The organism is Micromonospora sp. DT62 (assembly GCF_049847285.1).
GTDB lineage: Bacteria > Actinomycetota > Actinomycetes > Mycobacteriales > Micromonosporaceae > Micromonospora > Micromonospora reichwaldensis.
Genome location: NZ_JBNCOB010000001.1, coordinates 674,895 through 732,565, shown reverse-complemented (window position 1 = coordinate 732,565; position 57,671 = coordinate 674,895). Strand labels below are relative to the sequence as shown.

Here is a 57,671-nt window from a genome sequence, read left to right as displayed (position 1 = left end):
GGCACAGGAGGCGGCGGCCGGCGCCGAACCGACCCCCGATGCCCGGGAACGGCACGCCACGCTCAGCCAGGAGCTGACGGAGCACCAGTACCGCTACTACGTGCTGGACGCACCGACCATCCCCGACGCCGAGTTCGACCGGCAGCTGCGGGAGCTGGAGGCGCTGGAGGAGAAGTTCCCGGCGCTGCGCACCCCCGAGTCGCCGACGCAGCGGGTCGGCGGCACCTTCTCCACCGACTTCACCCCCGTCGCCCACGCCGAGCGGATGCTCTCACTCGACAACGCCTTCGCCGACGAGGAGCTGGCGGCCTGGGCCGAGCGGGTCGAGCGCGACGCGGGCGGGTCGGTGCCCTACCTGTGCGAGCTGAAGGTCGACGGGCTCGCCATCAACCTCACCTATGAGCGCGGGCGGCTGGTCCGGGCGGCGACCCGGGGCGACGGCCGCACCGGCGAGGACGTCACCGCCAACGTGCGCAGCATCCGCGACGTGCCGGGCCAACTCGCCACGTCGGCCGAGTTCGGCGACGTGCCCGAGTTCGTCGAGGTCCGGGGCGAGATCTACTTCCCGGTGGCGGCCTTCGCCGACCTCAACGCCGGGCTGGTCGAGCAGGGCAAGCCGCCGTTCGCCAACCCGCGCAACGCCGCCGCCGGCAGCCTGCGCCAGAAGGACCCGCGGGTCACCGCCTCCCGGCCGCTACGCCTGGTGGTGCACGGCATCGGCGCCCGCCGCGGCTTCCAGCCGGTCACGCAGTCCGAGTCCTACGCGGCGTTGCAGGCGTGGGGGCTGCCGACCAGTGACCGCTGGCGGGTGGTGCCCGACCTGGCCGGTGTCGCGGAATACATCGCCCACTACGCCGAGCACCGGCACGACGTCGAGCACGAGATCGACGGCGTGGTGGTCAAGGTCGACCCGGTCTCCATCCAGGGGCGGCTCGGCTCGACCAGCCGGGCGCCGCGCTGGGCGATCGCCTTCAAGTACCCGCCGGAGGAGGTGAACACGAAGCTGCTCGACATCGACGTCGAGGTCGGACGCACCGGCCGGGTCACGCCGCGCGCCGTCCTCCAACCGGTCAAGGTGGCCGGCTCCACCGTCGCCTACGCCACCCTGCACAACGCCCGGGAGGTCGAACGCAAGGGCGTCCTGATCGGCGACACCGTGGTGCTGCGCAAGGCCGGCGACGTCATCCCCGAGGTGCTCGGCCCGGTGGTCGACCTGCGTCCCGCCGACGCCCGGCCGTTCGTCATGCCCACCACCTGCCCGGCCTGCGGCACGCCGCTCGCCCCGGCGAAGGAAGCGGACGTCGACATCCGCTGCCCCAACTCGCGCACCTGCCCCGGTCAGCTGCGCGAGCGGGTCTACCACCTCGCCGGCCGCAAGGTGTTCGACATCGAGGCGCTCGGCCACAAGGGCGCGGCGGCGCTGCTCGACGCGGAGGTCATCACCGACGAGGGCGACCTGTTCTCGTTGGACGAGAAGCAGCTGTCCCGCTCGCCCTTCTTCGTCAACAAGGACGGCACGCTCGGCAGCAACGCCGTCAAGCTGCTGGACAACCTGGCCGTGGCCAGGGAACGCGACCTGTGGCGGGTGCTGGTGGGCCTGTCCATCCGGCACGTCGGCCCCACCGCCGCGCAGGCGCTCGCCCGGCACTTCCGCTCCATCGAGGCGATCGACCGGGCCGGTGAGGAGGAGCTCTCCTCGGTCGACGGCGTCGGGCCGACGATCGCGGCGAGCATCCGGGAGTGGTTCGCCGTCGACTGGCACCGCGAGGTGGTCCGTAAGTGGCGCGAGGCCGGCGTACGGATGGCGGAGGAGGCGGTCGACGAGGGGCCGCGTCCCCTGGAGGGGCTCACCGTCGTGGTGACCGGCACGCTGCCCGGGTTCAGCCGTGACCAGGCGTCCGAGGCGATCCAGAGCCGGGGCGGCAAGGTGAGCGGGTCCGTCTCCAAGAAGACGTCCTTCGTCGTGGTGGGCGAGAATCCCGGCTCGAAGGCCGACAAGGCGGCCAGCCTCAAGCTGCCGGTGCTGGACGAGGACGGCTTCCGGGTGCTGCTCGACGCCGGCCCGGAGGCCGCCCGCGAGGTCGCCCGCACCGAGGAGTGACGACCGGGCGGAAGCGGCCACCGACCCGGCCGGGGCAGGTCGAGATACCAACTTAATTACGACTACGACCGATTCGCGACTGTCGTGCCGGGCATTACGACACGGAGGGCGTTTCATTGGTGGCACGGCGTGCGACCGGTCACGCCCGTGGACCGAGCCCTCGGGAGGTGTGATGGAGTCCGCGGACTCGCGAAACTCCGTTCCTCCTGGCCGGGCACGCCCGTTCTTCGCCTTCGTCTGGTCGGTGGCCGCGCTGGCGGCGGTGCTCTGCGTACGCCCGCTGCTCGACCTCCCGGCCGAACTACCGCGACTGCCGGCGGCGTTCTGGGTGATGGCGGCCCTGGCCGTCGGCTGTGACGCGCGCCCGTTCGTCCCGCCCGGGCGCCGGCAGACCTCCGCGGTCTTCCCGTCCACCTGCTTCACGTTCGCCATCCTGCTCGGCTGGGGGTTCGGCCCGGCGGTCCTGGTGCAGGCGGTGGCCGTCGTCGTCTCCGGCTGGCGGATGGGCCACGCCCCGTGGCGGACCGCCTTCAACGCCGCCCAGTACGCGGCAGCCCTGGGCGCCGCGTACGCGGTCACCTGGCTGGGGCCCGGGAGCATCTTCGACGACGGCCGGCTGCGCGGCACGGACGTGTTGGCGGTGGGCGGCGCGACGGTGGCCTGGTTCGCCGTCAACTACGCGCTGGTCAGCGCGGCCGTCCGGCTGCGCTTCGGCGACCGGTGGTGGCCCAGCCTGCGGCAGGGGCTGGGCTTCGAGCTGCTCTCCACCGGCTCGTTGCTGCTGCTCGCTCCGGTGCTGGTCGCGGCGGCGCGGGCCAGCGCAGCGCTGATCCCGCTGGTGCTGGTGCCGCTGTTCGCCGTCTACCGGATGGCGCGGCTCAGCGTCGAGCAGCAGCAGCTCGCCTCCCTGGACCCGCTCACCGGCCTGCCCAACCGCAAGGCGTTGCTGGCCGAGGTCGGCGAGCAGGTGCACGTGCACTCCGAACGGGTGGCCCGCGGCGAGCCCGCCGCCCGGCTGGCCCTGCTCCTGATCGACCTCGACCGGTTCAAGAACGTCAACGACGCGCTCGGGCACGCGGTGGGGGACCGGCTGCTGGTCGAGGTGAGCGCGCGGCTGACCGACGTGGTCGGCGAGGGCATGGTCGCCCGGCTGGGCGGGGACGAGTTCGCCATCGTGATGACCGGCCTGGCCGACGTCGACGAGGCCCGGGAGCTCGCCGGCCGGGTGGTCCGGGCGCTGGCCGAGCCGGTGTCGCTGGACGGGTTGCCGCTCGACGTGGGCGGCTCGATCGGCATCGCGCTCTTCCCGGAGCACGGCGAGGACTTCGCGACCCTGATGCGCCACGCCGACGTGGCGATGTACGACGCCAAGCACCGCAACGACACCGTGGCGGTCTACGCGGCCGAGTCCGACCACAACTCCGCCGAGCGGCTCGGTCTGCTCGCGGACCTGCGCCGGGTGCTGGAGGCGGGCCGTCCCGCGGCCGCCCGGCCCGCCGGGGACGGTGCCGGCGCCCCGGACGACGGGGCGGTGGCCGTCCCGGCGGGACCGACGCCGGGCGGCCGGCTGCCGGGTGACGGGCGGGCCGGCGGCGCGCGGGGCGGGGACGGGGCCGAACTCCCGGCCGACGTCGCCGGCCTCACGTCCGGCTCCGGCCGTTGGTGGCTGCGCCGCCGCCGGCAGCGGCCCGGTCCGCCGCCCGGCGACGAGCTGATCAACCGGATCGTGACGGCCGCGGACCCGATCCGCCGACGGACGTTGGCGGCGGGGGAGACCGGCCCCGACCGGGGCGACGGTCCCGGCCGCCGCAACGGCGCCGGGCACCCCGGCGGGCAGGGCGGCGCGGTCGTACGCCGGCAGGGAGCGCCCGGCGACGACGGCGCGGGGGACCGCGGCGGCGACCGGGCCCCGACGGGCCGGCGCGGTGCCCGGCACGACGCGGCCGGCCGGCGCGACGCGGACACCGCTGCGGCCGCCGACGCGGGCGAGATCACCATGTACTACCAGCCGCAGGTCGCCATCGCGACCGGCGAGGTGGTCGGCGTGGAGGCGCTGCTGCGCTGGCGGCACCCCCGCCGGGGGATGGTGGACCCGGAGGAGCTGATCCGGGTCGCCGAGCAGAGCGCGGTGATGCGGCTGCTCACCCGCCGGGTGGTGGACGACGTGGTGGAACAGCTCGCCAAGTGGTCGGCCGCCGGGATGGGCCTGCCGGCGGCGCTCAACGTCAGCGTGCGGGACCTGCACACCGGGGAGATCGCCGATCAGATCGCCGACCGGCTCGCCCGGTACGGCGTGCCGCCGCAGCGGCTGCAACTGGAGATCACCGAGGGCGCCCTGATGGCCGACCCGCGTCGGGTGCTGGCCACCATCACCCGGCTGCACCGGATCGGCGTGGGCATCTCCCTGGACGACTTCGGCACCGGCTACTCCTCCCTCCAGCACCTGCGGCGGCTGCCACTGTCCGAGGTGAAGGTGGACCGCTCCTTCGTGCTGGGAATGGTCGAGGACGCCGACGACGCGGCGATCGTCAAGTCGACGATCGAGCTGGCGAAGGCGCTCGGGCTGCGAGTGGTCGCCGAGGGCGTCGAGGACGAGCGCACCTGGCGCATGCTGCACGCGGCGGGCTGCGACGCGGCACAGGGCTGGTTCTACGCCCGCCCGATGCCGGCCGAGGAGCTGGTCGGTTGGCTGGCCCGCTACCGGCCGGTCCGCCCGACGCCCAGCCCCGACGCGGAGATTCCCCGCCGGCACGCCCGCTGAATCGCCGGCCCGCGCGGCGCGGCCGTCGGCACACGACGCCCCGCCGCGTCGGTCGCGTCGTGTCCCCGGCCGGCGGTCCGGTGGCGTGGGCTCGGAGAGGAAGTTGGAGGCGCCCGCCGCGCCGGAGGGGGAGTCGGGGACGCGCCGCCGGGGCGGAACAATAGACTCGCTCCGGTCACCGCGCGTCACGCATCTCGGCCGCGCGGCCGACACCCGGTCCGACCCGCAGCACCGTCACGAAGGGGGCACCGATGGCCGCCATCTCCCGCGAGGAGGTCGCGCACCTGGCGCGACTGTCGCGGCTAGCCGTCACGGAGGAGGAGCTGGACACCTTCGCCGGCCAGCTCGACGTGATCCTCCAGGCGGTCGCGCAGGTCGGCGAGGTCACCGCGGCGGACATCCCGCCGACGTCGCACTCGGTGCCGCTGACCAACGTCCTGCGCGACGACGTCGTGGTGCCCGGGTTGACCCCGCAGGAGGCGCTGTCGGGTGCGCCCGACGCCGAGGAGCAGCGGTTCCGCGTACCGCGGATCCTGGACGAGGATGTGGCGTCATGAGCGATCTGATCAGACTGACCGCGACGGAGATCGCGGGGCTCGTCGCCTCCGGTGACGCCTCCGCCGTCGAGGTGACCCGGGCGCACCTGGACCGGATCGCCGCCGTCGACGACCGGGTGAACGCGTTCCTGCACGTCGACTCCGAGGGCGCGCTCGCCGCCGCCGCCGAGGTGGACGCCCGCCGCGCCGCCGGCGAGGAGCTGGGCCCGCTGGCCGGCGTGCCGGTCGCCGTCAAGGACGTGCTGACCACCAAGGGCGTGCCGACCACCGTCGGGTCGAAGATCCTGGAGGGCTGGCGCCCGCCGTACGACTCGACGATCGTGCAGCGGCTGCGCGCCGCCGGCACGGTGATGCTCGGCAAGACCAACATGGACGAGTTCGCGATGGGCTCCTCCACGGAATACTCGGCGTACGGGCCGACGCACAACCCGTGGGACCTGAGCCGCATCCCGGGCGGCTCGGGCGGCGGCAGCTCCGCGGCGCTGGCCGCGTACGAGGCGCCGCTGGCGATCGGCTCCGACACCGGCGGCTCGATCCGCCAGCCCGGCGCGGTCACCGGCACCGTCGGCGCGAAGCCCACCTACGGCGGCACCTCCCGCTACGGCCTGGTGGCGTTCTCGTCCTCCCTGGACACTCCCGGCCCCTGCGCCCGGAACGTGCTGGACGCGGCGCTGCTGCACGAGGTGATCGGCGGGCACGACCCGCGCGACTCCACCTCGATCCCGCAGCCCGTGCCGGACGTGGTGGCCGCCGCCAGGCTCGGCGCGACCGGCGACCTGACCGGCGTGAAGCTCGGCATCGTCAGCGAGTTCGTCGGCGAGGGCGCCGAGCCGGGCGTGATGGCGGCGTTCCGCGAGTCGGTCGACGCGCTGGCCAAGCTGGGCGCCGAGATCGTCGAGGTGTCCTGCCCCCACTTCCGCTACGCGCTGCCGGCGTACTACCTGATCGCCCCGAGTGAGGCCTCCTCCAACCTGGCCCGGTTCGACGGCGTCCGCTTCGGCCTGCGGGTCGGCGACGACGGCAACCGGTCGCTGGAGGAGGTCATGTCGCTGACCCGGGAGGCCGGCTTCGGCGCCGAGGTCAAGCGCCGCATCATGATCGGCACGTACGCGCTCTCGTCGGGCTACTACGACGCCTACTACGGGCAGGCGCAGAAGGTCCGTACCCTCATCACGCGGGACTTCACCGCGGCGTTCGAGCAGGTCGACGCGCTGATCTCGCCGACCACCCCGTTCGTGGCGTTCCCGCTCGGGGCGCGCACCGCCGACCCCTACCAGATGTACCTGGCCGACCTGTTCACCATCCCGACGAACCTGTACGGCGGGCCGGGCATCTCGGTGCCGTGCGGGCTCTCCGACGGGCTGCCGGTCGGCTTCCAGATCATGGCCCCGACGATGGCCGACGACCGGATGTACCGGGTCGCCGCCGCGCTGGAGAGCGCCGTCGGCACGTTCACCCCACCGGCACTGTGAGGCAGGAACTCAGATGACGACGACACTGCCCGCGTACGACGAGGTCGTCGCGCGCTACGAACCGGTGATCGGCCTGGAGACCCACGTCGAGCTGGGCACGAACACCAAGATGTTCTGCGGCTGCCCGACCGACTTCGGTGGCGAGCCGAACACCCGGGTCTGCCCGGTCTGCCTGGGCCTGCCCGGCTCCCTGCCGGTGGCGAACCGGGCGGCCATCGAGGCGACCATCCGGATCGGCCTGGCGCTGAACTGCTCGATCGCCGAGTGGTGCCGCTTCGCCCGGAAGAACTACTTCTACCCGGACATGCCGAAGGACTTCCAGATCAGCCAGTACGACGAGCCGCTGTGCTTCGAGGGCTACCTGGACGTCGAGGTGAACGGCGAGCTGGTGCGCATCGGCATCGAGCGGGTGCACCTGGAGGAGGACACCGGCAAGACGCTGCACGTCGGCGGCGCCACCGGTCGCATCCACGGCGCCACCGAGTCGCTGGTCGACTACAACCGGGCCGGCATCCCGCTGGTGGAGATCGTCACCAAGCCGGTCCCCGGCACCGGTGCGCTGGCCCCCGAGGTGGCCCGCGCGTACGTCACGGAGCTGCGCGACGTGCTCCGCTCGCTGGGCGTCTCCGACGTGCGGATGGAGGAGGGGTCGCTGCGCTGCGACGTGAACACCTCCCTCAACCTGCCCGGTGAGGAGTGGGGCACCCGGACGGAGACCAAGAACGTCAACTCGCTGCGGTCGGTCGAGCGGGCGGTCCGGTCGGAGATCATCCGGCAGGCGTCCGTCCTCGACGCGGGCGGCCGGATCACCCAGGAGACCCGGCACTTCCACGAGGACACCGGCGACACCACGCCGGGCCGGTCCAAGGAGACCGCGACCGACTACCGGTACTTCCCGGAGCCGGACCTGGTGCCGCTGGCGCCGGACACCGCCTGGGTCGCCGAGCTGAAGGCCGCCCTGCCCGAGCTGCCCCGGCTGCACCGCCGGCGGCTCCAGGAGCAGTGGGGTCTCTCCGACGCGGACATGCAGTCGGTGCTCAACGCCGGTGCCGTCGAGCTGATCGAGGCCACGGTCGCGGCCGGCGCCACCCCGGCCGCCGCCCGCAAGTGGTGGCTGGGCGAGCTGTCGCGGCGGGCCAACGAGACCGGCGTGGAGCTGGCCGACATCGGGGCCACCCCGGCGCAGGTCGCCGAGCTCCAGCGCCTGGTCGACGCCGGCAAGCTCAACGACAAGCTGGCCCGTACCGTCCTGGAGGGCGTGGTGGCCGGCGAGGGCTCGCCGACGCAGATCATGACCAACCGGGGCCTGGAGGTCGTCTCCGACACGGGCGCGCTCACCGCCGCCGTGGACGAGGCGATCGCCGCCAACCCCGACATCGCCGACAAGATCCGCAGTGGCAAGGTCGCCGCGGCGGGAGCCCTGGTCGGCGCGGTCATGAAGACCACCCGCGGCCAGGCCGACGCCAAGACCGTCCGTGAGCTGATCCTGGCGCGCCTCGGCGCCTGACCTGAAAGGAAGGGCACCTTCCTGACGTTTTCCGTACAGGTAAGGTGCCCTTCCTGACACCTGAGCCGCCGCGTGCGTCCGTCGTGCGCGGCGGCTGTGCACGTCGCGCCGCCCGCCCGCCCCCGACCGGCCGTCAACGGTGACTGCCGGACCCCTGGAGTCGACCGTGAACCGTACCGACCTCGACGTCCTCGACGAGATCCAGCAGCGGGTGCTCTGGCTCGCGACCCGGATCGTGGACGCGGCCAACCACGACCGGGACACCGGCGACGGGGTGAAGGTCGGCGGGCACCAGGCGTCCAGCGCCTCGCTGGTCACCGCCATGACGGCGCTGTGGTTCGCGCACCTGGACGCCGAGGACCGGGTGGCGGTCAAGCCGCACGCCTCGCCGGTCTTCCACGCCATCCAGTACCTGCTGGGCAACCTCGACCGCTCCTACCTGACGAGACTGCGCGCCCGGGGCGGGCTCCAGTCGTACCCGTCGCGGACCAAGGACCCGGACGAGGTCGACTTCTCCACCGGCTCCGTCGGGCTCGGCGCGGCGGCGCCGCTGTTCGCCGCCGCGACGCGTCGTTACGTCGACGCGCACTTTGGCGCCCGCCCGCACTCCCGGTTCGTCGCGCTGATCGGCGACGCCGAGCTGGACGAGGGCAACATCTGGGAGGCCGTCGCCGACCCGGCCACCACCGGGCTGGGCAACGTGACGTGGCTGGTCGACTTCAACCGGCAGTCGCTCGACCGGGTGGTGCCGGGGGTGCGGATCAACCAGTGGCGGGGCCAGTTCGAGGCCGCCGGCTGGCACGTGGTGGAGGTCAAGTACGGCCGCCGGCTCGCCGAGGCGTACGCCCGGCCGGGCGGCGAGGCGCTGCGCGACTGGATCGACGCGATGCCCAACGAGCAGTACCAGTCGCTGTTCGGGCTCACCGGCGCGGCGCTGCGCAAGCAGTTCCTCGACGGCGCGCCGGACGGCATCGAGGCGTTCATCGCCGACGTCGGCGACGACGAGTTGGGGCCGCTCGTCACCGACCTGGGCGGGCACGACATGGCGGCGATGCTCGACGCGTACGCCCAGTGCGACGCGGTCACCGACCGGCCCAGCGTGGTCTTCGCGTACACCGTGAAGGGGTGGGGTCTGCCGATCGCCGGCAATCCGCGCAACCACTCGGCGCTGCTCACCGCCGAGCAGGTCGACGCGCTGCGCGCCGCGCACGGGCTGACGCGCGAGACCGAATGGGACCGCCTGGACCCGGCGTCGGAGGCCGGCATCCGGGCCGGCGAGCGCCGGGAGGCGCTGTCCCGCGCGCCCCGCGAGCGGGCGCTGGGCGTCACCGTTCCGGACACGACGCGGGTACGCGCGAACAAGCCGATCTCGACGCAGGAGGTCTTCGGCCGGGTGCTGGTCGAGCTGGCCCGCAACCCGGAGGTGGGCCGCTACCTGGTGACCACCGCGCCGGACGTGGCGACCTCCACCAACCTGGCCGGGTTCATCAACAAGACCGGCGTCTTCGCCCCGACCGAGCAGCGCTCCTGGACCGAGGACCGGATGCTGCGCTGGACGGAGAGCCCCGCCGGGCAGCACATCGAGCTGGGCATCTCGGAGATGAACCTGTTCCTGTTGCTCGGGCAGCTCGGCCTCGCCTGGGACCTGTCGGCCCAGCCGCTGCTGCCGGTCGGCACGGTCTACGACCCGTTCGTGCTGCGTGGCCTGGACGCGTTCCTCTACGGCACCTACTCCGGCTCCCGGTTCGTGGTCGCCGGCACCCCGTCGGGCATCACGCTCGCCCCGGAGGGCGGCGCCCACCAGTCGACCATCACCGCCTCGGTGGGCCTGGAGCTGCCCGGGGTGACGTTCCTCGAACCCGCGTACGCGGCCACCCTGGACTGGCTGCTCTGCGACGCGCTGGGCCAGATCGCCGGCGGGGCCACCCCGTCGACGACCGCCGCTCCGGCCGAGGACGGGGCGTACTACTTCCGGCTCAGCACCCGCCCGATCGACCAGGCGCCCTTCGAGGCGGCGCGGGCCCGGCTCGGCGACGCGGTGCTGCGCCGGCAGGCGGTCGCCGGGGCGTACCGGCTGGTGGACGCCCACGAGGCGTATCCGCACCTGGCCGACGCCCCGGTGGTGCAGCTCGCCGCCTCCGGCGCGGTGCTGCCCGAGGTGCTCGCCGCGGCGGCGGAACTGGCCGAGGAGGGCATCGCCGCGCACGTCGTCGACGTCACCTCGCTGGACCGGCTCTACCGGGCCTGGCAGCGCACCCTGCGCCAGGGCGTACGCACGGCCACCGTGCCGAGCGTGCCGGGCGCGCTGCGTTCGGCGTTCGTCGACCGGGTGCCGGTGGTGACGGTGCACGACGCCGCCTCGCACGCCATGGCCTGGCTCGGCTCGGCGCTCGCCGCTCCGGCGGTGCCGCTGGGCGTGGACGAGTTCGGCCAGTCCGGCAGCGTCCACGAGCTGTACGACCTGCACGACCTGCTGCCTGGCAGCATCGTCAACGCCGCCCTCGCGGCCCTGTCCCTGCGCTGACCCGCGCTGACCCGCGCTGACCCGCGCTGACCCGCGCTGACCCGCGCTGACCGCAGGAGCCTGTCGTGGGCTGCGGCTGCGGGGGTCGGCGGCTGCGGGTGGACGGCGGCGGCTGGGCAGGCCTGCCGGCATGGGCGCAGAGCGCGGCCGGGACCCGGGACCTGGACCCAGGACCCGGACCCCAGCCCAATGGCTGCGGGACGCTCGTGCCATCGCCGAGCAGCGTCTTGGCCTCCTACGGTCATCCGGCGTAGGACCAGCCGGCGATCCGGGACCCAGTTACCGAGAGTGATTCGAGCGCTGCGTGACGGAGCGTGACGGTGGGCGAGAGGCGTGGCAGTGCCTGCCTGCGCCCTTTGCTCTGCAGCCATGGACGCACCAGGCCCCCTGACCAGCCAGGGCGTCCAGCGCGCCCCGGGGAAGCTGACAGCGGATCGTTACGGCAAGTTACTGGTGCATCCGTGGCTGCAGAGCAAAGCGTCCGAGGGCGTGGTCTGTCCCGAACGGGTGCCGCTTACTTAACGTGACGGCCGCAGGTGGCGGACGCAGCGTGGTGGCGGCCAGGACGACCGCTCGACACTCGGGGACCAAGGCCGGCACGATCAGGGGCAGGGCAGGGCAGGGCAGCCGGAGGCACGGGGGTCAGGCGGGGCGATCACACACGGCGTTCAGGGCGTGCCGGGTCGGCACGGCGGCGGTCAGCGGGTCGGGGTGGGGGTGACCGGGACGGGAGCACCGGCCTTCGGGTCCTCCACGACGTGCCGCTCCAGGTTCACCTGCGCCTGCCCCGTGCCGCCGACGGTGATGTCGTCGTACGCCTGGAGCAGCTTGTCCTTGTCGAAGTAGAGCACCGTCATCGACAGCGGGGTGGGCTTCTCGCCCTCCAGGCCGCGCAGGCCGGCACCGCCCGTGGACCCCTGCACCATCAGCTGGGTGGGTCCCTTCCCGGGCACCTCGGGCAGCTTCGAGACCTGCCGGGCGTGGGTGTGCCCGGCGAGCACCAGCGGGCACGCGCCCGACAGGGGACCGGCGGAGGCCGGGTCGTGCACCAGCGCGATGTTCACCGGGCGCGGCGAGCTGCGTACCGTGGCCGCGAGCTGGTCGCCGACGCCGATGAGCTGGTCCGCGGTCTGCTGGGTGAGTCCGCTGCCCGCCGGCGAGGTGTTCTTGTCGGGGGTGAAGCGCGGATCGCCGATCCCGGCGATGGTCAGCCCCGCAACCGTGGTGGTCGTGTTGCTCAGCACGATCGCGTTCGGCTGGCGGGCCACGGCCGCCGCGGTCCGCCCCGAGTCGTGGTTACCCCGGATGTAGACGTACGGCTTCCTGAGCAGGCCGATCGAGCCGACGTACGAGGCCTCCGGCTCGGAGCCCCAGTCGGTGATGTCCCCGGTGTCGATCACCACGTCGATGCCGAACTGCTCGACGACGGTGCGGATGAGCTGCCAGCCGGTCGGGTTGAGGTGCATGTCGGAGACGTGCAGTACGCGGGTCGTGCCGGGGGCGGGCTCGTAGACCGGCAGCGACGACACGGTGGTGTAGAGCTGGCTGACGTTGCCGACGATGCGCTGGAGCTGCTCGGCGTAGCGGGTGTAGTCGTTCGCGATCCGCCGGGCGTCACCGACGATCGCGGGGGCGTTGACCAGCAGCCCCTCGTAGCGTGGCTCCTCGATCGACTCCGGCCGGATCGTGGCCGCGGCGGTGCCGAGGCTGGCGGCGGTGATCACCAGCGCAAGCCCGCCCGCCCAGGCCGCCCGGCGGGTGTCGCGGAAGAGCAGCAGCGCCAACAGCAGGGTGACCAGCACCGTCGAGGCGAGCGTCCGCAGGCCGAGACGCAGCACGCCCTCGCGGACGTCGTCGACGGCCGACTGGCTGGCCCGGTTGATGCTCGCCGGATCGTCGAGCAGCGCCTCCGTGCGGCTCTGGTCCAGCGCGCCCAGTTCCACCGTCAGGTGGGTCGGCCCGTCGTGGCTGTCGAGCAGCAGCGCGCCCAGCGGCGGGATGTCGACGGTGGTGCCGCCGCCCCACGCCGGGGCGACCGAGAGGTCGGCCTGGAACGGGCCGATGTCGGTGCTGACCCGTCCGCCGGCGAGCACGCCGATCACCACGCCGACCAGGGCGACGACGAGGACCGCCAGGGTCCACCCGGTCGCGCGGAGGGCTCGCCGACCGGTCCGGTCGGCACCGCCCCGCCGGGGCGCCGGGCGCGGGGCAGGACCGGTCACCGGGACGTCCTCGTCCCGGTTCCCGTGCTGTTCGTTCTCCTGGCCGTCCATGGTGAGATTCTGACCTGCCCACTGAAGGATCTTGGAAAACCTCGACGAGCCGGTGCGTCAGCTCCGGCCGGCCCCGCCGCCCGCGAAGACCAGCCGCAGCAGCCGGTCGTCCTCGGGTTGTGGCTGGCCCCGCCCGTCGTGGTTCGAGGTGCTCACCCAGATCGAGCCGTCGGGAGCGGCGGCCACGGCACGCAGCCGCCCGAAGCGGTCGGTCAGCAGCTCGCGCGGCTGGCCGAGCACGGTGCCGGTGTCGGTCAGCTCGACCAGCCAGAGTCGCTTGCCGCGCAGGCACGCGGTGACGAGCAGCCGGTCCACGGCGGTGAGCCCGGAGCAGGACGCGTCCGACGTCGGCCACTGGGCGACGGGGTTGACGAAGCGCTTGTCGTCGCCGCGCCCCTCGACCGTGGGCCACCCGTAGTTGCGCCCCTTGGTGACCTGGTTGATCTCGTCCCAGGTGTTCTGGCCGAACTCCACGGCGTACATCCGCTTGCCGGCGTCCCAGGCGATGCCCTGGACGTTGCGGTGGCCCAGCGACCACACGGGGGAGTTCGGGAACGGGTTGCCGGGCGCCGGCTTGCCGTCCTTCGTGATCCGCAGGATCTTGCCGCCGAGGCGCTTGACGTCCTGCGCCTGCGGCCGGTCGCCGGCGTCGCCGGTGCTCGCGTAGAGCAGGCCGTCCGGGCCGAAGGCCAGGCCGCCACCGTTGTGGATGCCGGCCTTGGGGATGCCGGTGAGGATCGGGGCCGGCGTGCCGCCCAGCTCCAGCCGGGCGATCCGGTTGTCCCGCTCGGTCGTGTAGTAGACGAAGACCGACTTGTCGCGCTGGTAGTCGGGCGAGACGGCGATGCCCATCAGCCCGCCCTCGCCGGAGGCCGCCACGTCGGCGATGGTCTGCACCGGGGTGACCTTCAGCCCGTCCGGCCCGGACTCGGGGCCGACCCGCAGGATGCGGCCGTTGTCGCGCTCGGTGACCAGCGCGGTGCCGTCGGGCAGGAAGGCGATCGCCCACGGTACCCGCAGGCCCTTGGCCAGCACGGTGGTGACGACCTCCTGGCCGGCGCCGCCGGGGCTCGCCGTCGCCGACGGCGTCGGGAAGGTCGGCGGCTCACCGGCCGGATCGGGCTCCGGCTCGCCGAGGCTGCAACCGGCGGTCGCCAGCAGCAGCGCCGCGCACGAGGCCGCCAGGGCCGTCCGGAGACGGTGGGTGCGGGGGTACGGGGGACGGGCGCTCACCCGGCCCAGGGTAGCCCGCCGAAACGTCCCACCGGGGTCGACGGATCGGACCGACTTCGTGGGGCGGTTCAGATCGCCCGGACGGCCAGCAGCGCGACGTCGTCCTCCCGGTGGGGCGCGGCGGTCAACAGCAGGTCGCAGAACTCGCCCAGCGGCAGCCGGTCCGTCCCGCCCAGCCGGCCGATGAGCTCGGTCATCCCCTCGTCGATGGACCGGTCCCGCCGCTCGATGAGGCCGTCCGTGTAGAGCAGCAGGGTGTCACCGGTGGCCAGGTGGGCGTTCCGGCTGGTCCGCCGCACCGGACGGTTCAGCCCGAGCAGCGGTTCCGGCGTCCCGGCGAGCACCTCCACCGTGCCGCCGGCCCGGACCACGAGCGGCGCGGGGTGGCCGGCGTTGCACCAGGTGACCCGCTGGCCACCGGCGTCGTCGGCGTGCAGCCGCACCAGGGTCGCGGTGGCCGCGGCGGGGATGCGCAACCCGCGGATCGTCTCGTCCAGGCGGCTCATCAGCTCACCGACCGCGTCGGGCCGGCCGTACGCGTTGCCCCGGACGAGGTTGCGCAGCTGTCCCATGGTCGCGGCGGCCTCGATGTCGTGCCCGGCCACGTCGCCGATCGCCGCGATCAGCTCCCCGCCGGGCTGACGGAAGGCGTCGTACCAGTCGCCGCCGACCTCGACCCGGTCCGCCGCCGGCTGGTAGCGGGCGGCCAGTTCGAGGTCGTCGGTGACGGGCAGGTCCGGCAGCATGCTGTGTTGCAGCACGTGCGCCACGTGCCGCTGTTCGCCGTACATCCGGCTGTTGCCGATCGCCTGACCGGCCCGGCGGCCGATGTCCTTGGCGATGAGCAGGTCGCTGTCGTCGAAGTCGCGCCGCTGCGGGCCGTTGATCAGGGTGATGCAGCCCAGCACCCGCCCGGCGTCGGTGATCGGCACGCTGAGGTGCGAGGAGAAGCCGAGGCGGGCGGCGAGTTCCGGCATCTCCGGGCCGATCGCGCCCCGGCGCACGTCGTCGAGGGTCGCCGCGGGGGCCAGTACGGGCCGGCCGGTGCGCAGCACCGCCCGGGTGATCGAGTCGGGGCTCAACCCCGTGCGCATCAGCTCGGCGAAGCGGGCGACGTCCGGGGCGCGGGACGGGTCGCGGTGTGCGGCGGTCACGTCGCGTGGCGCCCCGTCGGGCCCGACCAGGGTCACCAGCAACCAGTCGGCCAGCAGCGGCACCATCGTGTCGCGCAGGTGGCGCAGCGCGGTGGCCACGTCGAGCGTCCCGGCCAGGGTCCCCGCCAGCCCGGCCAGCAGCTCCAGCCGCCCGTTGGCCTCCTCCGCGCGCCGCCGGGCCTGCTCGGCGCCCTCGAGCGCGATCCGCAGCCGCAGCTCCGAGGAGCAGGCGGCGGCCAGGTCGGCGAGCGTCCGCAGCTGCTCGGCGGTCCAGTCGCGCGGCTTGTCGTCGATCGCGCAGAGCGACCCGAGGACGTGCCCCTCCAGATCGGTCAGCGGCATCCCGGCGTACGCCACCACGCCCAACTCGGGCACGGCGAGGTTGTCGCGTAGGGCGGGATGGAGCCGGGCGTCCGGCAGCAGCATCGGGGTGCCGAGGTTGACGACGTGCTGGCAGAACGAGTGGCTCAGCGGGGTCTGCCGCCGGTCGGCCCACGGCCGGGCCAGTCCCACCTCGCCGGGGAAGAACTGGCGTTCGGCGTCGACCAGGGAGACCAGCGCGACCGGCACGTCGAGCAGGTCCCCGACCAGCCGGGCGAACCGGTCGAACGCCTCGTCGGGGGCGGCCGTCAGCCGGGTCTCGGCGAGGGAGCGCAGCCGATCGGGATCGCGGAGCGCCGGAATCGGATCGGCACGCTCCGAGGCGTCGTCGCGGGAGCCTTCGATCATCGACCACCTGTCCGTGCCGGTGGAGGCCGACCGGCACTCCGGTCCCCACTTATACCCCCTCCGGACCGGAATCGACGCGGTCGCCGGACCGTCGCCCTGGTCACCTCGGCCACGTCGGGCGGGGCCCGACCGGGTGCCGGGAGTCGTCCCTGCCCGCCGGGCACCGCCGCCGGGGGCTATCGTCGGCGGGCGTGAAGGTATGGATCCCGCACCAGGCCGGCCGGACGCTCCTCGGTGAACTGCCGCCGGAGGTCACGGTCGAGGTGGCCGAGGACGTCTCCCGGCTCCCCTCGGAGGCCGCCGGCGTCCGGTTCTGGGTGCCGCCCTTCCTGGCCGGCGGGGACGCCACCGCGCTGCTGGGCGAGCTGCCCGACCTGGCGGTGGTGCAGCTCCTCTCCGCCGGGGCGGACGCGTGGGCCGGCCGGGTCCCGCCCGGCGTGACGCTCTGCGACGCCAGGGGAGTGCACGACCCGTCGACCGCCGAGTGGGTGGTCGCGGCGATCCTGTCCCAGCTGCGCGCCTTCCCCGCCCTCGCCCGGGCGCAGGCCCGGCGCGACTGGGCGTACGACGAGGTGGCCCCCACCGACGAGCTGACCGGCAAGCGGGTGCTGATCGTCGGGGCGGGCTCGATCGGCACGGCGGTACGCGACCGGCTCGCGCCGTTCGAGGTGAGCTTCACGCTGGTGGCCCGGACCGCCCGCCCGGAGCAGGGCGTGCACGGCGTGGCGGAGCTGCCGGGGCTGCTCGCCGAGGCCGACGTGGTGGTGCTGCTGGTGCCGCTGACCGAGCAGACCCGGGGGCTGGTGGACGAGAAGTTCCTCGCCGCCATGCGGGACGGCGCGCTGCTGGTCAACGCCGCCCGTGGGCCGGTGGCCCGGACGGAGGCGCTGGTCGCCGAGCTGCGTACCGGCCGGATCTCGGCCGCGCTGGACGTCACCGATCCCGAGCCGCTGCCCGCCGACCACGAGCTGTGGACGATGCCGAACGTGCTGCTCACCCCGCACGTGGCCGGATCGGTGCGCGGCCTGCTGCCGCGCGCGTACCGGCTGGTCGGCGACCAGGTCCGCCGGTTCGCCGCCGGCGAGCCGCTGATCAACACGGTGGTGGACGGCTACTGAGCGGTGCCGGCGCGAGGGTGCTCAGCCGGTCGCGTCGGGCAGGCTCTGGCCGGTGGCCGAGATCAGCCGGGGCAGGTCGGTGCCGCGTACGGCCGGCAGCGTGACGCGCTGGCCGTCGTCGAGTCGGGCGACCGCCCGGCCGCGCGGGTCGGCGGCCAGCTCGACGACCCGGTCCCAGCTGATCCGGCGCTGCCCGACCAGTGCCCGCAGGCGCAGCTCGCGGGCGTCCGCGTCGGTGCCGGCCCGCCACGCCCACACCGTGACGGCGAGCGGGACGAGCAGCACCGGCAGCAGGTACCACCGGGCGCCGGCCACCGGTAGGGCGCCGAAGAAGGCGACGATCGCGGCGGCCAGGATGGCCTGGTTGTGCCGGAAGTGGACGGTGTCGGAACTGCTCACCCCCCGATGATCCCACCCCCGCCGGCCCCGGTACGCGCCGGGCGGCACCGGGGCGGACCTGAGCATCAGTGACGGGGATCACTGTCGACTCGGCGTCACCGACTTCGTGCCCGCTCGTTGGCGACTGATGGGCAGCGGACCAACCCCGGGTCCGCAGCCCCGCACCGTCGCACCGCCCGTGCCCCCTCACGAAGGCGACCGCCGTGCCCCTCGCGTACCCGCAACGCGCGTCCATCCCCCGTCCCGCACTGCCGGACACCCTCGTCCTCGCCGCCGTCGCGCTGCTCCTGCTCGCCGGCGCGGCCGGTCGGGTGCCCGCCCTGGCCGTCGTGGCGCTGGCCGGCGCGGCCAGCTGCGCCCTGGCCGGCGCGCGGCTCTCCCGGCTCACCGCCGTTCCGCCGCCGACCCCCGCACCGGTTCCCACCCGGTCCCGCGCCGCCCGCCGGCGTGCGGCACCGCCCCGACGCGTCGCCGTGCTGCTCGACGCCGCGGTGGTGACGGCGGGGCTCACCGCCGCCGTGCTCCCGCTCACCGACCCGGGCCAACGCTCCGCCGTCGTCGTGTCGGGGCTGGCCGCCTCCGCCGCGTTGTTCGTCGCAGGTCTGCCTCCGGCGGCGCGGCGGCCCCGCCCGTCCGCCCGGGTCCGGCTCCGTGGGGCCGTCGACGCGACCGCCGCCGGCCTGGGGCTGGTCCTCGCCGGCTGGCTGCTGCTGCCCCGCGACCCCCTCCACCCGCCGGTGCGGTTCGCCGTGGCCGTGACCCTGGGCGGGCTCGCGCTCGCCGTGCTCACGGTGCTGACCGGGCCGCACCGGCGGACCGGCGCGGCCCGCTGCCGGGGCGGGGCGGCGCTCACCCTGTCCGGGCTGGTGGTGCTGGCCGCCCTGGAGACGGGCACGGCACCGGAGCGGGCGGCGCTGGTGTCCGTACCCCCGCTGGTGGGTGGGGTGCTGCTGACGGCGGCGGGGGCGCGGCGGGCGACCCGTCCGGAGCCGGATCCGCCCGCCCCGCCGACCAGGGTGTGGCCCCGGGCCGTGGTCCCGGCCGCCGCGGCCGTGTCGGCCGTCGGGTGGCAGCTCCGCGACGGCGGGTCGCCGGACCTCACCGCGGTCCTGCTCGCCCTCGCGCTGGCCCCGCCGTTGGTGCTCCGCGACCTGCTCCGGGCGGACGACCCGGCGCAGCCGACCGGTCCCGGCGGCCCGCCGGCCGGGCACCGCCCGGCGGAGCCGGACCGGTCCGGCGCGCCCGTGGACCGGCCGGCGCTGCTGCGGGCCCTCGCCGCTCTCCGGGACGCGCCGGCCCCCGCCGGCGCGCTGCTCGTCGTCGACCTCGACGGACCCGGCCCCGCCTCCGACGGGCACGAGGGCCGCGAGGACGTGCTGGCCGAGGTGCTCCGCCGGGCCCGCGCGGTGGTCGGCCCCCGGGACCTGCTCGCGGACGTCACCGCCACCGGCTTCGCCGTGGTCACCGAGGTCGGGCCGGTGCTGGCGTACGCGCTGGGCACCCGGCTGCTCGCCGCGCTCACCGAGCCCTACCGCGCGGCGGGCGGCTCGCTGCGGCTGCGGGCCGGCATCGGGCTCGCCGAGATCGGCAACGGCGGCCCGGAGGACGTGCTGCGCCAGGCGGACCTGGCCCGGCGGCGGGCCGTGCAGCTCGGCCGGGACCGGGTCGAGTGGTACGACGCCTACCTGGAGGAGCAGCTCGTCCGCCGGCTCGACCTGGAACGGGAGCTGCCCGGGGCGGTCGCCCGGGGCGAGTTGGACCTCGTCTACCAGCCGGTGCTCGACCTGGCCGACCGGCAGCCGGTCGGCACGGAGGCGCTGCTGCGCTGGCGCAGCCCGGTGCTCGGCACGGTGCTTCCCGCCGAGTTCCTGCCGGTGGCCGAGGACCTCGACGTCGTGGGCGAGCTGGGCTGCTGGGTGCTGGACCGGGCCTGCCGGCAGCTCGCCACCTGGTCGGCGGGCGGCCGGCAGCTCTGGATGGCGGTGAACGTGACCGTCCGGGAACTGGCCTCCCCCGACTTCGTGCCGCGGACGGCGGCCGTGCTCGACGCGTACGGGTTGTCGCCCGACCGGCTGGTGGTCGAGGTGGCGGAGCCCCGGGTGGGTGCCGAGCTGCCGACGGTGGTGGCCCGGCTGGCCGGGCTGCGCTCGCTGGGCGTGCGCACCGCGCTGGACGACTTCCGGGCCGAGCACGCCTCGCTGGCGCAGCTCCGCCGGTTGCCGATCGACCTGCTCAAGGTCGGCCCGCAGCTGGTGGACCCGGCGGACCCGCAGCGCCCGCTGATCGACGTGGTGGTGAACGTGGGGGACCGGCTGGGGCTGGACATCGTGGCCGAGGAGCTGGAGTCGGCGAGCCTGGTCGACGGCGCGCGACGGGCCGGTTGCCGGTACGGGCAGGGCTTCGCGCTGGCCCGCCCGGCCACCGCCGAGCGGGTCGAGGCGTACTTCGAGGAGTTCCCGTCGGCCTCGCGCTGACCGGGGAGGGCCCGGCGGTGTCGGAGGCGGCCGTCCGGCCGTCCGGCCGCCCGACTCCGGCGTCACCGGGCGCCTACGGCTCCCGCCATCGCCTCGGCCGGGAGGTCGACGGGCGGGGCGCCCGGGTCGGCGCGGTCCGGCTCAGCTCGTGCGCGGCGGGGCCGTGCTGCCCCGGGGCGTGAGGTGGGCGGTCCCGTCCTGCACCTGCCGGGCCGGCGCGCCGCCGATCACCGCGAGCAGCTCCCGGGCGGCGAGCGCGCCGTACGCCGGGATGTCCCGGCCCAGCGCGGTCAGCGGCGGGTGCACCAGCTGGCAGAGCGGCGAGTCGTCCCAGGCCACGATGGACACCTCGCCCGGCACGGCGAGGCCCATCTCCTGGGCCACCGACAGCCCCGCTATCGCCATCACGTCGTTGTCGTAGATCACGGCGGTGGGGCGGCCGGCCGAGCTGAGCAGCCGCCGGGTGGCGCGCGCCCCCTCCTCGCCGGTGTAGTCCGACGGCACGGTGACCGCGTCGGCAAGGCCGAGCCGGCGGCACACCTGGGTGAACGCCTCGGTGCGGATCTCGGTGTGCAGCAGGGCGGGCAGCCCGCTGACGCGGGCGATCCGGCGGTGGCCCAGGGCGACCAGGTACTCCACGGTCTCCACCAGCGCCGCCGCGTCGTCGGACCAGACGCTGGCCAGCCCGCCGGTGCCGCCCGGGCCGCCGATGACCACCGCGGGCAGGCCCAGCTCCTCCAGCACCGGCACCCGGCGGTCGTCGGCGCGCAGGTCGCAGACGAGGACGCCGTCGACGCGGCGCTCGCCCCACCACCGGCGGTAGACCGCGACCTCCGCCTCCTGGTCGGCCACCACCTGGAGGGTGAGCGCGTACGACCGGGCGGAGAGTTCGGCCTCGACGCCGCTGATCAGCTCCATGAAGAACGGCTCGATGCCGAGCGTGCGGGCGGGGCGGCAGAGGGTGAGGCCGACCGCGTCGGCGGTGGCCCCGGAGAGGGAGCGGGCGGCGCGGCTCGGGTTGAAGCCGATCTCGGCGGCGATGGCGAGGATCCGCTGCCGGGTGGCCTCGGAGACCCCGGGCTGGCCGTTCAGCGCGTAGGAGACCGCCCCTTTGGACACCCCGGCGCGGCGGGCGACGTCGGCGATCGTGGGCCGCTTCACCGGCGTACTCCTCCACTCTCCCGCCCGGGCGGGTGTCACCACGAGGCCGGCGCGACCGGCGGCGGTCCACGCTACTGCACGGGCCCCGGGGAGGGCCGGCGCGACCGGTGCGCGGCGTCGGGCCGGCCGCCGGCTTTCCCGGTTAAGTGACGGGGCTCGGCCATGGGCTGTGCCCCCCACGCGCTTCCCGCCGTCTCACCGGAATGCGCACACCTCCCATGATCGCGCTCCCATGGCAGGCGACGATTGCCGCGAGACACCGATCGTGACTGACCGTTGACAGCGCCGGAGCCGCCTCGTACGGTGGCGGGACTTATCCGGTTCAGTCGACGACTCTCGATGTCGGGAGCGTTCCCATCTGGCGCGGAGGATGACATGAGACGGTCCTTGACGCACTGGGCCAGGACGGCCGCCGTCGGCGCGGTCAGCCTGGTCATGGTCGCGGCGTGCAGCGGCAACAGCGGAGGTGGCGGCGACTCCCAGGCGGGCGGCCAGGTCACCCTGAAGATCAACTTCTGGGGCGACTTCGGGCTCGACGAGCTCAAGACGAAGTACGAGGACGCCAACCCGAACGTCAAGATCAGCCTGAACACCGGCGAGTACAACGCCCAGCACGAGGACCTGCAGAAGAAGCTCGTCGCCGGCTCCGGCGCGCCGGACATCGCCGCCGTCGACGAGGGCTTCGTCGTCCAGTTCCGCGGCCAGGCCGACAAGTTCGTCAACCTGCTCGACAAGGGCGCTGGCACGTACGAGCAGAAGTACCTGCCGTGGAAGTGGAAGCAGACCCTGACGCCCGACGGCAAGACCCAGATCGGCCTCGGCACCGACGTCGGCGGCCTGGCCATGTGCTACCGCACCGACCTGTTCAAGGCCGCCGGCCTGCCCACCGCGCGCGACCAGGTCTCCGCGCTCTGGCCCACCTGGGACAGGTTCATCGAGGTCGGCCAGCAGTACACGGCCAAGAGCGGCAAGAAGTTCATCGACTCCGGCACCAACATCTTCAACCCCGTCCTCGGGCAGCAGCCGGTCGGCTTCTACGACGAGAGCGAGGCGCTCACGATGGACGGCGGCCCGAAGGTCGCCTTCGACGTGGCGGCCCGGACCATCGCCGCCGACCTCTCGGCCAACCTCACCGCGTTCTCCCCCGAGTGGAACAGCGGCTTCGTCAAGGGCAACTTTGCCGTCCTCGCCTGCCCGGCCTGGATGCAGGGGCACATCAAGAACACCGCCCCCGGCACCAGCGGCAAGTGGGACGTGGCCGCGATCCCCGGCGGCGGCGGCAACTGGGGCGGCTCGTTCCTGACCATCCCCAAGCAGGGCAGGAACGTCGACGAGGCGTACAAGTTCGTCGAGTGGCTGATCCAGCCCGAGCAGCAGATCGAGATCTTCAAGAAGGTCGGCAACCTGCCGTCCCAGCCGGCGCTCTACCAGGACCCGGCGATCAGGGACTTCACCAACCCCTTCTTCGGTGACGCCCCGGTCGGCCAGATCTTCTCCAGGACGGCGGAGAACCTGACCCCGCAGTACCTCGGCAAGCGCAACGGCCCGACCCGGGTGGCGGTGGAGAACGTCCTCAACCGGCTGGCCACCGGAAACCTGAAGGGCAAGCCCGACCAGGCGTGGACCGAGGCGGTCAAGGAAGCCGAGAAGGCCGCCAAGTCCTGACCGCCCGCCGGTCGGGGCGGGCCCGCGCCGCGCCCCGACCGGCCCTGCCTTTGGTCCCTGGAGGTGCCCCGATGTCCACCACCCGCGCCGCCCCCACGGCGCCCCGGCCCGGCGAGGAGCCCGATGCGACGGCCGAACGCCGGGGCCGCCGACCAGAGCCGAGCGGCTGGCGTACCCGGTTGTACCGCTTCGACGTGCGCTACGTGCCGTACCTGCTGATCGCCCCGTTCTTCCTGCTCTTCGCCGTCTTCGGGCTCTTCCCGATCGTCTTCAACGGCGTCGTCGCCCTGCGCCACTGGCGGCTCGACGACCCGACGCTCACCGGCTGGGCAGGGCTGGAGAACTTCCGCCGCCTCTTCACCGACGACGACTTCTTCAACGCGCTCGCCAACACCTTCGGCATCTTCCTGCTCTCCACCGTGCCGCAGCTGCTGCTGGCGCTGATCGTCGCGTCGCTGCTGAACCGGAAGCTGCGGGCCCAGACGTGGTTCCGGGTCGGGGTGCTGCTGCCGTACATCACCCCGGTGACGGCCTCCACGCTGATCTTCTCCGTGGTCTTCGCTCGGGACACCGGCATCGCCAACTGGGCGCTGTCGCTGCTCGGCATCGGCGAGACCGAGCCGATCGACTGGCGGTCCGCGAAGTGGTCCTCGTGGGTCGCCATCGCCACCATGGTCAACTGGAAGTGGATCGGCTACAACGCGCTGCTCTACCTGGCGGCCATGCAGTCCATCCCGCGCGACGTCTACGAGGCTGCCGCCGTCGACGGCGCCGGGCCGTGGCGCCAGCTGTGGCGGATCACCGTGCCGATGATCCGGCCCGTGGTCGTCTTCACCGTCGTGCTCTCCACCATCGGCGGCCTGCAACTGTTCACCGAGCCGATGCTCTTCGACGCCAACCCGGCCCTGGGCCTCGGCGGCGACGACGGGCAGTGGCAGACCGTCGCGCAGCTCATCTACAAGGTCGGCTGGCGGGACCTCAACCTCGGCTACGCCGCCGCCATGTCCTGGGCCCTCTTCCTGGTCATCCTGCTCGTCGCGGCGATCAACGCCATCGTCACCAACCGCCTGGGAGGTGGGAAGCGGTGAGCGCGAGGAGTGAGCTTGCGAGCCCCGCAGTCGCGAACGGAAGGTGGCACAGGTGAGCGCCTCGAATCCCCGGCGGAGGGCGCTGACGGGTCGGGCGCCGCAGCACATGCCCGGCACCGTCTGGACCTACCTGTTCCTGAGCGTCGTGATCGCGTTCTCGGCGTTCCCGCTCTACTGGATGTTCGTCATCGCCACGAACACCGACGAGGCGCTGGCGCAGATCCCGCCGCAGGTGCTGCCCGGCGGTCAGCTCGTCACCAACCTGCGGGAGGTCTTCTCCATGCAGGACGTGTTCTTCCTCCAGTCGCTCGGCAACAGCGTGATCGTGTCGTCGGTGGTGACGGCGTCGGTGCTCTTCTTCTGCGCGCTGGCCGGCTTCGCCTTCGCCAAGCTGCGCTTCAAGGGGCGCAACGCGCTGATGGTCATGGTCGTCCTGACCATGACGGTGCCGAACCAGCTCGGCGTCGTCGCCCTCTACATCCTGATGGGCCGGATGCCCGGCGAGGGCGGCTGGAACGGCACCCTCCTCGCGGTGATCGTGCCCGGCCTGGTCAGCGCGTTCGGCGTCTTCTACATGCGGCAGTTCATCCTCGACGCGGTTCCCGACGAGCTGGTCGAGGCCGCGCGGATGGACGGCGCGAGCACCATGCGGATCTTCTGGAGCGTGGTGGTGCCGGCGGTCCGGCCCGCCATGGCGGTGCTCGGCCTGCTGACCTTCGTCGCCACCTGGAACGAGTTCCAGTGGCCGTTGATCACCCTCGGCGGCACCGACTACCCGACCTCGATGGTCGCCCTGTCCGACCTCGCCAGCGGCAACTACGTGCTGTACCGGCGGGTGCTCGCCGGGGCCCTGGTCGCCACCCTCCCGCTGCTGGTGATGCTCTTCATCGGCGGCCGTCAGATCGTTCGTGGAATCATGGAAGGCACGGTGAAGTCGTGACCCGGCAAGCGTTGCACGAGGGTTGGACCCTGCGGGCGGAGGAGGGGCCGCAGGTGCCGGCCGGGATCGCGGGCCGCGCCGTGCCGGCCACCGTTCCCGGCTGCGTGCACACCGACCTGCTGGCCGCCGGCCTGATCCCCGACCCGTACCTGGACGACAACGAGAAGGACCTGGCCTGGATCGGCCGTACCGACTGGGTCTACGAGACCACCTTCACCCACCGGCCGGGCGGCGACGAGCGGGTCGACCTGGTCTGCGCCGGCCTGGACACCGTGGCCACGCTCACCCTCAACGGAGCCGAGGTCGGCCGGACCGAGAACATGCACCGCGGTCACCGCTTCGACGTCCGGTCGCGGTTGGTCGCCGGGTCCAACACCCTGGTCGTACGCTTCGACTCCGCCTACCGCTACGCCGAGGCGCAGCGGGACCGACTCGGGGACCGGCCGAACGCCTATCCGGAGCCGTTCCCGTTCATCCGCAAGATGGCCTGCAACTTCGGCTGGGACTGGGGGCCGACCCTGGTCACCGCCGGCATCTGGCAGGAGATCGGGCTGCACGCCTGGTCCACCGCCCGGCTGGCTGTCGTGCGTCCCCTGGTGACCGTCGAGGGCGGGGACGGCCGGGTGGAGCTGCACGTCGAGGTCGAGCGGGCCGGCGCCGCGCCGCTCACCGTGCGGGCGACCGTCGCCGGCGCGGCGGCCGAGGCGACGATCCCGGCGGGGGAGCGCACGGCCGTGCTGGCCCTCACCGTCCGCGACCCCGCGCTCTGGTGGCCCCGGGGGTACGGCGACCAGCCGCTGCACCCGCTGGAGGTGACCCTGCACGACGCCGACGACCACCCGCTCGACACCTGGTCGCGGCGCATCGGCTTCCGCTCCGTACGCCTCGACACCACCCCCGACGCGCACGGCACCCCGTTCGCCCTGCACGTCAACGACACCCCGGTCTTCGTCCGGGGGGTCAACTGGATCCCCGACGACGTCTTCCCCACCCGGATCACCCGGGACCGGTTGGCGCACCGGTTCCGGCAGGCCGCCGACGCGAACGTCAACCTGCTGCGCGTCTGGGGCGGCGGCCGGTACGAGTCGGACGACTTCTACGACCTCGCCGACGAGCTGGGCCTGCTCGTACAGCAGGACTTCCTCTTCGCCTGCGCCGCCTACCCCGAGGAGGAGCCGCTGCGCGCCGAGGTGGCCGCCGAGGCCGCCGAGCAGGTGATCCGGCTCGCGCCGCACCCGTCGCTGGTGCTCTGGACCGGCAACAACGAGAACATCTGGGGCTGGCACGACTGGGACTGGCAGGAGCCCCTGGCGGGGCGCACCTGGGGACGCGGCTACTACCTGGAACTGCTGCCCCGGATCGTGGCCGAACTGGACCCGACGCGGCCGTACTGGCCGGGCAGCCCGTGGTCAGGCAGCGAGGAGATCCACCCCAACGACCCGGCGCACGGCACCACGCACATCTGGGACGTCTGGAACGCCGACGACTACACGAAGTACCGCGAGTACGTGCCGCGCTTCGTCGCCGAGTTCGGCTACCAGGCCCCGCCCGCGTACGCGACGCTGCGCCGGGCGCTGTCCGACGAGCCCCTCGCACCCGACTCGCCCGGCATGGCGCACCACCAGAAGGCCATCGACGGCGACGCCAAGCTCCGCCGGGGGCTCGACGCGCACCTGCCGGTGCCGGCGGACTTCGACGACTGGCACTGGCTGACCCAGCTCAACCAGGCGCGGGCGATCCAGCTCGCCGTCGAGCACTTCCGCTCGCACCGGGACGTCTGCGCCGGCACCATCGTCTGGCAGCTCAACGACTGCTGGCCGGTGACCTCCTGGTCGGCCGTCGACGGCGACGGCCGCCGCAAGCCCCTGTGGTACGCGCTGCGCCGCGCGTACGCCGACCGGCTGCTGACCGTCCAGCCCCGCGACGGTGGCCTGGCCCTGGTCGGGGTCAACGACGGGTCGACCCCGTGGCGGGCGACGGCATCGGTGACCCGGCTGACCCTGACCGGCGAGCCCCGGGCGAAGACGACGCTGGAGCTGGACGTCCCCGCGTACGCCAGGATCGAGCTGGCGCTGCCGGCGGAGCTGGCGCGGCCGGACGAGGCCCGGCGCGAGCTGCTGGTGGCCGAGGCGGGCGGGACGGCCGAGCGGGCGCTCTGGTTCTTCGCCGAGGACCGCGACGCCGACTGGCCGGCGGCCCGGTACGACGCGGCGGTCGAGCCGGTCGACGGCGGCCAGCGGGTCCGGGTCACCGCCCGCACGGTCCTGCGGGACGTGACGCTCTTCCCGGACCGCCTCGACCCGACGGCCGAGGCCGACGAGGCGCTGGTCACCCTCCTGCCGGGGGAGTCGGCCACGTTCACGGTGCGCGCGGGCGCCCCGCTGGACCCGGCGGCCCTGACCACCCGCCCCGTCCTACGTTGCGTCAACGACCTCGCCGGCTGACCCGGCCGGTGCCACGACGGAGATCTTGGCAAGATCCGGCCCCTCCAGAGGCCGTTCCTCGCCAAGGTCTCCGTCCGAGCGGGGGCGGTGGGCGGGAGTCGGCGGATGAGTTGAAGGTTTTTGCAAGTGCTAAAGTCAGCAATCGGATGTGGCGTCGCGTGACGGAGGCTGACGTGTCGGTACCGCTCTACCAGGCGAAGGCGGAGCTGTTCCGCACCCTCGGCCACCCGGTGCGGATCCGGGTGCTGGAACTGCTCCAGGAGGGGCCGAAGCCGGTCCGCGACCTGCTGGCGGCGATCGACGTGGAGGCGTCCAACCTGTCCCAGCAGCTCGCGGTGCTGCGCCGGGCCGGCATGGTCACCTCCAGCCGCGACGGCGCCCTCGTCGTCTACGCCCTCAGCACCCCGGACGTGGCGGACCTGCTGGCCGCCGGCCGCCGCATCCTCGGCGCCGTCCTCACCGACCGCGACGCGCTGTTGGACCAGCTTCGGGCCGACGGGCGGGGCCGGTGAGCACACTTTCGGTGCGTGACCGGTTCGTCGGGCTGCTGCCACCACGCGCCGACTGGCTGGCGGTGCGCCGCGCGCCCCGGCGCGACCTGCTCGCCGGGCTGACCGTGGCCGTGGTGGCGCTGCCGCTGGCCCTGGCCTTCGGCGTCACCTCCGGGCTCGGGGCCCAGGCCGGGCTGGTGACGGCGGTGGTGGCCGGCGCCGTCGCCGCCGTCTTCGGCGGCTCCCACCTCCAGGTCTCCGGACCGACCGGGGCGATGACCGTGGTGCTGGTGCCGGTGGTCCAGCAGTTCGGCCCCACCGGGGTGCTGATGGTCGGGGTACTGGCCGGGCTGGTACTGATCGCACTGGCCCTCGCCCGCCTCGGCCGGTACGTCCACTACCTGCCCGTCCCCGTGATCGAGGGGTTCACCGCCGGCATCGCGGTGGTCATCGCCCTGCAACAGGTGCCGGCCGCGCTCGGGGTCACCGATGCGCACGGCGACCGCGTCTGGGCCGTCGCCGCCGACGCGGTCGTCCGGTTCGTCGCGGATCCACGGCCGGTCCCTGTCGCGGTGGCCCTCGGTGTGGCGGCGATGATGCTGCTCGGTGCCCGATGGCGTCCCGGCTTGCCGTTCTCCCTGCTCGGGGTGGCCGCCGCGACCGTACTGGCCGAGACCGCTCCGGTCGAACTGGTCCGCATCGGCACCCTGCCCGCCGGCCTGCCCGCGCCCTCGCTGGGCTTTCTCGACCTCGACGCCGTCGGGGTCCTGCTGCCCTCCGCTCTCGCGGTCGCGGCGCTGGCCGCGTTGGAGAGCCTGCTCTCCGCCACCGTGGCCGACCAGATGACCGTGGGCCAGCGCCACGACCCCGATCGCGAACTTTTCGGCCAGGGGCTGGCCAACCTCGCCGCCCCCGTGTTCGGCGGGATCCCGGCCACCGCCGCCATCGCCCGTACGGCGGTGAACGTGCGCGCCGGCGCGAGTTCGAAGTTGGCCTCGCTCACCCACGCCGTCGCCCTCGCCGGGATCGTGCTGGCCGCCGCGCCCCTGGTGGGCCGGATCCCGCTCGCCGCGCTGGCCGGTGTCCTACTGGCCACCACGGTCCGGATGGTCGAGGCCGGGGCCCTGTGGGCGCTGGCCCGTGCCACCCGGGGCGACGCCCTCGTGCTGGTGCTCACCTTCGCGGTCACGGTGGCGCTGGACCTGGTCACCGCCGTGGCGGTCGGGGTGGGCGTGGCGATCGTGATCGCGCTGCGCGCGGTGGCCCGTACGGCCCGCGTGGAACAGGTTCCCCTCGACCCCGGCGAGCACAGCGCCGAGGAACAGGCCCTGCTCACCGACCACATAGTGGCCTACCGGCTGGACGGCCCGCTCTTCTTCGCCGCCGCGCACAGCTTCCTGCTCCAACTCTCCGACGTGGCCGACGTACGCGTGGTCATCCTGCGGATGTCCCGGGTGAGCACCCTCGACGCGACCGGCGCGCAGGTGCTCGGCGACGCCATCCTCCGGCTCCAGGAACGCGGCATCACGGTGCTGCTCTCCGGCATCGTCCCCGGCCACGACCAGGTGTTGGCCACTCTCGGCGTGGCCGACCAGCTGCGCCGCGACGGCCTGGTCTTCCCCGACACCCCGGCCGCGATCCGGTACGCCCGCACCGTCGTGCTGCCCGGCAGAGAAGGCATCGCCGGCGACGACGCTCAGGTGGCGGCCACGGCTGGGTGAGCAGCGTCGTCACGCTCCCGGCTGAGGGAGATAGTGCGGGCGGAGGCGACGAGGTCGGGGTGGTGACTGGCGGCCCGCGCCCGCCGCTACCAGACGATCACGTCGAAGGTGAGCGTCTTCCCTGGTTCGTAGCGCTTGACGGTCAACCACGCCCAACGTTTTTCTGTCGTCCGCACACAGAAGGACTGGCCTGTCCGGATTTGTTGGCTGAGGATGTCGTTCTGCCGGGTAACGGACGTCTCGCAGGCGCTTTCGGACGGCGTCTGGTCGATCACGACGACGTCACCAGGGGTCCGCACCGGTGGGGTCCCGCGGTTCAGATACACGTCCAGGCCCTGGCCGAGTGAATAACCGTACTGGACGTTCCAGTTCGTGGCCGTGGAGTCGAGGTCGAGGGAGTAGCTCATCGAGAGGGTGACCCCCTTGCCGGTGCGACTCGGAGGCTTCACGCCGTCGGAGGTCGGGCTCGCGGTGGTGCTCGGATCGGGGGCCTCGGTCGGGTCGGTGGGACGGCCGGTCGGTGTCGCCGGGGAGGTCGACGCTGAGGTGGGGGACGTCGGGACAGCGCTGGTCGACCGGTCGTCGGGGGTGGGGGTCGCCGCGACCGTCGTGGGTTTACCCGTACTCCGGCCCACGATGCGGTCGGTGGCCGCGCCGGTCACCGCCGACAGGACCACGAGGAACAGCACCACCAGGGTGGCGAGAACCGGGCGGCGCTGCATCCAGAGCCACCCCAGCGCCCAGCAGGCCGCGGCGAGGCCGGCGAGCCCGACCGCCACCACGGCCCAGGCGCCGGCGCTGGTCAGCCACTGCATGACACCCGCCACCGCGCCCACCACGCCGGCAGCCGTCGACACCAGCACGACCCGCCTGTCCGAAGGCGGTGGACTCGGCTGGTTCACTGCGCCGCTCCGGGTCGCTCACCGGTGCCGAGGCAAAGATCGGGGGACATGGCTCCATTCGACGCCGCACTCCTCTGTGGAGCCCAGGAAGTGTTGCCCATCCGACAGTCCTGCTCGGGTGCGGTCACGGGATGGACAAGCATCCTTGCTGCGCCTCATTGCATCGACAGACAACAATGACGAGGCATCGACGTCTCTCTGGAGGTATCACATGAGTCGTTTTCGTCGCATACTGCTCGCGATGGCGCTCGTCGTCACTGCGGCGCTGCTGGTACCGGCCACACCAGCCAGTGCCGCTGGTCAGCCGGTGAAGATCTGTTTCCAGGTCGGTGAGTTCGGTGGTCGGCCGATCTTCGACTGCCATGAGATCGTGCTGCCGGAGTTCAAGCCGAGACCGATCGGGCCGATCGAGTGTCTGAGTTGCCCGCCGGTCTACGAGTTGTGGGACCGGATCGACCCGGAGAAGCGATTCGAGTATCTGGACCGGCTGGGTCGGGGCATGTCGCTGCTGGGGGAGGCGGCGCAGGCCGTGGACCCGATCAAGGCGGAGCGCCTGCGGGAGTTGGCGACGGAGAGCTTCTGGTCGTCGGCGAAACTGCTGGAGGGTTCAGAGGTGAAGCTCCGCCAGGTCGGCTGGGCGGACCTGGAGAACGAGAAGTTCCACGGTGACCCGGATCCGCAGCCGTCGCTGGTGGCGAGCGGGGAGAACCTGGTTGGCGGGCTCGAACTGATGCAGAAGGCGCTCGGTGATCCGCAGCCAGAGCCCAACATCGCGGCGGCGATGGCCCGCTTCGACCAGGCGTACAAGGACCTCGGAACGCTGTTCGCCGGCTGAGCCTTCGGTTGCCACGGGTGCGACGGTCCCAGGTGCGTCGCACCCGGTGCACGACACCGTTGTCCTTCTGACGTCGTAGACGATTCACCGCCGTCTGGTGCCGCAGCGCCGCCCGGACGTCACCGCCTGATGTCACCAACGACTCAGCTCGACAGCGCCCGTACGGCCCTTCGCCCCAGGCGAAGGGTCGTACGGCGCCACCGTCTCGGGAGCACCGGCACCCGCTCACGAAGACGGCCCGCCGCGGCGGCTACTCCGGGACGCGGCGGTAGGCGCCGTCGCTGGCCGAGGTGGCCATCGAGGCGTACGCGCGCAGCGCCGCGGACACCGGCCGCTGCCGGTCGACCGGGGTGTACGGCTTGTCGCGCTTCTCCTGCGCGATGCGCCGCGCCTCCAGCACGTCGGGGGCCACGTTCAGCTCGATCGACCGGCCCGGGATGTCGATGACGATCTCGTCGCCGGACTCGACGAGGGCGATCAGCCCGCCGGAGGCCGCCTCGGGGGAGACGTGCCCGATGGAGAGCCCGGAGGTGCCGCCGGAGAAGCGGCCGTCGGTGAGCAGCGCGCAGGAGCGGCCCAGCCCCCGGCCCTTGAGGAACGAGGTGGGGTAGAGCATCTCCTGCATGCCGGGGCCACCCTTCGGGCCCTCGTAGCGGATCACCACCACGTCGCCGGCGACGATCCGCTTGTTGAGGATCGCCTCGACGGCGTCGTCCTGGGACTCGTAGACCTTGGCCGGGCCGCGGAAGGTCAGGCACTCCTCGGGCACCCCGGCGGTCTTCACCACGCAGCCGTCCGGCGCGAGGTTGCCGTGCAGGATCGCCAGCCCGCCGTCGGCGCTGTAGGCGTGCGCGAGGTCCCGCACGCAGCCCCCGGCGGCGTCGGTGTCCAGCGACGACCAGCGGTTGGTGGTGGAGAACGGCTCGACGGTGCGCACCCCGCCCGGGGCGGCGTGGAACAGCTCGACCGCCTCCGGCGTCGCCGACCCGCCCCGGACGTCCCAGTCGGCGAGCCAGCGCTCCAGGCTGGGGGAGTGCACCGCGTGCACGTCCCGGTGCAGCAGGCCGGCCCGGTCCAGTTCGCCGAGGATGGCCGGGATGCCGCCGGCCCGGTGCACGTCCTCCATGTGGTAGTTCGGGGAGTTCGGGGCGACCTTGGCCAGGCAGGGCACCCGGCGGGAGACGGCGTCGATGTCGGCGACGCCGAAGTCCAGCTCGGCCTCGCGGGCGGCGGCGAGCAGGTGCAGGATCGTGTTGGTCGAGCCGCCCATGGCCACGTCGAGGGCCACGGCGTTCTCGAACGCGGCCCGGCTCGCGAGGGCGCGGGGCAGCACGGAGGCGTCGTCGCCGTCGTACCACCGCTTGGCGATCTCCACGGCGGTGCGGCCGGCCTCGACGAAGAGCGACCGGCGCGCGGCGTGGGTCGCCAGCGTCGAGCCGTTGCCCGGCAGCGCCAGGCCGATCGCCTCGGTGAGGCAGTTCATCGAGTTGGCGGTGAACATGCCGGAGCAGGAGCCGCAGGTCGGGCAGGCCGACCGCTCGATCTCGCCGAGCTGGTCGTCGGTGACGGCCTCGTTGGAGGAGGCGATCATCGCGTCGATCAGGTCGATCTTGGAGTGCACGACGCCCTCGATCGCCACGGTCTTGCCGGCCTCCATCGGTCCGCCGGAGACGAAGACGGCCGGGATGTTCAGCCGCAGGGCGGCCAGCAGCATGCCCGGGGTGATCTTGTCGCAGTTCGAGATGCAGACCAGGGCGTCGGCGCAGTGCGCGTTGACCATGTACTCCACCGCGTCGGCGATCAGCTCCCGGCTGGGCAGGGAGTAGAGCATGCCGCCGTGGCCCATGGCGATGCCGTCGTCCACGGCGATCGTGTTGAACTCGCGGCCCACCCCGCCAGCCTCCGCCACCGCCTCGGCGACCAGACCGCCCATGTCCTTGAGGTGCACGTGACCGGGTACGAACTGGGTGAAGCTGTTGGCGATGGCGACGATCGGCTTGCCGAAGTCGTCGTCGGTCATCCCGGTGGCCCGCCAGAGGGCCCGGGCGCCGGCCATCGTCCGACCGTGCGTGGAGGTCTTCGACCGCAGCTCAGGCATGCCCACCAGTGTTACACCGCCGCCGGGACGGCCGGCCGTCGTGCGCGACGTGTCCCAAAGGTTGCACACCCGGGCCCCCACGCCGCGCGCGCATCCGGCACAGTTGGGACGTGCAGTTCCCCCCGGGCATGGTCGCGGTCGCGGTGCTGTGCGGGCTGGTCGCCGCGGCGGCCACCGCGCTGTCGGCCGTCGGCGCCCGGCGCAGCGCCGGGCCGCACCGGCAGGCGTACGCGCTGCTCGCCGCCGCATCCGGGGTGGCGCTGGTCACCCTGCTGGTCGGGGCGGCCGTGGCGCTCTCCACCGCCGGGCACGCGGGGCACGCCCCGGACGGGCACACCGGCTGGGCCGGCGTCGTGTCGATCGGCACGGCGGCCAGCGGGCTGCTCTTCTCCGCCGGGCTGCTCCGGCTGCCCGGCGTGGCCGCCCCGGCGGCGGCCACCGTCCGGCTGGCGCTCGACGGCCTGGTGATGGCGACGGCGTTCTGGTTCGTCGGCTGGGTGGTCTTCTCCGAGCCCACCCGGCTGCTCGGCGACGCCACCCCGGTGGCCTGCGTGCCGATCCTGCTCGCCACGGTCAGCGCGGCCCTGACCGCCGGGCTCGCCCTGATCGTGGCGTTCCGCGCCCCGCCGCCGCGCGGTCGCGCAACCTGGGTCGGCGCCGGGGCCACCGCCGTGACCTGCGGCGGGCTCGGCATCGCCACCGGTCTCTGCCAGGCCGGGCCGGGCATGGCGCTGGTCGGGGCGGGAGTGCTCGCCGCCGGCCTGGTCGCCGCCGCGTCGGCCGCCCGCCGCCCGGACGCGGCGGACCGGCCGCCGCCCGACCTGATCCGCCGCGACGGCGCGTACGCGTTCGTCCCGATGTTCGCCATGGCCGCCTCGGCGATGTACCACCTGCTCCAGGACGGCCGGTTCGACGCGCTCGGCATCGTCGCCGGCAGCGTGGAGGGCTTCGCCCTGGTGACCCGGCAGTACCTCACGCTGCACGACGTGCGCGGCTACGCGCGGCGGCTGGCCGAGCGGGAGGCGCACTTCCGCGAGCTGGCACACACCGACCAGCTGACCGGGCTGGCCAACCGGCGAGGGCTGCTGCAGGCGCTGCACCGGTGCGCCGAGGCCGGCGCCCCCTGCGTGCTGCTCGGGCTCGACCTCGACGGCTTCAAGCACGTCAACGACATGCGCGGCCACGACGTGGGCGACGCGGTGCTGGCCGAGGTCGGCGAGCGGCTGCGCGCCAACCTGCGCCCCGGCGACGTGGCGGCCCGGCTCGGCGGCGACGAGTTCGCGGTGCTGATGCACGGCCAGCCCGCCGACGCGGACCGGGTCGCCGAGCGCCTGCTCGGCGTGCTCGGGCGCGCCTACGACCAGCCGGAGGGGCCGGTCTTCCTGTCGGTGAGCATCGGGGTGGCCGGCTGGACGGGCGAGCCCGACGTGGAGCTGCTGCTGCGCCACGCCGACCTGGCGCTGCGCTACGCCAAGCAGCGCGGCAAGAACCGGATCGAGCGCTACGACGCCGCGTACGACCAGCTGCTGCGCCGGCGTACCACGCTGGAGCACGAGCTGCGCGGCGCGATCGAGCGCGACGAGCTGCGTCTGGTGTTCCAGCCGGTCGCCTCGCTGCCCTCGGTGCGCCCGGTCGGCGCGGAGGCGCTGCTGCGCTGGCGGCACCCGGTGCTGGGCAAGGTCGGCCCGGACGAGTTCATCCCGCTGGCCGAGGAGTGCGGGATGATCGCCAAGCTGGGCGCCTGGGTGCTGCACCAGGCGTGCCACCAGCTCTCCCGCTGGCTGGCCGACGGCCACGACGTCTGGGTCTCGGTCAACGTGTCCCCCCGCGAGCTGCACGCCCCGGAGTACGTGGTCCAGGTCGCCGAGGCGCTGCGCGCCCACCGCGTGCCGCCGCAGCGGCTGGTGCTGGAGGTCACCGAGCACGCCGTCGCGACGGACCTGGACGAGCTGATCCGACGGCTGACGGCGCTGCGGCTGACGGGTGTCCGGATCGCGCTGGACGACTTCGGCGCCGGGTACTCCTCGCTGGGCCAGCTGCGCCGCCTGCCGATCGACATCCTCAAGATCGACCACGGGCTGGTCGCGGAGCACGAGCCGGTGCGGCCGGTGGGCAGGGACGGCCCAGCGTTCGCGCCGATGGTCGACATCGTCATGCGCCTCGGCCACCAGCTCGGTCTGGAGGTCATCGCCGAGGGGGTGACCACGCCGACGGAGCTGGCCGCCGTGGTCGCCGCCGGCTGCCGGTTCGGCCAGGGAGCGCTCTTCGGCTGGGGCGTGCCGGCCGAGCACCTGGAGGCGATGCTGGAGGCGGCCACGTCCCCGGGGGCCCGCCCGGCCCCGGCCCCGGCGCCGGCCGGCCCGCCCGCCGCGCCGCCGCCCCGGCGGCTGCCGACGCTGCCCGCCCCGCGCCCCTCCGGGCCGGGGTCCGCGCAGGTGGAGCAGGGTTACTAGCGCCCCGGACGGGTGAAACCCGGTGGTCCGTGAACCAACATGTGGGATCAGTTGACTCATCGCGTGAGATGCGTCAGGCTTGCCGCATGTCGTCGTACCGGTCGCTGCGAGTACTTACCTGAGCGCACTCTCCATGTCGAGAGTGCGCTGGCCCCGTGCAACCTGCACGAGGGCTTTTTTGTTGCCGTCGGACCCATCGACGCCGGGCGTCGCCCGCGTCACCCGCTCGAACAGCCGCACCCACTCCAGCCGAAGGCCTGAACCGCCATGACGAGACCCACGCCAGAGACACTCGCCCACTCCGCCCGGCGGGCCCGCACGGTCGCCGAGCCCGCGAGCGACGCCGAGCACGCCGGCACCGCCCGCGCCGCGGCCACCCCGGCCGTCCCGGGGGTACGCACACCCGCTCCGGCCCAGGTCAGCGGCGCCGGTTCGCTCGTGCGGTCCCTCGAGGCGCTCGGCGTCGACGTCGTCTTCGGCATTCCGGGCGGCGCCATCCTGCCGGCGTACGACCCGCTCTACGACTCCACCGTCCGGCACATCCTGGTCCGCCACGAGCAGGGCGCCGGGCACGCGGCGACGGGCTACGCCCAGGCCACCGGCCGGGTGGGGGTCTGCATGGCCACCTCCGGACCCGGCGCGACGAACCTGGTCACCCCGATCGCCGACGCGTACATGGACTCGGTGCCGATCGTGGCCATCACCGGCCAGGTCGCGCGGCCCTCGATCGGCACGGACGCCTTCCAGGAGGCGGACATCCAGGGCATCACCCTGCCGATCACCAAGCACAACTTCCTGGTGCAGGAGGCCGAGGAGATCCCCCGGGTGCTGGCCGAGGCGTTCCACCTGGCCGCCACCGGTCGGCCCGGGCCGGTCCTGGTCGACATCCCCAAGGACGTCCTCCAGGCGCCCACCACCTTCACCTGGCCGCCGACGCTGGACCTGCCCGGCTACCGCCCGACCCTGCACCCGCACGGCAAGCAGATCCGCGAGGCGGCCCGACTGATGGCCACCGCCCGGCGCCCGGTGCTCTACGTCGGCGGTGGCGTGCTGAAGGCCGGCGCCACGGAGGGGCTGCGCCGGCTGGCCGAGCTGACCGGGATCCCGGTGGTCACCACGCTGATGGCCCTCGGCGCGTTCCCCGACTCGCACCCGCAGCACCTGGGCATGCCCGGCATGCACGGCACGGTCTCCGCGGTCTACGGCCTGCAGAAGGCCGACCTGATCGTGGCCCTGGGGGCCCGCTTCGACGACCGGGTCACCGGCAAGCTGGACTCGTTCGCCCCGGACGCGGCGGTGGTGCACGCCGACATCGACCCGGCCGAGATCGGCAAGAACCGGCACGCGGACGTCCCGATCGTCGGCGACGCCCGGCACGTCATCGACGAGCTGATCGCGGCGGTGACCAACGAGCAGGCGGCCGGCCGTCGTGCCGACCTCGCCGACTGGTGGACCCAGCTCGACGACCTGCGCAAGCGGTACCCGCTGGGCTACGAGGAGCCGGCCGACGGCACCCTCTCCCCGCAGTACGTGATCAAGCGGCTCGGCGAGCTCGTCGGCCCGGACGCGATCTACGTCGCGGGGGTCGGCCAGCACCAGATGTGGGCCTCGCAGTTCGTCTCCTACGAGAAGCCGTACACCTGGTTGAACTCCGGCGGCCTCGGGACGATGGGCTACGCGGTGCCGGCGGCGATGGGCGCCAAGGTCGGCAAGCCCGACACGGTGGTGTGGGCGATCGACGGCGACGGCTGCTTCCAGATGACCAACCAGGAGCTGGCCACCTGCGCGCTGGAGGGCATCCCGGTCAAGATCGCCGTGATCAACAACGGCAACCTCGGCATGGTGCGGCAGTGGCAGACCCTGTTCTACGGGGAGCGCTACTCCAACACCGACCTCGGCACCCACAAGCACCGCATCCCCGACTTCCTGAAGCTCGCGGAGGCGCTCGGCTGCGTGGGCCTGCGCTGCGAGAACGCCGAGGACGTCGACCGGACCATCGCCGCCGCGATGGCCATCGACGACGCCCCGGTGGTCATCGACTTCGTCGTCGGCAAGGACGCCATGGTGTGGCCGATGGTCGCCGCCGGCACCAGCAACGACGAGATCATGTTCGCCCGGGGCGTCCGCCCAGCCTTCGACGAGGATGACATCTGATGACCATGCACACCCTGAGCGTCCTGGTGGAGAACAAGCCGGGCGTCCTGGCCCGGGTCTCCGGGCTGTTCTCCCGGCGCGGCTTCAACATCGACAGTCTCGCCGTCGGGGAGACCGAGAACCCGGACGTCTCGCGGATCACCATCGTGGTCAACGCCGAGTCGTCCCCGCTGGAGCAGGTCACCAAGCAGCTCAACAAGCTGGTCAACGTGCTCAAGATCGTCGAGCTGGACCCGCAGGTCTCGGTCGCCCGGGAGCTGCTCCTGGTCAAGGTGCGCGCCGACCGCGCGGCCCGGGCCCAGGTGCTGGAGACGGTGGGCCTGTTCCGGGCCCGGGTGGTCGACGTGGCGCCGGACACGCTGACCATCGAGGCCACCGGCACCCCGGACAAGCTCGACGCGCTGCTGCGCGACCTCGAACCGTTCGGGATCAAGGAGATGGTCCAGTCCGGGCTGGTGGCGATCGGGCGCGGCTCGCGCTCCATCACCGCCGGACCCTCGCTCCGGGCCGCCTGACCCCGACCCGGCCGGCGCCCCGCGCCGGCCGGGACCGCCCGACCAGTGCCGGCGCCTAGCGCCGCCTGGGACCGACACCGCACAGATCCACGACGGGCCGCCCGGGCCGCCGTACGAAAGGGAAACCATGAGCGTTGAGGTGTACTACGACGACGATGCCGACCTGGGCCTGATCCAGGGCCGCAAGGTGGCGGTGATCGGGTACGGCAGCCAGGGCCACGCCCACGCGCTGTCGCTGCGCGACTCCGGGGTCGACGTGGTGATCGGTCTGCCGGAGGCCTCCAAGAGCCGGGCCAAGGCCGAGGAGCAGGGCCTGCGGGTGCTCACGCCGGCCGACGCGGCGGCCGAGGCCGACGTCATCATGATCCTCGCGCCGGACACCGCCCAGCGCAGCATCTACGCCGAGTCGATCGCGCCGAACCTGGCCCCGGGCAAGGCGCTCTTCTTCGGCCACGGCTTCAACATCCGCTACGGCCTGATCAAGCCGCCGGCCGACGTCGACGTGGCGATGGTCGCGCCGAAGGGCCCGGGCCACCTGGTCCGCCGCCAGTACGCCGACGGCAAGGGCGTGCCCTGCCTGGTCGCCGTCGAGCAGGACGCCAGCGGCAGCGCCCTCGCGCTGGCCCTGTCGTACGCCAAGGGCATCGGCGGTACCCGGGCCGGCGTCATCCGGACCACCTTCACCGAGGAGACCGAGACCGACCTCTTCGGCGAGCAGGCGGTGCTCTGCGGCGGCGCGGCGGCGCTCGTGCAGACCGGCTTCGAGGTGCTCACCGAGGCGGGCTACGCCCCCGAGGTGGCCTACTTCGAGTGCCTGCACGAGCTGAAGCTGATCGTCGACCTCATGTACGAGGGCGGCATCGCGAAGATGCGCTACAGCATCTCCGACACGGCCGAGTACGGCGACCTCTCCCGTGGCCCGCGCGTCATCGACGCCCGGGTCAAGGAGGAGATGCGCAAGATCCTCAGCGAGGTCCAGTCCGGCGAGTTCGCCCGGGAGTGGGTGGCCGAGGACGAGGCCGGCCGGCCCAACTTCAGCAAGTGGCAGGCCGAGGGCGCGGCGCACCCGATCGAGGAGACCGGCAGCAAGCTGCGCGGCATGATGAGCTGGGTCGACCGCCCGATCACCGAGACCGCCTGACGCACACCCCCGGCGGCCCGGCCCGGGCGCTCTCCCCGGCGCCCGGACCGGGCCGCTCCCTGTCCGCACCGTCACGCCGCTCGCCGTCCACCGGCGCGTCGTCACCCGTTGTGAGGGCACTCACCCCGTAGTCCGGGACATGCCGGCCGGCCGGCCCCCTACGATCGCGGGGTAGGTGCGTAGCCGGCACCTGACGGCCATGGCCCGGATCAGCGCAGGGCGCAGCGCGGCGTCCCGCAGCCCGGCCCACCTCTGACGACAACTACGAGGACCAATGACTCCTGTCGTACTGATCGCCGAAGAACTCGCCCCCGCCGCCATCGAGGTGCTCGCCCACGACTTCGACGTCCGGCACGTCGACGGCACCGACCGTCCGGCCCTGCTCTCGGCGCTCTCCGAGGCCGACGCCGTCATCGTGCGCAGCGCCACCCGGATCGACGCCGAGGCGATCGCCGCCGCGCCCCGGCTGAAGGTCGTCGCCCGGGCGGGCGTGGGTCTGGACAACGTCGAGGTGCCGGCCGCCACCGCGCGGGGCGTCATGGTCGTCAACGCCCCCACCTCGAACATCGTCTCCGCCGCCGAGCAGGCCCTCGCGCTGCTGCTCGCCGTGGCCCGCAACACCGCCAGCGCCAGCGCCGCGCTGAAGGCGGGGGAGTGGAAGCGGTCGAAGTACACCGGCGTCGAGATCCAGGGCAAGACCGTCGGCGTGGTCGGCCTCGGCCGCATCGGCGTGCTCTTCGCCCAGCGGATCGCCGCCTTCGGCACCCGGCTGATCGCGTACGACCCCTACATCCAGCCGGCCCGCGCGGCCCAGCTCGGCGTCCGCCTGGTGGGCCTGGAGGAGCTGCTGCGGGAGAGCGACTTCATCTCGATCCACCTGCCCAAGACCCCGGAGACCGTCGGCCTGATCGGCGAGAAGGAGCTGGCCGTCGTCAAGCCCGGCGTCCGGATCGTCAACGCCGCCCGGGGCGGGCTCGTCGACGAGCAGGCCCTGGCCGACGCGATCGCCGAGGGCCGGGTCGCCGGCGCGGGCGTGGACGTCTACGCCAAGGAGCCCTGCACCTCCTCGCCGCTGTTCGCCTTCGACAACGTGGTCGCCACCCCGCACCTGGGCGCCTCCACGGGCGAGGCGCAGGACAAGGCCGGCCTGGCCGTGGCCAAGAGCGTGAAGCTGGCGCTGCAGGGCGAGTTCGTGCCGGACGCCGTGAACGTGCAGGCCGGCGGCGTGGTCGCCGAGGACGTACGGCCGCTGCTGCCGCTCGCCGAGAAGCTCGGCCGGGCCTTCACCGCCGTCGCGGGCGGGGTGGCCGCCAGCGTCACCGTCGAGGTGCGCGGCGAGATCGTCAACCACGACGTGTCGGTGCTGAAGCTCGCCGCCACCAAGGGGCTGTTCAGCTCGGTGGTCGAGGAGCAGGTCACCTACGTCAACGCGCCGCACCTGGCCGCCGAGCGCGGCGTCGAGGTCACGCTGCTCGCCCAGGCCGACTCGGCCGACCACCCCAGCCTGGTCACCGTCCGTGGCGCGCTGCCCGACGGCCGTACGGTCAGCGTCTCCGGCACGGTGACCACCGCCGGCGGCCGCGACGTCATCAAGCTCACCGAGGTCGACGGCTTCGACGTGGAGATCGGCGCGGAGGGCATCCTGGTCTTCCTGCGCTACGTCGACCGCCCGGGCGTGGTCGGCACGGTCGGGACGCTGCTCGGCGAGGCCGGCGTCAACATCGCGGCGATGCAGGTGGCCCGCCGCGAGGCCGGCGGCGAGACCCTGATGACCCTCACGGTCGACCAGGCGCTCGGCGCGGACCTGCTCACCTCGGCGGCGGAGTCGATCGGCGCGGTCGCGGCCAGCGCGGCGGACCTGCGCGACGAGTGACCTGAGCGTGCGACAGCGGGGGCCCGGCGATCCGCCGGGCCCCTCGTCGTGTCCGGGGAGTGGTCAGCCGGGCAGCCGGGCCGGCGGCGGGTAGACCGAGCCGTCCTGCGCGTCGAAGAGCATCAGGTCGTACGCGCCGGCCAGCCGTTCGATGTCGAGCAGCACCTGGTCTTCGCAGGTCGGGTGCAGGTTCAGCTCGACGTGGTCGCTGGCCGCGTGCAGCGGCGCCACCGCCCACGGGGTGCCGGGGCCGGCCGGCCGGTCCGGGTAGCTACCGGTGATGGCGCGGTAGAACGCCACCACCCGTGGGTCCGGGTACCGGTCGAGGTGCTGTCCCCGCCGGCACCGCAGCACCGCCGCCCGCACGTCCTCGGGTGTCGCCCCGTCCGCCAGGGCCCACACGCTCAGATCGAAACTCACGGCGGACAGCGTGCCATCCGTGGATCACCGCGTCGAAATCGGCCCGCCGGCCCGGACCGGCACGCTCCAGTCACGACGGTCCGCTGTGGAGACCCTTGCGTTGAGTTGCGTCGATTCGCTAGCGTATCGGTGCGGTCACTGGCCGAGCTCGCGGCGTGGGCCCGTCTTCGGGTGACGAGGTCGACGTCCGGCTGACCGGCCCGCACCCCTCGATTGCGCGAGCCACGCGCACTCGTCGCTGACCGGCCCTCACGGTCGTTGCCGAGACCGTGGGGGCCGATCGCGCGCCCGGCCCACTCGCCGGGTCGACGCGGGACCGGCTCAGCGGCGGTGGGCGAAGAGCACGCGGTAGTCCGACCCGTCGCGGAACCAGTCCAGCCCGGCCGGCCCGGCGGCGAAGAGCGCGGTGGCGTAGGCGTCGGCGACGGCGAGGTCCGGCCCGACGACCGTCGCGGCGACCAACTGTTCGGCGGGCTCCCCGGTGTGCGGGTCCACCACGTGCCCCTGCCGGCCGCTCACCCCCGAGGTGCCGACTGCGCCCGCGGTCATCTCCAGCACGAGCGGCGCCCGGTGCTGGTCCGTCGGGTGGTGCACCGCCACCCGCCACGGGCCGCCGTGCGCCGCGTGCCCGCGGACGACCAGGTCGGCGCCGCTCAGCACGGCGTAGTCGTGGATGCCGGCGGCGCGCAGCCGGGCGGCGGCCCGCTCCACCGCCCACCCGCCGAGCAGGCCGCCGGGGTCGAAGCCGCCGGGCACCGCCCAAGCGTCGAACCAGCCGTCGGTGGCCGCCCGCATCGCCGCGCAGCGGTCCACCAGGTCGGCCAGCGGCGGGTACGAGTCGGGGCTGATCTCGCCCCGGCGCAGCCGGGAGACCAGGCTCTCCGGTCGGGTCGGGCCGTAGGTGAGGTCGATGGCCCGCAGTTCCGCCACCGCGTCCCGCAGCGCCTCCCCGACACCGCGACGGCCCAGCCACTCGGGGGCGTTGAGCAGCAGCGAGTATTCCGCCGTGGAGGTCCGCACGGTGTGCTGGACGGCGATGCGGTCCTCGCCGACCGTGCCGGGCCGGTCCGCGCGGTGACTGCGGGCGCCCAGCCGCAGGTCCGGCCGGCGCGGCTGGAAGGCCGACTGGTCCACCCATCGGGTCCGTGGCTGCTGGTCGATCCGCATGACGCTGCTCCCTCGCTGACGCCGGCCGCGTCCTCGCGTCCTCCGTCACGGGCCCCCGTTGACCCGCTCGTCACCACGCTAGGCAGCGGAGATGACCTCACCATGAATGCCACCTGGGAGGATCCTGTGCATCCTTCTTTCCCGCATTCTGGAAGGTCCGTACCGGGAGGCGGGACGGCGGCGTACGGTCGGACGAAACGGCGAGGCGAGGGAGCACAGGGACGTGGCACGGATCGCGGTGGTGGCCGGGGACGGGATCGGACCCGAGGTGGTCGCGCAGGCCCGCAAGGTCATCGACGCCGTGCTGCCGGGGGTGGACGCCACCGAGTACGACCTCGGCGCCGCCCGCTGGCACCGCACCGGCGAGGTGCTGCCCGACTCGGTGCTCACCGAGCTGGCCGGGCACGACGCGATCCTGCTCGGCGCCGTCGGCGACCCGACCGTGCCGCCGGGCGTGCTGGAGCGGGGCCTGCTGCTCAAGCTGCGCTTCGCCTTCGACCAGTACGTCAACCTGCGCCCGTCGCGGCTCTGGCCCGGCGTGGCCGGGCCGCTGGCGAGCGTCAAGCCCGGCGAGGTCGACCTGGTGGTCGTCCGCGAGGGCACCGAGGGCCTCTACGCCGGCGCCGGTGGCGCGCTGCACCGGGGCACCCCGGCGGAGGTCGCCACCGAGGAGAGCCTGAACACCCGGCACGGCGTGGAGCGGGTGATCCGCGACGCCTTCGCCCGCGCCGCGCGCCGGGAGCGGCGCAAGGTCACCCTCGTGCACAAGACCAACGTGCTCACCCACGCGGGCTCGTTGTGGGCGCGCGCGTTCGAGGCCGTGGCGGCCGAGCACCCCGACGTGACCACGGAGTACCAGCACGTCGACGCCGCCGCGATGTTCCTGGTCACCCAGCCGCAGCGCTACGACGTGGTGGTCACCGACAACCTGTTCGGCGACATCCTCACCGACATCGCCGCCGCCGTCACCGGCGGGATCGGGCTGGCCGCCAGCGGCAGCATCAACCCCGAGGGGGCGTACCCCTCGATGTTCGAGCCGGTACACGGCTCGGCGCCGGACATCGCCGGGCGCGGCGTGGCCGACCCGGTGGCGGCCGTACTCTCGGCGGCCCTGCTGCTCGACCAGCTCGGGCACGCCGACGCCGCCGCCCGGGTCACCGCGGCGGTGGGCGTGGAGCTGGCCGGCCGGGCCCCGGGCGCGGCACTGCGCACCGAGGAGGTCGGCGACCGGCTGGCCGGGTACGCCACCTCCTGAGGCCGCCGGCCACCCACCCCGAGGTTCCGACGACGCCGCCCGGCCGCACCCCGGTCCGGCGGCGCGCACCCGTCCCGCGCTGCCGGTACGCCGGGCGGCGCTACCCGCTGAACGACCGTTCGGGGTAAGTTTCTCGCACCAGATTTCTCGGCATGCGGACCCGTGTGCCGTAGTCCCGCAGGGAGGTCAGCGCGATGAGCGGTGGTGACAAGCTCGACTTCGAGATCCGTCCGAATCCCGCGCCGGTATCCGTCGCGGACCGGGCCGCCCTGCTGGCCAACCCGGGGTTCGGGCGGGTCTTCACCGACCACATGGTCACCATCCGCTATGCCGACGGCAAGGGCTGGTACGACGCCCGGGTCGAGGCGCGGGCGCCGATCCCGATGGACCCGGCCGCCGCGGTGCTGCACTACGCGCAGGAGATCTTCGAGGGGCTGAAGGCCTACCGGACGGCCGACGGCGGGGTCACCATGTTCCGCCCGGAGGCCAACGCCGCCCGGTTCGCCGCCTCCGCCCGGCGCATGGCGATGCCGCCGCTGCCCGAGGAGGTGTTCGTCGACTCGCTGCGTCAGCTCGTGGACGCCGACCAGGGCTGGATCCCCGAGGGCGAGGACGGCAGCCTCTACCTGCGGCCCTTCATGTTCGCCAGCGAGGTGTTCCTCGGCGTCCGGCCCGCCAACGAATACCTCTACGTGGTGATCGCCTCGCCGGTCGGCGCGTACTTCTCCGGCGGGGTGAAGCCGGTGACGGTCTGGGTCTCCCCGGACTACACCCGGGCCGCCCCGGGCGGCACCGGCGCCGCGAAGTGCGGCGGCAACTACGCCGCCTCGCTGGTGGCGCAGGCCGAGGCGATCGAGCACGGCTGCGACCAGGTGGTCTTCCTGGACGCGGTGGAGCGGCGCCACGTCGACGAGCTGGGCGGCATGAACGTGTTCTTCGTCTACGACGACGACACCGTGGTCACCCCGCCGCTGACCGGCACGATCCTGCCCGGCATCACCCGGGAGTCGGTGCTCACCCTGGCCGCCGACGCCGGGCACCGCATCGAGGAGCGGCCGGTGAGCTTCGCCGACTGGCAGGCGGACGCCGCGAGCGGCCGGCTCCGCGAGGTGTTCGCCTGCGGCACCGCCGCGGTCGTCACCCCGATCGGGCGGGTGCGCTTCCCCGACGGCGAGTTCCTGGTGGGTGGCGGCGAGCCCGGGCGGGTCACGACGGCCCTGCGCCAGCAGCTCGTCGACCTCCAGCGGGGCAGGGCCGACGACCCGCACGGCTGGGTCCGCCGCATCCTCTGATCCGCCCCTGACGGCACCGCCCCGCCCCCGCGCCGCCCGGTGCGGGGGCGGCGCCGTCACGGGAGGGTGGGGTCAGGTCAGCAGGTGCTCGCGCAGCGCGGCGAGTTGGGCGTCGGTGACGCCGGCGTGGCGCAGGTAGCCCTCCACCGAGCCGTGGGCCTCCCGCAGCTCGGCGAGGAAGAGCGTCATGGCCTCGGCGGGGCAGGTCAGCACCGGCAGGGGGTGCCCCGCCCGCTGGCCGGTGGCCTCGAACCAGGCGCGGTACCGCTCGCCGGCCTCGGCGCTCAGGGCGTAGTCGGCGGCGATGTCGTCGTCGGCGACGCCGAGCACCGCGAGGGTGAGCCCGCAGACGATGCCCGTGCGGTCCTTGCCGGCGACGCAGTGCACGACCACGGGGGCGTTGGCGTCCTCGGCGATCAGCCCGATCGCCTCGGCGAGACCGGCGGTGCCCGTCCCGGCGAGGTCGGCGTACCGGTCGGCCAGGTAGCGGGCCAGGTCGGTGCCGGGACGGTAGGGCCGCTCGCCCCACTCCGCGTGCTCCGGGTGGATGTTGCGCCAGGTCAGGCCGTCGAAGTGGGGGACGCGGCCGTCACGCTCCACCTCGTACGGGCGGCGCAGGTCGACGACCGTGCGGACGCCGAGGGCGGCGAACGCCTCCCGGTCGGAGTCGTCGATGCGGTGCAGCGAGTCGGAGCGGTAGAGCCGCCCCGGGCGCACCGTGCGACCGTCGTGGCCGACGTGGCCGCCCACGTCGCGGAAGTTGAACGTCGCGGAGAAGGGGATCCGGCGACCGACCTCAATGGAGTCCACGCTGACACGGTAACGGCCTCCCGCGATCCGCGGGAGGCCGTCGCGCGCCGTGCCGGTCAGCGGGCGGTGCCGGGCGGGATGGCCGAGTACGTCTCGCCGTAGTAGCCGCCGAGGCGGTCCCGGTAGGTGGGGTCGGTGTCGGCGGTCTCGTCGTACTCCGGGGCGGCCTTGATCTGGTCCTTGCTCCGGTCGACGTACACCTTGCGCTCGTCGTGGTCGACGTGGTTGACGGTGCCGGCCGGGACCATGACCTTCCGGCCGAAGATCCACGGCCCGGTGTCCACCACGAGGTAGCTGTCGTTCACCTCGTGGCTGGCGCTGTCGATCTTGCCGATGCCGCCGTCGCTGGCCTCGACCTTGTAGCCGACCAGGTCGGCGTCGGCGACCCTCGCGGTGTCGCGGTAGCGCCACGGGTCGAACGTGCCGGCCGGGGCGCCGCCGGCGAACTCGCCCTGGCCGCCGCCGCGCAGCGGGTCCGGGCTGCCGTGGGTGCTGTGCGGGTCGAGCCTGTCCATCTGACAACTCCTGCCCCGACTGTCGCCAGTCGTCTCGCCGGTCCGGGTGTCTCTCGTCTGCTCCCGAGGAGCTACCCGGGCCGTCGCCACCGGAAACGGCGGGGCCGGCGCCGGGGACGACGCGGGCCGGGCGCCGGGGACGATGCAGGGCCGGCGCCGCATCGCGGCGCCGGCCCTGCGTGTCGTACCCGTCAGGCGAGCGCGGCCTGGGCGTCCAGGGTCACCGCGGCGGCGTGCACGACGGCGGCGATGCGCAGTCCCTCGTGCACCTGCTCACGGCTGAAGCCCGCGTTGCGCAGGGTCTTCTCGTGCGACTCCAGGCACACCCCGCAGCCGGTGATCGCCGAGACCGCCAGGCACCAGAGCTCGAAGTCGGCCTTGTCCACGCCCGGCTTGGCGATGATCTGCATCCGCAGCCGCGCCGGGATCGACTGGTACTGCTCGTCGCCGATCAGGTGCTTGGCCCGGTAGTAGACGTTGTTCATCGCCATGATCGCGGCGGCGCCCTTGGCGGCCTCGACCGCCTCCGGCCCGAGGTGGGTGGCCGCCTCGGCCGCGATCTCGCGCAGCACCACCGGGTTGCGCGCCGCGACGGCACAGGCCAGGGCGGTGCCCCACGCCTGCTCCGGCTTCAGCGTGCTGGTGGCGATGGTGGAGCTGAGGTTGAGCTTGATGTCCTTGGCGTACTCGGGCAGAGCCGCCTTGACCGCGTCCAGACCCATGGTCAGGCCCCGGCACCGGCGAGGAGCTTGGTGGCGTCCAGGGTCTCGCCGCCCTTGTTCCAGTTGCACGGGCAGAGCTCGTCGGTCTGGAGGGCGTCCAGCACCCGCAGCACCTCGGAGACGTTCCGGCCGACCGAGCCGGCGGTCACCATGACGAACTGGATCTCGTTGTCCGGGTCGACGATGAAGGTCGCCCGCTGGGCCACGCCGTCCTCGCCGAGCACGCCGCAGGCGGCGGTCAGCTCACGCTTGACGTCGCTCAGCATCGGGAACGGCAGCTCGCGCAGGTCCGGGTGGTCCTTGCGCCACGCGTAGTGGACGAACTCGTTGTCCACCGACACGCCGAGGACCTGGGCGTCCCGGTCGGCGAACTCCTCGTTCAGCCGGCCGAACTCCGCGATCTCGGTCGGGCAGACGAAGGTGAAGTCCTTCGGCCAGAAGAAGACGACGCGCCACTTCCCCTGGTGCGACTTGTGGTCGATCGACTCGAACGCCTTGTCGGCGTCCAGCGACACGCAGGCGGTGAGTTCGTACTCGGGGAAGCGGTCACCGACAGTGAGCACAGGTCCTCCTTGACAGCGGCACGAGGCCGGTAACTGGATCGGTTCCAGATACTTCCCCAGCTCCGTTTCCGCCGGTCGGCGGCCGGGTGACTTGTGAAGTCGATCACCGGCGGCGGGTCGTGCCGGCGAGCCGGTCGCCCGTGCGGTATCGGGACCCTCCGTCATCGTCCCGCCATGTGGATTACGCCTCCCAAAACCGGGTCCCGGGTGGCAGAGTGGCGATCGTGACCAGCACCGACCTGATTATTCGCACCTAGCGCGCCGGCCTCCCCCTCCGCCGAGCGCGCAGACCTCCCGCATCCGCGGGGGGTCTTTTTGTTGCTCCCGAAAGGACTCCCTGATGACGTTCCAGGTGTACGACACCACGCTGCGCGACGGCGCCCAGCGCGAGGGGCTCAGTTACTCGGTGGTCGACAAGCTCGCGGTGGCCCGCCTGCTCGACGAGTTCGGGGTCGGCTTCATCGAGGGAGGCTGGCCGGGCGCCGTGCCGAAGGACACCGAGTTCTTCCGACGGGCGCGCGCCGAACTCGACCTGAAGCACGCGCTGCTGGTCGCGTTCGGGGCCACCCGGCGAGCGGGGGTGGCCGTCGGCGAGGATCCGCAGGTCCGCGGCCTGCTCGACGCGCAGACGCCGGCGATCGCCCTGGTCGCCAAGGCGGACCTGCGGCACGTCGAGCGGGCGCTGCGCACCACCGCGGCCGAGAACCTGGCGATGGTGCGCGACACGGTGGCGCACCTGGTGGCCGAGGGGCGCCGGGTCTTCGTCGACGGGGAGCACTTCTTCGACGGCTACCGGTCCGACCCGGCGTACACGGCCGCCGTCGTGGAGACCGCCCTCGCCGCCGGCGCCGAGCGGGTGGTGCTCTGCGACACCAACGGCGGGATGCTGCCCTCCCAGGTGACCGCCGCCATCGCCGACCTGACCGCGCGGCTCGGGGTCGGCCCGGAGCTGCTCGGCATCCACTGCCAGAACGACACGGCCTGCGCGGTGGCCAACACCGTCGCCGCCGTGGAGGCGGGAGTGCGCCACTTCCAGGGCACCGCCAACGGCTACGGCGAGCGCCCCGGCAACGCCGACATCTTCGCCGTGGTCGCCAACCTCCAGCTCAAGCTCGGGCTGCCCGTCCTACCGGAGGGCTGCCTGGGGCAGATGGTGCGGGTCTCCCACGCCATCGCCGAGATCGCCAACATCGCCCCCGACACCCACCAGGCGTACGTCGGGGCCGCGGCCTTCGCCCACAAGGCGGGGCTGCACGCGAGCGCGATCAAGGTGGATCCGCTGCTCTACAACCACGTGGACCCACAGGTGGTGGGCAACGGCATGCGGATCCTCGTCACCGAGATGGCCGGCCGGGCCAGCGTCGAGCTCAAGAGCCGTGAACTCGGCCTGGACCTGGCCGGCCATCCGGAGGCGCTGTCGCGGGTCACCCGGCGGGTCAAGGAGTTGGAGGCCGGCGGCTGGTCGTTCGAGGCCGCCGACGCGTCGTTCGAGCTGCTGGTCCGCTCGGAGCTGGACACCGCCCCCGCCAGGCCGTTCGCGCTGGAGTCGTACCGGGTGCTGGTGGAGCACCGGGAGGACGGCGCGGTGGTCTCGGAGGCGACCGTCAAGATCCGCGTACGCGGGGAGCGGGTGATCGCCACCGCCGAGGGCAACGGTCCGGTCAACGCCCTGGACGAGGCGCTGCGGGTCGGGCTGGCCCGGCACTACCCGGAGCTGCGCGACTTCGAGCTGGCCGACTACAAGGTGCGGATCCTGGAGGGGACCCACGGCACCGGCGCGGTGACCCGGGTGCTGCTGGAGACGGTCGACGGCAGCAACCGCGACTGGACCACGGTCGGCGTGCACCCCAACGTCGTCGAGGCGTCCTGGCACGCCCTCGTCGACGCGCTCACCTACGGCCTCGACCGCGCCCGGGTCTGAGCCGCCCCGGCCCCCGCGCACCGGCAGCCGGGGGCTCACCCGACCGGGAGGCGCAGCTCGGCCAGGACGGCGCGGTGGTCGCTGCCCCGCACGCGGTGCACGGTGACCGCGCGCACCGCGATCCGCCGGTCGACCAGCACGTGGTCGATGGTCACCGGCGGGACCGGGTCCCCGTCGTACGGGCCCCAGGTGCCGACCAGGCCCGCGCCGACCTGGTCGGCGGCGTCGACGTAGCCGGTGTCCAGCAGGGCGCGCAGCGGGGCGTGGTCGAGGGTGGCGTTGAAGTCGCCGGCGAGGATCCGCAGCGGCCCGTCCGGGGTGGCGGGCGGCTGCGCCGCCAGGTCGGCGCGCCAGTGGCCGACCTGGTCCACCGCGTACGGGGCCGACGGGTGCGCCGACTCGACCCGGACCGCCGGCGCCCCGGGGACCGCCACCGTGCCGTAGGCCTGGTCGAATCCCCAGCCGCCGCGGTTGTGCCGGACGCCGCCGTCGCTGATCGGGAACCGCGCGTAGAGGCCGGAGCCGACGGTGCCGGTCTGCGGGTGGAGTTGTCGGTGGGGGAGCAGCCCGGGCAGGCCGAGCCGGTCCAGCTCCGCCTCGGCGTCCGGGGTGAACTCCTGCACGGCGAGACGTCGACCCGGTGCCGCCGGACCAGGTCGACCAGCGCCCGCGCGTCGCCGGCCCCGGCGAGCAGGTTGGCGGTCAGCAGCCGCACCGTCGGCCCGCCGGCCGGGGGCTGGCCGGACGGCAGTGCCCGGGGCGCCACCACGGCCACCAGGGTCGCCGTGACCAGCGCCGCGACCACCGCGGGCCACCGGCGCCGCAGGGCGAGCGCGAGCACCAGCGGCAGGAGGCTCCCGGCGGCGGCGTACGGGGTGAAGGCGAGCAGTTGCACCAGCGGCCCCCGGTCGAGACCACCCAGTCGTACCGCCGCCCAGGCGACCCCGGGCGCGACGGCGGCCCAGCAGAGCGCGGTGCGCAGCGGCGCCGTCCGGCGGCCCGTCGCCGGCCGCGCGGTCTCGGTGATCACGGCCGGAGGATAGCGCCCGGGCACCCGTCCGGCGGCCCCGAACGCGCCCACGCGGCGGCCCCGAACGCAGTTCGCATGACCCGTTCATGAATGGTGCAGCGTTCGCTTCTCACAATTATCTGGCCCCGGATTTGGTGTTTGAATGGGCGTGATCGACTATTGACGCCCGGCATTTTGCGGTGCTACCTTCCAGTGGGTTGAGACGTCGAAACTCTGAGTAGTAATACCTGCTCAGGGCCGGTGAGAAATCGTTGAAGCGACAACATCTAGGTGCGGCCTGACGGTGTGGGCTCCAGGCGGTTGTCGCTATTTCCCCGGCCCGAAAAAATGGAAGTCAACCGTCCCGCTTTCACGTGGGACCGGTCGAATCCGCACGGTCAACAAAAGGGAGACCTGTCATGACCACACTCTTCCGACGCAAGGCGGTGGCGGTGGCGTTCGCCGCGCTGGCGCTCACCCTGGCCGGCGGCGGGATCGCCGTCGCCCAGCCGGCGGCGCAGGCGCCCGCCGAGGTCGCCCAGCCGGCCGCCCGCCAGCCCGGTTCCGGCAGCCAGCCGGCGGTGACCCCCGCCGAGGCGCGCAAGGCCAAGGCCGCGCTGGCGCAGGGCCCCTCCGCGCTGGCGAGCGCGCCGGGCACCGTCGCCTCCGCCGTCGTCGCCAGCAACGGCACCCTGCTCCGCGGGTCGCCCGAGGTGGTCTCCGCCACCCGGTACGGCCCCGGGGAGTACCAGGTGCTGTTCAACTACAACGTCTCGCTGAAGGCGTTCCACGCCACCATCGGGACCACCGACCCGTACAACGTGCCCCCGGGTGGCGAGATCTCCGTCGCGCCGCGGCTCCAGACGCCGAACGCGGTCTTCGTCCAGACCCGCAGCTCGTCGGGGAACGCGTCCGACCGGCCGTTCCACCTGGTCATCGCCAACTGAGCACCGCCTGACGACGCCGGCCCCCTCACCTGGGTGTGGGGGCCGGCGCCGTCGCGCCGCCGTCGCCCGCCGACGCGGGGCTCAGGGGGTGTGGGCGACGCGGGCTCGGGGTGTGGGTGTCGGGTCGGGAGGGTTGTCCCGGTTCGGGCCGCTAAGGGCCGTCCCCGCGCCGATAATCCGACGTTTGTCCGACCGCCGGCACGGGAAGCAAGCACCGTGACGGACATCTCGGACACCCTGGCCAGCGTGCCCAGCCCGGCCGATCCCGATGCGACCCCGGCCGACCTGGAACAGACGCTCTTCGAGGTCAAACGCGTGATCGTCGGGCAGGATCGGCTCGTCGAGCGCCTGCTCACCGCCCTCATCGCAGACGGGCACTGCCTGCTGGAGGGCGTGCCCGGGGTGGCCAAGACCCTCGCCGCGCAGACCCTGGCCACCGTGGTCGGCGGCACCTTCTCCCGGATCCAGTTCACCCCGGACCTGGTCCCCTCCGACATCGTCGGCACCAGGATCTACCGCGCGTCGCGCGAGGACTTCGACATCGAGCTGGGCCCGATCATGGCGAACCTGGTGCTCGCCGACGAGATCAACCGGGCCCCGGCCAAGGTGCAGTCCGCCCTGCTGGAGGCGATGGCCGAGCGGCAGGTCTCCATCGGCGGGCACAGCTATCCCGTGCCCGAGCCGTTCCTGGTGCTGGCCACCCAGAACCCCATCGAGTCGGAGGGGGTCTACCAACTGCCGGAGGCGCAGCGCGACCGGTTCATGATGAAGGTCGTCGTCGACTACCCGAGCGACGCCGACGAACTCGCCATCCTCTACCGGATGAGCGCCGACCGGCCCGTCGCCCGGCGGGTGCTCGACCCGCAGCGACTGCGGGACCTCCAGGCCCGCGCCACCCACGTCTTCGTGCACCACGCGATCGCCGAGTACGTGGTCCGGCTGATCTTCGCCACCCGGGACCCCGGCCGGTTCGGCCTGCCCGAGATCGCCCCGCTGCTCGCGTACGGGGCCAGCCCCCGGGCCACCCTCGGCCTGGTCCGCGCCGCGCGGGCCCAGGCGCTCCTGCGCGGTCGCGGGTACGTGCTGCCCGAGGACGTCCGCGAACTCGCCGTCGACGTGCTCGCCCACCGGCTGGTGCTCTCCTTCGACGCGGTCGCCGACGGGGTGGCCGCCGAAGCGGTGGTCCGGCGGCTGGTGGAGGTCGTGCCGCCGCCGCGCGTCGCCACCGCCCAGCCGGAGCACGCGGCCGACCTGGCGGCGGCATGAGGTGGCGCGGGGCCGCCGCGCCGGCCCCCGGGCCGGCCGACCCGGGACTGGCCGACCTCACCGGGGACCGGCGGCTGCGCCGGCTGGAGCTGACCGTCACGCGCCGGCTCGACGGGCTGCTGCACGGCCGGTACCGCGGCCTGCTGCCCGGGCCCGGCAGCGAGACCGCCGGCAGCCGGGAGTACCGGCCCGGTGAGGACGAGGTGCGCCGGATGGACTGGGCGGTGACCGCCCGCACCACGGTCCCGCACGTACGCGAGGTCGACGCCGACCGGGAACTGACCACCTGGCTGCTGGTCGACGCGAGCCCCAGCATGGAGTACGGCACCGCCGAGCTGGACAAGCGGGAGTTGGCCGTGGCGGCCGTCGCGGCGGTCGGCTTCCTCACCGGCGGCGTGGGCAACCGCCTCGGCGCGCAGGTGCTCGGCCCGGACGGGCTGCGCCGGTTCCCGCCCCGCAGTGGACGTACCCATCTGCTCGGGCTGCTCCGGGCCCTGCTGACCGCCCCGCGCGTCGGCGGCCACGACCGCGACGAGCCGGCGCCGGCGGGCCCCGACCTGGCCGACGGGCTGGCCGCCGTGCACCGGGTGGCGCTGCGCCGCGGCCTCGTCGTGGTGGTCTCGGACTTCCTCGACGGACTGCCCGACGACCCACGGCAGGCGCCGTCCTGGGAGGTGCCCCTGCGCCGCCTCGCCGCGCGGCACCAGGTGCTCGCCGTGCAGGTCACCGACCCCCGGGAGCTGGAGTTGCCCGACGTCGGCCTGGTCACCCTCGTCGACCCGGAGACCGGGCGGCGGCGCGAGGTCTGGACCGGCGACCGCGCGCTGCGCGAGCGCTACGCCGCCGCCGCGACCGCCCAGCGCGAGCAGGTACGTCAGGCGCTGCGCCGCAGCGGGGCCACGCACCTGCCGCTGCGCACCGACCGGGACTGGGGCGCCGACATCGTGCGGCACGTGCACGCCCAGCGGCGCCTCGCGGCCGCCCCGGCGCGGGCGGCCCGGGGAGGTGCGGCGTGATCTGGCAGTCGCCCGCCCGGCTCTGGCTCCTGCTCGGGGTGCTCGCCCTGGCCGTCGGCTACCTGTTCATGCAGCGCCGACGCAGCCGGTACGCCGTCCGCTTCACCAACCTGCGGCTGCTCGACCGGGTCGCGCCGCACCGTCCGGCCTGGCGGCGGCACGTGCCGGCCGGGCTCTTCGTGGCCATGCTGGCGCTGCTGGTGGTCGGCTTCGCCCGGCCCACGGCGGAGGTCCGGGTGCCCCGCGAACGGGCCACGGTGATGGTCGCCGTGGACGTCTCCACCTCGATGCTCGCCGGCGATGTCGAACCGGACCGGCTCAGCGCCGCCAAGGAGTCCGCCCGGCGCTTCGTCGACGGCCTGCCGGACGAGTTCAACGTCGGGCTGGTCGCCTTCGCCGGCAGCGCGGCGGTGCTGGTGCCGCCGAGCACCGACCGGGAGGCACTGCACGAGGGCGTCGAGCGGCTGGTCGAGGGGGCCACCGGGGTGCAGGGCACCGCCATCGGAGAGGCCATCAGCACCTCGCTCGGCGCGGTGAAGGGCTTCGACAGCCAGGCGGCGAAGGACCCGCCGCCGGCCCGGATCATCCTGCTCTCCGACGGGGCGAACACCTCCGGCATCGACCCGATGGAGGCCGCGTCCGAGGCGATCGACATGAAGGTGCCGGTGCACACCATCTCCTTCGGCACCCCGGGCGGCACGGTGGACCGGGGCGGCCGGCCGATCCAGGTGCCCGTCGACGGGCAGACCCTGCGCGCGGTCGCCGAGGAGACCGGAGGCGTGTTCCACGAGGCCAGCACCAGCGACGAGCTGCGCGCCGTCTACGACGACATCGGGACCTCGGTCGGCTACCGCATCGAACGGCAGGACGTCTCGGCCCGGTTCATCGGTCTCGGGCTGGTGTTCGCCATGGGCGCGGCGGCCGGCTCGATGCGCTGGTTCGCCCGGCTGCCCTGACCCCGTACGGCCGCCGTCGAGAAGGACACGTGAGGAGCGTACGCATGGCAGTGCAGACCGGGCTGGGCGAACCGCGCGGCCCCTGGTTCATCTCCCCGGAGCTGGATCCGGACGGGCGGGCCCGGTGGGGCGGGCCCGGCCCGGACGGCGGTCCGGCGGGACGCGGCCCGCGCGCGCGGGTGCTGGCCGCGCTGGCGGTGGTGGCCCTGTCGACCGCCTCCGGCGCGGTGGCCGGCGGCATCGTGGCGGGCCGCGACGACGCCCCGGGCCCGGCGGCGGCCTCGGCGGCCCCGGTCCCGGCGGAACTGGTGACCGCGGCCGGGAAGACCGTGCCGGGGGTGGTCTCGGTGCTGGTGGGCGGGGCCGGCGGCGCCTCGGCCTCCGGCTCCGGCTTCGCCGTCGACGACCAGCAGCACATCATCACCAACGACCACATCCTGGCCAAGGGGCGCGGCGGCTCGGTGACGGTGGAACTGCCCGACGGGCGGCGGTTCGCCGCCGAGGTCGTCGGGCGGGAGCCGCGCAGCGACCTCGCCGTGCTGCGAGTGCCGCCGTCGGCCGGCCTGACGGCGTTGCCGCTGGCCAAGCCGGGATCCACCCGGGTGGGGGAGCCGGTGCTGGCGGTCGGCTCGCCGCTCGGGCTGTCCGGCACCGTCACCGCCGGCATCGTCAGCGCACTGGACCGGCAGGTACGCCTCGGCGACAACCGGCACACCGCCGTGCAGACCGACGCCTCGATCAACCCGGGCAACTCGGGCGGCCCGCTGGTCAACGCGCGCGGCGAGGTGGTCGGGGTGAACACGGCCATCGCCACGATCGACGGCAACGGCTCGATCGGCATCGGCTTCGCCATTCCCATCGAACAGGTGCAGCAGACCGCCGACACGATCATCGGGAAGGGCGGCTGAGCTGCGGGCCCGCCGTCCGGGGCGGCCCGGGAATGTGAAAACTGTCGGATACCCGGCGCGAAATGATCGGCCAATGGAAATATCACGCTGAGTATGGATAACTGGCTCGGGTGGAGCGTCCTGGAATCGTGGTCCTCCTGCTGGTGGGCCTGTTGATCGGTACCGGTGTGGGGTCGGCGTACGCCCGGGCACGACGCGGGTGGGCCGACTACCAGACCGTCAAGAAGACCGTGCCCGGCGCCCGGAGCGCCGCGTGGCTGCTGATCAAGGTGGCCACCACGAAGATCGGGGTGATCGCCCTGCTGCTGGTGGGGGCGGTCGCGTACGCCGCCGCCGACTCCGACGGGAGTCCCGACCCACCGACGCAGACCCCGGGCCCGTCCGCTACCCCGAGCGTCCGGCAGGGGCGCTAGCCTCGGGGGGTGGACGACGGACTGCGGGTGAACGACCGGTGGACCGTTCCCGCCGCCGAGCTGCGGGAACGGTTCTCCCGGTCGTCCGGGCCCGGTGGCCAGGGCGTCAACACCACCGACTCGCGCGTCGAGCTGAGCTACGACCTGGCCGCCTCGCCCGGCGTGCCCGAGCCGCTGCGGGCGCGGGCGCTGGAGCGGCTCGCCGGCCGGCTGGTCGACGGCGTGCTCACCGTGGCCGCCAGCGAGCACCGGGCGCAGCTGGCCAACCGGGAGGCCGCCCGCGAACGGCTGGCCGCGCTGCTGCGCGAGGCCGCCGCCCCGCCGCCCCCGCCCCGCCGGCCCACCCGCCCGTCGCGGGGCGCGAAGGAGCGCCGACTGGCCGACAAGAAGCGCCGGTCACAGCGCAAGCGCGACCGCCGCGTCGACGGCGACTGACCCGAGGCTTCCCACGGGTCCTGGTGTTCCTCGCCGTCATCGACGGGATCCGGGCAGCCACCTCCACGGCGCAGCGGGCAGACCGCTGGCTCAGGGGGTCACGCCCCCACCCGTGTCGATGGCGCCGCCTGATCGAGCAGTGCCGCGCAGACACCGATGAGCCGGGCGCGTAGCTGACCGGCACGCTGTGCGAACTCGCGTTGACGCGCCACGTACTCGGCCTTGCCCTCCGGTGTCTCGATGGCCACCGCGGGCTGCCCGTAGGAGGAGAAG

The 57,671-nt window shown here is 73.7% G+C and carries 44 protein-coding genes and 1 pseudogene (2 of these 45 cut by a window edge); 30 read left to right on the top strand and 15 right to left on the bottom strand.

Annotated features, from left to right (window positions below; all coding sequences use genetic code 11):
* The 6 genes from ligA to ACPXCB_RS03260 all read left to right on the top strand — a co-directional run.
* Window positions 1-2,101, top strand: partial view of an NAD-dependent DNA ligase LigA gene (ligA, locus tag ACPXCB_RS03285; protein WP_425871997.1) — the 3' portion only. It extends 35 nt beyond the left edge of the window; the window shows 2,101 of its 2,136 coding nt (coding positions 36-2,136); its start codon lies off the left edge, out of view; it ends in the stop codon at window positions 2,099-2,101.
* A 172-nt stretch (window positions 2,102-2,273) separates the two neighbouring features.
* On the top strand, window positions 2,274-4,862 hold the full coding sequence (locus ACPXCB_RS03280; protein WP_425871995.1) for a putative bifunctional diguanylate cyclase/phosphodiesterase: 2,589 nt from the start codon (window positions 2,274-2,276) through the stop codon (window positions 4,860-4,862).
* Between the two features lie 251 nt (window positions 4,863-5,113).
* Window positions 5,114-5,419 carry an Asp-tRNA(Asn)/Glu-tRNA(Gln) amidotransferase subunit GatC gene (gatC, locus tag ACPXCB_RS03275; protein ID WP_121396190.1) on the top strand — a complete coding sequence of 102 codons (306 nt, stop codon included), beginning with the start codon at window positions 5,114-5,116 and terminating at the stop codon, window positions 5,417-5,419.
* Window positions 5,416-6,891: an Asp-tRNA(Asn)/Glu-tRNA(Gln) amidotransferase subunit GatA gene (gene gatA, locus ACPXCB_RS03270; protein ID WP_425871993.1), complete on the top strand. Its 1,476-nt coding sequence runs from the start codon at window positions 5,416-5,418 to the stop codon at window positions 6,889-6,891. The genes gatC and gatA overlap by 4 nt, the downstream gene beginning before the upstream one ends.
* Before the next feature lie 13 nt (window positions 6,892-6,904).
* Complete coding sequence (gene gatB / locus ACPXCB_RS03265; RefSeq protein ID WP_425871992.1) at window positions 6,905-8,398, top strand: Asp-tRNA(Asn)/Glu-tRNA(Gln) amidotransferase subunit GatB; 1,494 nt, start codon at window positions 6,905-6,907, stop codon at window positions 8,396-8,398.
* Window positions 8,399-8,564: 166 nt separating this feature from the next.
* The gene (locus tag ACPXCB_RS03260; protein ID WP_425871990.1) at window positions 8,565-10,922 is read left to right on the top strand and encodes a transketolase-like TK C-terminal-containing protein; all 2,358 of its coding nucleotides are present in this window, start codon (window positions 8,565-8,567) and stop codon (window positions 10,920-10,922) included.
* Window positions 10,923-11,620: 698 nt separating this feature from the next.
* On the opposite strand, the gene ACPXCB_RS03255 is transcribed toward ACPXCB_RS03260, so the two are convergent.
* From ACPXCB_RS03255 to ACPXCB_RS03245, 3 genes are all read right to left on the bottom strand, one after another.
* Window positions 11,621-13,195 carry a metallophosphoesterase gene (locus ACPXCB_RS03255; RefSeq protein WP_425871988.1) on the bottom strand — a complete coding sequence of 525 codons (1,575 nt, stop codon included), beginning with the start codon at window positions 13,193-13,195 and terminating at the stop codon, window positions 11,621-11,623.
* 57 nt (window positions 13,196-13,252) lie between these two features.
* Window positions 13,253-14,428 carry a PQQ-dependent sugar dehydrogenase gene (locus tag ACPXCB_RS03250; RefSeq protein ID WP_425871986.1) on the bottom strand — a complete coding sequence of 392 codons (1,176 nt, stop codon included), beginning with the start codon at window positions 14,426-14,428 and terminating at the stop codon, window positions 13,253-13,255.
* Window positions 14,429-14,496: 68 nt separating this feature from the next.
* Window positions 14,497-16,311 (bottom strand): SpoIIE family protein phosphatase, encoded by a 1,815-nt coding sequence (locus ACPXCB_RS03245; protein WP_425871985.1) that lies wholly within the window; start codon window positions 16,309-16,311, stop codon window positions 14,497-14,499.
* A gap of 191 nt (window positions 16,312-16,502) precedes the next feature.
* On the opposite strand from ACPXCB_RS03245, the gene ACPXCB_RS03240 reads away from it, so the two are divergent.
* Window positions 16,503-17,429 (top strand): 2-hydroxyacid dehydrogenase, encoded by a 927-nt coding sequence (locus tag ACPXCB_RS03240; protein WP_425871983.1) that lies wholly within the window; start codon window positions 16,503-16,505, stop codon window positions 17,427-17,429.
* A gap of 21 nt (window positions 17,430-17,450) precedes the next feature.
* Here ACPXCB_RS03240 and ACPXCB_RS03235 read toward each other — a convergent pair whose 3' ends face one another.
* Complete coding sequence (locus ACPXCB_RS03235; RefSeq protein WP_425871982.1) at window positions 17,451-17,828, bottom strand: PH domain-containing protein; 378 nt, start codon at window positions 17,826-17,828, stop codon at window positions 17,451-17,453.
* A gap of 203 nt (window positions 17,829-18,031) precedes the next feature.
* Here ACPXCB_RS03235 and ACPXCB_RS03230 point away from each other — a divergent pair, with 203 nt between their 5' ends.
* Entirely contained in the window at window positions 18,032-20,302 is a 2,271-nt protein-coding gene (locus ACPXCB_RS03230; protein ID WP_425871980.1) for an EAL domain-containing protein, read from the top strand.
* A gap of 141 nt (window positions 20,303-20,443) precedes the next feature.
* Here ACPXCB_RS03230 and ACPXCB_RS03225 read toward each other — a convergent pair whose 3' ends face one another.
* Window positions 20,444-21,463, bottom strand: a complete 1,020-nt coding sequence (locus tag ACPXCB_RS03225) for a LacI family DNA-binding transcriptional regulator (protein WP_425871978.1) — start codon at window positions 21,461-21,463, stop codon at window positions 20,444-20,446.
* 375 nt (window positions 21,464-21,838) lie between these two features.
* On the opposite strand from ACPXCB_RS03225, the gene ACPXCB_RS03220 reads away from it, so the two are divergent.
* The 6 genes from ACPXCB_RS03220 to ACPXCB_RS03195 all read left to right on the top strand — a co-directional run bounded on the left by ACPXCB_RS03220 (window position 21,839) and on the right by ACPXCB_RS03195 (window position 29,812).
* The gene (locus ACPXCB_RS03220; protein ID WP_425871976.1) at window positions 21,839-23,128 is read left to right on the top strand and encodes an extracellular solute-binding protein; all 1,290 of its coding nucleotides are present in this window, start codon (window positions 21,839-21,841) and stop codon (window positions 23,126-23,128) included.
* 71 nt (window positions 23,129-23,199) lie between these two features.
* The gene (locus ACPXCB_RS03215) at window positions 23,200-24,216 is read left to right on the top strand and encodes a carbohydrate ABC transporter permease (protein ID WP_425871975.1); all 1,017 of its coding nucleotides are present in this window, start codon (window positions 23,200-23,202) and stop codon (window positions 24,214-24,216) included.
* A 106-nt stretch (window positions 24,217-24,322) separates the two neighbouring features.
* On the top strand, window positions 24,323-25,156 hold the full coding sequence (locus tag ACPXCB_RS03210) for a carbohydrate ABC transporter permease (protein ID WP_425872149.1): 834 nt from the start codon (window positions 24,323-24,325) through the stop codon (window positions 25,154-25,156).
* Entirely contained in the window at window positions 25,153-27,600 is a 2,448-nt protein-coding gene (locus ACPXCB_RS03205) for a glycoside hydrolase family 2 protein (protein ID WP_425871973.1), read from the top strand. Before ACPXCB_RS03210 ends, ACPXCB_RS03205 begins: the two co-directional genes overlap by 4 nt.
* Window positions 27,601-27,773: 173 nt before the next feature.
* On the top strand, window positions 27,774-28,112 hold the full coding sequence (locus ACPXCB_RS03200) for an ArsR/SmtB family transcription factor (RefSeq protein ID WP_425871971.1): 339 nt from the start codon (window positions 27,774-27,776) through the stop codon (window positions 28,110-28,112).
* Window positions 28,109-29,812 (top strand): SulP family inorganic anion transporter, encoded by a 1,704-nt coding sequence (locus ACPXCB_RS03195; protein ID WP_425871969.1) that lies wholly within the window; start codon window positions 28,109-28,111, stop codon window positions 29,810-29,812. Before ACPXCB_RS03200 ends, ACPXCB_RS03195 begins: the two co-directional genes overlap by 4 nt.
* Before the next feature lie 86 nt (window positions 29,813-29,898).
* On the opposite strand, the gene ACPXCB_RS03190 is transcribed toward ACPXCB_RS03195, so the two are convergent.
* Complete coding sequence (locus ACPXCB_RS03190; protein WP_425871967.1) at window positions 29,899-30,675, bottom strand: hypothetical protein; 777 nt, start codon at window positions 30,673-30,675, stop codon at window positions 29,899-29,901.
* Between the two features lie 280 nt (window positions 30,676-30,955).
* Between ACPXCB_RS03190 and ACPXCB_RS03185 the strand changes: the two genes are divergently transcribed.
* Window positions 30,956-31,549 carry a hypothetical protein gene (locus tag ACPXCB_RS03185; RefSeq protein ID WP_425871965.1) on the top strand — a complete coding sequence of 198 codons (594 nt, stop codon included), beginning with the start codon at window positions 30,956-30,958 and terminating at the stop codon, window positions 31,547-31,549.
* 250 nt (window positions 31,550-31,799) lie between these two features.
* Here ACPXCB_RS03185 and ilvD read toward each other — a convergent pair whose 3' ends face one another.
* Entirely contained in the window at window positions 31,800-33,647 is a 1,848-nt protein-coding gene (gene ilvD, locus ACPXCB_RS03180; protein WP_425871964.1) for a dihydroxy-acid dehydratase, read from the bottom strand.
* Window positions 33,648-33,775: 128 nt separating this feature from the next.
* Here ilvD and ACPXCB_RS03175 point away from each other — a divergent pair, with 128 nt between their 5' ends.
* The 5 genes from ACPXCB_RS03175 (at window position 33,776) to serA (ending at window position 41,783) form a co-directional block, all read left to right on the top strand.
* Window positions 33,776-36,100 carry a putative bifunctional diguanylate cyclase/phosphodiesterase gene (locus ACPXCB_RS03175; protein ID WP_425872147.1) on the top strand — a complete coding sequence of 775 codons (2,325 nt, stop codon included), beginning with the start codon at window positions 33,776-33,778 and terminating at the stop codon, window positions 36,098-36,100.
* Between the two features lie 267 nt (window positions 36,101-36,367).
* Complete coding sequence (locus ACPXCB_RS03170; protein WP_425871962.1) at window positions 36,368-38,254, top strand: acetolactate synthase large subunit; 1,887 nt, start codon at window positions 36,368-36,370, stop codon at window positions 38,252-38,254.
* A complete protein-coding gene (ilvN, locus tag ACPXCB_RS03165) occupies window positions 38,254-38,769 on the top strand; it encodes an acetolactate synthase small subunit (protein ID WP_089001623.1) in 516 nt (171 codons plus the stop codon). The genes ACPXCB_RS03170 and ilvN overlap by 1 nt, the downstream gene beginning before the upstream one ends.
* A 127-nt stretch (window positions 38,770-38,896) precedes the next feature.
* Window positions 38,897-39,910, top strand: coding sequence for a ketol-acid reductoisomerase (gene ilvC, locus ACPXCB_RS03160; protein ID WP_151455720.1), 1,014 nt, complete (start codon window positions 38,897-38,899; stop codon window positions 39,908-39,910).
* A 274-nt stretch (window positions 39,911-40,184) separates the two neighbouring features.
* Window positions 40,185-41,783 carry a phosphoglycerate dehydrogenase gene (serA, locus tag ACPXCB_RS03155; protein ID WP_311411001.1) on the top strand — a complete coding sequence of 533 codons (1,599 nt, stop codon included), beginning with the start codon at window positions 40,185-40,187 and terminating at the stop codon, window positions 41,781-41,783.
* Window positions 41,784-41,846: 63 nt separating this feature from the next.
* Here serA and ACPXCB_RS03150 read toward each other — a convergent pair whose 3' ends face one another.
* Window positions 41,847-42,203, bottom strand: coding sequence for a hypothetical protein (locus ACPXCB_RS03150; protein WP_425871960.1), 357 nt, complete (start codon window positions 42,201-42,203; stop codon window positions 41,847-41,849).
* A gap of 321 nt (window positions 42,204-42,524) precedes the next feature.
* Window positions 42,525-43,370 carry an FAD:protein FMN transferase gene (locus tag ACPXCB_RS03145; RefSeq protein WP_425871958.1) on the bottom strand — a complete coding sequence of 282 codons (846 nt, stop codon included), beginning with the start codon at window positions 43,368-43,370 and terminating at the stop codon, window positions 42,525-42,527.
* 223 nt (window positions 43,371-43,593) lie between these two features.
* On the opposite strand from ACPXCB_RS03145, the gene ACPXCB_RS03140 reads away from it, so the two are divergent.
* Together ACPXCB_RS03140 and ACPXCB_RS03135 are read left to right on the top strand one after the other, a co-directional pair.
* Complete coding sequence (locus ACPXCB_RS03140; protein WP_425871957.1) at window positions 43,594-44,625, top strand: 3-isopropylmalate dehydrogenase; 1,032 nt, start codon at window positions 43,594-43,596, stop codon at window positions 44,623-44,625.
* 194 nt (window positions 44,626-44,819) lie between these two features.
* Entirely contained in the window at window positions 44,820-45,917 is a 1,098-nt protein-coding gene (locus ACPXCB_RS03135; protein ID WP_425871955.1) for a branched-chain amino acid aminotransferase, read from the top strand.
* A gap of 72 nt (window positions 45,918-45,989) precedes the next feature.
* Here the strand turns inward: ACPXCB_RS03135 and ACPXCB_RS03130 are convergent, their stop codons facing one another.
* The 4 genes from ACPXCB_RS03130 to ACPXCB_RS03115 form a co-directional block, all read right to left on the bottom strand.
* Window positions 45,990-46,754 carry a tyrosine-protein phosphatase gene (locus ACPXCB_RS03130; RefSeq protein WP_425872145.1) on the bottom strand — a complete coding sequence of 255 codons (765 nt, stop codon included), beginning with the start codon at window positions 46,752-46,754 and terminating at the stop codon, window positions 45,990-45,992.
* A gap of 29 nt (window positions 46,755-46,783) precedes the next feature.
* A complete protein-coding gene (locus ACPXCB_RS03125) occupies window positions 46,784-47,242 on the bottom strand; it encodes a PRC-barrel domain containing protein (protein ID WP_425871953.1) in 459 nt (152 codons plus the stop codon).
* 191 nt (window positions 47,243-47,433) lie between these two features.
* Complete coding sequence (locus ACPXCB_RS03120) at window positions 47,434-47,964, bottom strand: carboxymuconolactone decarboxylase family protein (RefSeq protein ID WP_425871951.1); 531 nt, start codon at window positions 47,962-47,964, stop codon at window positions 47,434-47,436.
* A 2-nt stretch (window positions 47,965-47,966) separates the two neighbouring features.
* Window positions 47,967-48,527, bottom strand: coding sequence for a peroxiredoxin (locus ACPXCB_RS03115; RefSeq protein WP_089001610.1), 561 nt, complete (start codon window positions 48,525-48,527; stop codon window positions 47,967-47,969).
* 340 nt (window positions 48,528-48,867) lie between these two features.
* On the opposite strand from ACPXCB_RS03115, the gene cimA reads away from it, so the two are divergent.
* Complete coding sequence (gene cimA / locus ACPXCB_RS03110; RefSeq protein WP_425871949.1) at window positions 48,868-50,448, top strand: citramalate synthase; 1,581 nt, start codon at window positions 48,868-48,870, stop codon at window positions 50,446-50,448.
* Window positions 50,449-50,483: 35 nt separating this feature from the next.
* Here the strand turns inward: cimA and ACPXCB_RS03105 are convergent.
* Window positions 50,484-51,430 (bottom strand): annotated as a pseudogene (locus tag ACPXCB_RS03105) (endonuclease/exonuclease/phosphatase family protein).
* Window positions 51,431-51,876: 446 nt separating this feature from the next.
* Between ACPXCB_RS03105 and ACPXCB_RS03100 the strand changes: the two are divergent.
* From ACPXCB_RS03100 to arfB, 7 genes are all read left to right on the top strand, one after another.
* Window positions 51,877-52,404, top strand: a complete 528-nt coding sequence (locus ACPXCB_RS03100) for a hypothetical protein (protein WP_425871947.1) — start codon at window positions 51,877-51,879, stop codon at window positions 52,402-52,404.
* A 216-nt stretch (window positions 52,405-52,620) separates the two neighbouring features.
* Entirely contained in the window at window positions 52,621-53,670 is a 1,050-nt protein-coding gene (locus ACPXCB_RS03095; RefSeq protein ID WP_425871945.1) for an AAA family ATPase, read from the top strand.
* Window positions 53,667-54,686, top strand: a complete 1,020-nt coding sequence (locus ACPXCB_RS03090; protein ID WP_425871943.1) for a DUF58 domain-containing protein — start codon at window positions 53,667-53,669, stop codon at window positions 54,684-54,686. The genes ACPXCB_RS03095 and ACPXCB_RS03090 overlap by 4 nt, the downstream gene beginning before the upstream one ends.
* A complete protein-coding gene (locus tag ACPXCB_RS03085) occupies window positions 54,683-55,642 on the top strand; it encodes a VWA domain-containing protein (RefSeq protein WP_425871942.1) in 960 nt (319 codons plus the stop codon). Before ACPXCB_RS03090 ends, ACPXCB_RS03085 begins: the two co-directional genes overlap by 4 nt.
* 44 nt (window positions 55,643-55,686) lie before the next feature.
* The gene (locus tag ACPXCB_RS03080; protein ID WP_425871941.1) at window positions 55,687-56,550 is read left to right on the top strand and encodes a S1C family serine protease; all 864 of its coding nucleotides are present in this window, start codon (window positions 55,687-55,689) and stop codon (window positions 56,548-56,550) included.
* Window positions 56,551-56,660: 110 nt separating this feature from the next.
* A complete protein-coding gene (locus tag ACPXCB_RS03075; RefSeq protein WP_425871939.1) occupies window positions 56,661-56,963 on the top strand; it encodes a hypothetical protein in 303 nt (100 codons plus the stop codon).
* A 9-nt stretch (window positions 56,964-56,972) separates the two neighbouring features.
* Window positions 56,973-57,398 (top strand): alternative ribosome rescue aminoacyl-tRNA hydrolase ArfB, encoded by a 426-nt coding sequence (arfB, locus tag ACPXCB_RS03070; protein WP_132232586.1) that lies wholly within the window; start codon window positions 56,973-56,975, stop codon window positions 57,396-57,398.
* 98 nt (window positions 57,399-57,496) lie between these two features.
* On the opposite strand, the gene ACPXCB_RS03065 is transcribed toward arfB, so the two are convergent.
* Window positions 57,497-57,671, bottom strand: the end of a protein-coding gene (locus ACPXCB_RS03065) for a 3-methyladenine DNA glycosylase (RefSeq protein ID WP_425872143.1). It continues 761 nt past the right edge of the window; 175 of the gene's 936 nt are visible here — the last part of the coding sequence; its start codon lies beyond the right edge, outside the window; the stop codon is at window positions 57,497-57,499.

Excerpts from the sequence above, each read along its gene's own strand:
- cimA (WP_425871949.1), top strand. The coding sequence starts at position 48,868 with ATGACGTTCCAGGTGTACGACACCACGCTGCGCGACGGCGCCCAGCGC.
- ACPXCB_RS03125 (WP_425871953.1), bottom strand. The coding sequence starts at position 47,242 with ATGGACAGGCTCGACCCGCACAGCACCCACGGCAGCCCGGACCCGCTG.
- ACPXCB_RS03080 (WP_425871941.1), top strand. The coding sequence starts at position 55,687 with ATGGCAGTGCAGACCGGGCTGGGCGAACCGCGCGGCCCCTGGTTCATC.
- gatC (WP_121396190.1), top strand. The coding sequence starts at position 5,114 with ATGGCCGCCATCTCCCGCGAGGAGGTCGCGCACCTGGCGCGACTGTCG.
- ACPXCB_RS03220 (WP_425871976.1), top strand. The coding sequence starts at position 21,839 with ATGAGACGGTCCTTGACGCACTGGGCCAGGACGGCCGCCGTCGGCGCG.
- ACPXCB_RS03210 (WP_425872149.1), top strand. The coding sequence starts at position 24,323 with ATGCCCGGCACCGTCTGGACCTACCTGTTCCTGAGCGTCGTGATCGCG.
- ACPXCB_RS03145 (WP_425871958.1), bottom strand. The coding sequence starts at position 43,370 with ATGCGGATCGACCAGCAGCCACGGACCCGATGGGTGGACCAGTCGGCC.
- ACPXCB_RS03120 (WP_425871951.1), bottom strand. The coding sequence starts at position 47,964 with ATGGGTCTGGACGCGGTCAAGGCGGCTCTGCCCGAGTACGCCAAGGAC.
- ACPXCB_RS03280 (WP_425871995.1), top strand. The coding sequence starts at position 2,274 with ATGGAGTCCGCGGACTCGCGAAACTCCGTTCCTCCTGGCCGGGCACGC.
- ACPXCB_RS03185 (WP_425871965.1), top strand. The coding sequence starts at position 30,956 with ATGGCGCTCGTCGTCACTGCGGCGCTGCTGGTACCGGCCACACCAGCC.
- ilvN (WP_089001623.1), top strand. The coding sequence starts at position 38,254 with ATGACCATGCACACCCTGAGCGTCCTGGTGGAGAACAAGCCGGGCGTC.
- ACPXCB_RS03175 (WP_425872147.1), top strand. The coding sequence starts at position 33,776 with ATGGTCGCGGTCGCGGTGCTGTGCGGGCTGGTCGCCGCGGCGGCCACC.
- ACPXCB_RS03215 (WP_425871975.1), top strand. The coding sequence starts at position 23,200 with ATGTCCACCACCCGCGCCGCCCCCACGGCGCCCCGGCCCGGCGAGGAG.
- ACPXCB_RS03090 (WP_425871943.1), top strand. The coding sequence starts at position 53,667 with ATGAGGTGGCGCGGGGCCGCCGCGCCGGCCCCCGGGCCGGCCGACCCG.
- ACPXCB_RS03170 (WP_425871962.1), top strand. The coding sequence starts at position 36,368 with ATGACGAGACCCACGCCAGAGACACTCGCCCACTCCGCCCGGCGGGCC.
- serA (WP_311411001.1), top strand. The coding sequence starts at position 40,185 with ATGACTCCTGTCGTACTGATCGCCGAAGAACTCGCCCCCGCCGCCATC.
- ilvD (WP_425871964.1), bottom strand. The coding sequence starts at position 33,647 with ATGCCTGAGCTGCGGTCGAAGACCTCCACGCACGGTCGGACGATGGCC.
- gatA (WP_425871993.1), top strand. The coding sequence starts at position 5,416 with ATGAGCGATCTGATCAGACTGACCGCGACGGAGATCGCGGGGCTCGTC.
- ACPXCB_RS03100 (WP_425871947.1), top strand. The coding sequence starts at position 51,877 with ATGACCACACTCTTCCGACGCAAGGCGGTGGCGGTGGCGTTCGCCGCG.
- ACPXCB_RS03135 (WP_425871955.1), top strand. The coding sequence starts at position 44,820 with ATGAGCGGTGGTGACAAGCTCGACTTCGAGATCCGTCCGAATCCCGCG.
- ACPXCB_RS03255 (WP_425871988.1), bottom strand. The coding sequence starts at position 13,195 with ATGGACGGCCAGGAGAACGAACAGCACGGGAACCGGGACGAGGACGTC.
- gatB (WP_425871992.1), top strand. The coding sequence starts at position 6,905 with ATGACGACGACACTGCCCGCGTACGACGAGGTCGTCGCGCGCTACGAA.
- ilvC (WP_151455720.1), top strand. The coding sequence starts at position 38,897 with ATGAGCGTTGAGGTGTACTACGACGACGATGCCGACCTGGGCCTGATC.
- ACPXCB_RS03245 (WP_425871985.1), bottom strand. The coding sequence starts at position 16,311 with ATGATCGAAGGCTCCCGCGACGACGCCTCGGAGCGTGCCGATCCGATT.